This is a genomic window from Waterburya agarophytonicola KI4, assembly GCF_020640915.1.
Taxonomy (GTDB): Bacteria; Cyanobacteriota; Cyanobacteriia; order Cyanobacteriales; family Xenococcaceae; genus Waterburya; species Waterburya agarophytonicola.
The window spans coordinates 1-43,638 of sequence record NZ_JADWDC010000041.1 but is presented as its reverse complement, the minus strand read 5'-3'; the positions used below and the strand labels follow the sequence as shown (position 1 = coordinate 43,638).

Sequence of the window (43,638 nt, the reverse complement as noted above, 5' to 3'; positions counted from 1 at the left end):
CTTCTTGACAACCACACCATATCTAGTGTCTACCACGGGAATTACGGTAGAGCCACTATGTTTGAATGTAGGGGTAAATAAATGTCAAATATCCCTATAGTGTTAGTTAGACTAAATATTTATAAAATCATCTACCGTAATATCCACGGAATCAACATTATTCACAATTGCCAAAATAAGCCCGCTGTTGGTAGTGTCAACAATTAAGGTTGCCGTTCCTTCAGAGTTATTAATAATACTTAGATCGCTAAATCCGAGAGAGGAAGTCAAACCAAATAAATCTTCGCCATTCTTGAAGTCATTGATAATATCTGTACCAGTAGCAGATTCTAAGACAAAAGTATCCCAACCCGAATTGCCGTAGAGTTTATCGTCACCCTGTCCGCTATAGATAAGATCGTCCCCCGCACCACCATTGAGTGTATCGATTCCACTTTCTCCATAGAGAGTGTCGTTATCATCATGACCGCTAAAGAAGTCATTGCCCGACCCACCTAAGAGAAGATCTTGACCGACTTTGCCGTAGAGTTTATCGTCACCGCTACCCCCATCGAGGGTGTCATTACCAGTTTCTCCATTAAGAGTATCGCGATCGCTACCCCCATCTAAGGAATCATCACCATCGCCACCGACTAAGGTATCTAATCCCTGTCCTCCATAGAGAATATCGCGATCGCTTTCTCCATCAAGCAGATCATTATCATTGCCCCCATTGAGGGTATCAATATCATCTCCTCCATAGAGAGTATCATTATCATCATGACCGCTAAAGAAGTCATTGCCCGACCCACCTAAGAGAAGATCTTGACCGACTTTGCCGTAGAGTTTATCGTCACCGCTACCCCCATCGAGGGTGTCATTACCAGTTTCTCCATTAAGAGTATCGCGATCGCTACCCCCATCTAAGGAATCATCACCATCGCCACCGACTAAGGTATCTAATCCCTGTCCTCCATAGAGAATATCGCGATCGCTTTCTCCATCAAGCAGATCATTATCATTGCCCCCATTGAGGGTATCAATATCATCTCCTCCATAGAGAGTATCATTATCATCATGACCGCTAAAGAAGTCATTGCCCGACCCACCTAAGAGAAGATCTTGACCGACTTTGCCGTAGAGTTTATCGTCACCGCTACCCCCATCGAGGGTGTCATTACCAGTTTCTCCATTAAGAGTATCGCGATCGCTACCCCCATCTAAGGAATCATCACCATCGCCACCGACTAAGGTATCTAATCCCTGTCCTCCATAGAGAATATCGCGATCGCTTTCTCCATCAAGCAGATCGTTATCATTTCCACCCACAAGAGTATCGTCACCTAAATCACCATAAAGACGATCTCTGCCAACAAAACCAGCAATAACGTCATTGCCATCGCCTCCTCGAATAGTATTATTTGTATCGTTGCCAATAATGACATCATCATCATCACCTGCTATATACTCTGTAGTATTAATAACTACAACATTCGCAACAAATAAATTGAAACTATCCCTAACAGATCCGATACCATCAGTGGCAGTAATCTCAATTTCTAAAAGACTAACATCGTTGTTGCTAGGGTTGACAATACTACTCAAAATGCCGAGAGTAGAATCAAATTCTAACCAATCGGGTAATGTCGAACCATTCGACAAACTTGCGGTGTAACTTAAAATATCGCCATCAAAATCTTCAAAAGTACCCGAATCAATTTGGAAGCTAAATGGTTCGTCTACAACGGCAATTTGGTCTGATATTTGATTGCTACCGAGGGTAGGGACAGTATAGAGGGCTAGTTCAGAACCATAATAATTATTATTAGCATCATCAGGAGCTAAATTGCTGTTGTAGGTAATATTGGCAATTGTTACGGTAGGTAATGTATCGGGCATACCTCCTTGATTGAGATTGCTAAGTGCCGCTTCTTCATCTATAGCAAAAATTGCTCCTCCTAAACCTTTTCCATTATCTAAATTAGAATTGGTATTGCCACCAATACCTCCAATTGTTTGGTTATCCGTAAAAGTGGAATTGTATGCGACTAAATTGCCAGAACGAATAAATATTGCGCCACCGAAGCCAGCTCCACCACCACCATAACCGCCGTAACCACCATTTCCACCATAACCACCATAACTCAAATAACCGATAGAACCATCGTCTCCCGTACTTCGTATTCCTCCATAGCCACCACCAAATCCACCAGCACCCCCATCTCCACCAGCACCTCCATCTCCACCAACACCGCCTAAATTACTTTCGCTGTTATCTCCACCCCAACCGCCGTAGCCACCTAAGCCACCAGTACCGCCACCGCCACCAAATCCACCATCTCCACCATCTCCACCATCTCCACCAATACCCCCATCTCCAGCAGCACTGCCATCGCTGCCATGACCGCCAAACCCACCGAAGCCGCCATTTCCGCCACCGCCACCAAATCCACCATCTCCACCATCTCCACCAATACCCCCATTTTCACCAGCATCGCCTAAATTACCGTCGCGACCATTACCACCGTGACCCCCTTCTCCACCTCCAGAACCGTAATTTGACCATCCATCTGTTTGATATCCGCCATCATAGGTATACTCGCCATTACTGCCATAATTGCCATAGCTACCAAAATTAACATCCAAGCTGTTGAGATTATTAAAACTACTTTGACCTTCAAAACCCTGTTGGCTATTACCACCAATCGCTCTATTATTGATAAAATTGACGTTGTTTACTCTGACATCTCCGTCATAAATAAACAATGCCCCTCCCATACCAGCACCACCACCAGAACCATTACCACCTTTAGCTACGCCATTAGTTAGGGTTAAATCTTGCAATAGCACATTGCCTTGACTAATAAAGAGGATAGGTCGATCTGTACCATCAAGATCGATAGTGCCGTTGTTATTGTTATCTCCACTGACAGTGCGATCGTTACCATTAAGGATAATATTGCTTTCAATGACAGTTTCCATGCGTTTTAGATCGCTAGACAACATTAGACGTACATCATTCTGTAGCTCGATGGTGTCTGTATCAGGATTTATATTTGCTTGGGCTATTGCCCAGCTTAAGCTCCCCGATACATCTCCTCGACCATTATCTGTTGCTTGATTTACGTTGAAAGTTGCCATAATTATTTCTGTGGTTAATTATTAAATTGATGAGCTATTAATAATTACAAAATACTAACGAGTAAGGCAGTTAAGTCTGCATCGATAAGCCCGACCGACTCTACTATCGCCAAAGCTATTTTCGCTTTTATTAAGTATTTAGATTTACTCCATTAGAATTCCCAACTTAGCCCATAAATATAACAAGTTTGCTCTCTCAATCTAAATTTAAAATTAAGCAAAAATTACGTATATTTCAATGTATCGATACGTTAAAAGCTAATTATTTTAAAGACTTCAGGTTTTGGCAGAAAAATTTTATCTCGGGTTTCTGTAGCGATCGCTGATTGTGCTAAAATTATTTTTATAATGGGAGTGGGGACTCTTTGCGCCAAACCTCACTATTACCATTATGAGAATTTATTTTTTGATTAAACCATATCTAGCGATCGCCTGTCAATAATTTATTTTTGAAATCACTAAAATACACAAAGATTACCGATACTATATGTTTAGCGATTGAGTTGATTGCTTTTGTATTTAATAACCAATGACCAATAACCAATTACAAAATCATCTCAAAAAAAGCATTATCTAGTTCGTAACCAAATAGCTTTGCCATCGACTTTAAACGCGATCGCTCTGGAATGTTTTGCTGTTGTAACCAGTCCGATAACACAAAAATTTTATTCATCACGAAAAGCTCTAAAGCTTCGGGATTAAAAATAATACCTTCGGTGCGATTAAATTGATGGGGTACTAACATCGCCACATAACGAGCTAATTCCCCTGTTTTCCAATCTAGTAAAAATGGTATCCAAGGATATACCGAATCTAATCTGACATACCATAGCCTGATCTCTGGTATTTCGGAAAGTTCGCGGGGATCGTCGGCTTCTCTAGGATAAGCGATCGCAAACTGTAATTGCTGTTCGTAGTCAAGCAGTTTTTTATCTTCAATCCAAGACTCAATTTTATTCTCAATAATAGATAAATCCAAATTATTGATGGCTTGAGTATCTAGAGTTAATTTTATAGTCACAATAAATATTACAAAAGTAGAGAATATGAGGATAATTGTATTAAGTTAAAATTAACTTTACTAGTTCTATGAAAATATCAGTATATATTTTAAGTTAAAGTGGTAATGACTATGTATAAGTTATATCGACTCACATTTAATGAGTTTCGCCGATGAAGACGACCCAGGCAAGCCAAATACCAATCAACTCTTTCGATGATGCTGTAACTCGCTGTCAAGAATTAGGAATGCGAGTTAGTCGCCAGCGTCGCTATATTCTAGAATTGTTATGGAAAAACGAGAACCACCTTTCTGCAAGAGAGATCTACGATTTGCTCAATCAAGAAGGCAAAGAAATTGGTCATACATCAGTGTATCAAAATCTCGATGCCTTATCTGCTGGAGGCATAATCGAATGTGTGGAACGTTCCGATGGAAGACTGTATGGTAATATCAGCCATTCTCACAGTCATGTAAACTGTCTCGATACCAAGCAAATAATTGACGTACAGGTTGAACTGCCAAAATCTGCGATCGAGAAAATTGAAGCAGAAACGGGAGTAAAAATTACCGACTATCGTATCGACTTTTTTGGTTATAAACAAGAGTTAGAATAATCACGCTCCAAGATGGTTAAACCAACAATCCAAAACAAAAAAACAATTTAGCTAACTTTTGTAAGCATTTTAGAGACAAAAACTTGTGTTCTTTGTTACTAAAATGAGAAAATATTAAGTCCTTAGCTAAGGTTTTAGTTAGATAGCTATAAAAAGGAATCTTTATAATTCATTGGAGTAGAAAAAGCGCAATAAATAATTGTATTTTTGTATTTTTATATTTTCCTATCCCTTGATTTTAAAGTCTATAGACATTTCAGACGCTAAGATAAAACTGAAGCCCTAGACCACAAAGCAGTACAAGACAAGCCAGCCCTCCTGGTATTTATTTAAGAAGAATATGGTTCAGACTCCTATCAAAACATCCAAAGTAGAAAAACTAAAAGAACGTAGTAACTTTTTAAGAGAACCTCTTTTAACCGAGCTTAAGCAGGATACTACGCATTTTAGTGAAGATGCAATTCAAATCTTGAAGTTTCACGGTTCGTATCAACAAGATAACCGCGACAATCGGGTAAAAGGTCAAGAAAAAGACTATCAAATGATGTTGCGTACTCGCAGCCCAGGGGGATTTATTCCGCCAGAATTATTTTTAGCTTTAGATAAGCTGTCGATAGAATATGGCAATCAAACTCTTCGAGTCACAACTCGTCAAGGATTTCAAATTCATGGAATTTTAAAGAAAAATCTCAAAGAAGTAATTAAAAATATCCTTAGTAGCATGGGTTCTACTTTGAGTGCTTGTGGAGATGTCAATCGCAACATCATGTCTCCTCCTCCACCCTTCAAGAATAAACCTGAATATCAATATGCTTTTGAATATGCAAATAATATTGCCGATCTTTTAAATCCTCAAAGTGGTGCTTATTATGAAATTTGGCTGGATGGAGAAAAAGCTATTAGCGCTCAAGAAGCTCCTGAAGTAGTAGCAGCCAGAAAAAGTAAAGGTAAGGGAATGATTGTAGAAAATAGCCCCGAACCTATTTATGGCGAACAATTTTTACCTCGTAAATTCAAAATCTGCGTGACCGTACCTGGAGATAACTCCATTGATGTCTATACCCATGATATTAGTTTGGTGGTGATGACTAACAAAAAAGGAGAACTACAGGGCTTCAATGTTCTTGCTGGTGGTGGCTTGGGGCGTACCCACAATAAAGAAGAAACTTTTGCTCGAATTTGTGATGAAATTGGCTATATAGATAAAGCAGATGTCTACGATCTAGTTAAAGCAATTGTAGCAACTCAACGAGACTACGGCGATCGCTTTAATCGTCGTCATTCTCGCATGAAGTATTTGATTCACGACTGGGGCGTAGAGAAATTCAAATCGACAGTTCAAGGTTATTTGGGCAAAGAACTAAAACCCTACAAAAAATTACCTAAATGGGAATATCAAGACTTTTTAGGTTGGTACGAACAGGGAGATGGCAAATGGTTCTTTGGTATTGGGGTCGAGAATGGGCGTGTCAAAGATGAAGGTGCTTTTCAACTCAAAACAGCCCTCAGAGAGATTGTAGAGCAGCTAAATCTGCCCATGCGTTTATCTGGCAATCACAATATCATTTTGTGTGAAATTGCTCCAGAACACAAAGAAACTGTAGAAAATATCCTCAAAAACCGAGGTATAGAAACCGATCCCGAAGCGATCGAACCATTAACTCGCTATTCTATGGCTTGCCCCGCATTACCTACTTGTGGACTAGCAGTTACCGAATCAGAAAGAGCTTTACCAGGAATTACCGATCGTATTCGGTCATTATTGAATAAACTAGGAATGGTAAACGAACACTTCACGATCAGGATGACGGGATGCCCTAACGGTTGCGCTCGTCCCTACATGGCAGAGCTTGGATTCGTTGGCAGCGCGCCTGGCAAATATCAGATTTGGCTAGGAGGTACGCCAAACCAAACTCAATTAGCCCAACCATACGAGCAAAAGATGCCCGTAGAAGATCTTGAAACCTTCTTTGAGCCTATTTTCGTTTTCTTTATGCAAAATCGCAAAGCAAAAGAAAGTTTTGGTTCGTTCTGTAGTCGTGTTGGGTTCGCTGCTATTCGCAATTTTTCTGCAAACTACACCATAGGAAGCTATATGGATACAGATACTACTAAACGCAAATTCCGTAAAAACCAACGTCGCGTCAGCGTACCCGATGAGGTTTTCCCCCAACTAAAAGAAATTGCTCAGAAAGAAGGCAGACCGATGAATCAGATTATTGCTGATGCCTTAAGCGATTATTTCACGAAAAGCAAAGAAGCCTGATTTTTGCTGATTAAAACAAACAAAATAAATATTTAAGAGACTGCCAAATGGACAGTCTCTTTCTTTTCATATGTCAAAATGTAATATATAAAGTCATCAACTTCAATTCACTTTCGTTCAGCCTCACTATAGTAGTGACTATAGTAATGATAAGAATTACTACTACGATTTACTTGATTGGCGATAACTCCCAACACAGGTACATTAGACATCCTAATATTGTCAATGTTTTGTTTGAGTAAAGAGCGATCTGTTTTACCGATTCGGACTACTAATACTACTCCATTAGTACGAGTTGACAATATTCTACCGTCAGCAAAGCCCAGAATAGGAGGAGTATCGTAAATAATCAGATCATACTTTCTACTACTCTTGAGTCGCTCCATCAAGGTGTGCATTTTCTGCGAAGCTAGCAAACGAGTGGGATCGGGAGGAATATCTCCTGCGGTAACTACTGATAAATTCTCCCACTGAGGAACTTTGACAATTGCTTCTTCTATATCTAATCCCGTTGCCAAAACATTACTCAACCCCTCTTCATTCTCCACACCAATCCAGCGATGAACTTGAGGACGACGTAAATCTGCATCAATTAAAAGAACTTTTTGTCCCATCGCCGCCGCAGCTTGAGCTAAGTGACAAGAAATAGTTGACTTTCCTTCACTAGGGATAGAAGAACTAATTACAAAAGAGCGAATCGAAGTATCAGAACCCAACAGCTTAATATTGGTATTGAGAGAACGGAATGCTTCGAGGAAAGGAGATGCACCATACCACTTTTGTTTGCTATTGATAGTAGTGGATGTTGACTCGGGTTTAGGAGAGTTATTGAGATTGAGAGTAGTATTCCCAATTTGTAATTGCGGCAGATTCAATTTCTCTTTTTTGGGAGAAGTTTCTAATTCGTCTAGAGGTTTGAGATCTTTTTGAACTGGAATCAAACCGAGTATGGGTAAATTGATACTTTCTTTTAATTCTTCTGAAGAATGGAAGACAGGATCGAGACGTTCTGCTAACAAAGCTGCACCAAGACCTAATAAAACCCCAGAAACTAAACCCAAAGCAAGATTACGGGGAGGGTTAGGAGAAATTGGTCTTTCAGTAACAATTGGTTGAGCAATGGTTTGCCAGGGCAGCGCTTGTTGCGCTCCTTTAAGCTGTAATTCTTCTTGAGCAGTTAAAAAACGAGTCAAGCTTTCTGTAGCTACAGTCAACTCTCTTTTCAAATCTGTATATTGACGAGCAATAATAGGCATTTGCTTGGTCAAATCTTCTAATTGAGACATAGCTTCTCCTAGAGCCTGCTGCCTAATCTCCAAGATTTCAATTTTGTTTGCTGCTTGGATATATTGCTGATTCAATTCCAAACGCAAGGAACTAGGAGAAGTAAGATTGGGAGTATTCTCTACTGAATTAGCTAGATTGTCTCCCAAGATGCCCCCAGCCTCTTGTTGTAACAAGATCAGTAATTTATTTTTCTTTTCTTCTAAATTTTGAACTATAGGATTAGATGGCAAAAAGCGAGCCGATTCTTGCGCCAGCTCTACTTCCACTTTTTGTAATTCGTTTAAAAGATTTTGATAGCGCGGTGATTCGCTCAAATAACTAGCAGCCAATGCTTGCTGAGGTTGTAAGCCTAGTTGCTTTTGTAAAAGAGCGTATAAAGATCTTGTTTCTTTTAATTCTGATTGAGTTGCAAAGTAATTTTGCTCGAAATCGACCTGTTTGTTGGCTAAAATTTCTGCTTGTTTTTCTGGATTGAGCAGATTGTATTGTTGGCGAAATTTTTGTACTCTTCCTTGTAAGTCGTCAACTCTATTTCTAACTTCAGGCAACTGGCTTTCAACAAAATCAAGTCCTTGTTTGACTTCAACTCTTCGTTCTTCGAGAGAATAGCGTAAATATGCTTCGGATAAATTATCTAAGACATATTGAATTTTTTGAGGATCTTCATCAACATAAGACACTTCTAGAATTTTGGTTTGATCTACCTGCTTGATTCTAAGAGGTTGTTTTTTGGGTTTGATTAGTTCTTTATATTCAAGTTCGGGATATTTGCTTTGAAGATTTTCAACTATCGGATCTAAAACATGAGGACTTTGCAATACTTCTATCTGAGAATCATAATCTAAGCCGCCAAAATCTTGTTGCAACAAGGATAGAGGATCTTCTTGCTCTTCTGCTAAAGGCTCAACTAAAAGTTGAAATTTGCCTTGGTATAAGGGTTCTTGATTATATGTAATTAATGCTACTGCTGTAGTTACACCAAAAGCAACAGCACCAATTAAACGCAGACGATGTTTAACTATGCTCGCCAATTGACGCAGATCGAGACCATCCCCATCTACTTCGCTGCTTACGACTTGATTGACAACAGGTGGAGAATAGAGATAACCATCATTTCCATTTTTATCGCCAATTCTATTACCGTTTCCATTTATTACAGGAGGATAAGCAGAACGATCTGAACTTCTATCGGGCATTATGTCATCAATCCTCACAACACGGATTATTTTAAAAATATTATTCGCATAGTAACCCATTGCTGCAATTCTGAAGTAGAAGCAATGGGTATTTTTGTCTCTAAATTTTAGAAAATGGCGTTAAACAAGCCAAATAATCCACCAAGGGGGCTAGTAACTTTACCTACACCATCAAAAGTTTTAGTCGATCCAGAGCGACCAACTACAACTACGTCGTTACGATTGAGTACGGGGTTAGTTTCATCATTCACTTCTGCTCCTAAATCCACTTTGATTTTACGCTTTTCTACCGTACCATTGGGCTTTAAACTGACCAGTTCGACTTCTTTACTATTAGCACGCTGACTATCAAAGCCCCCTGCAGCTAAGATTGCTTGGTTTAAAGGAGTGTTGGGTTGAACATTTACTGGTCCAGGGTTAACTACCTCACCTACCACGTTAACTGAAATTTCTCCTGGGGAGATAGTACCAGCAGCAATAGTTTGACTGTCTGCTGAGGTTATTTTATCCGCTTTGGCAATTACAATTTTGTCGCCATCTTGCAGAATAATATCTTGGTCGGTATCTCCAGCAGTAATTAATTCCCAAAGATCGACTTTGATTAGCTTTTCCGAACCGTCCCAAGATGTACGTTTTACTTGTACATCTCTAACATCGGCTAGGGGTTTGATCCCATTTGCTCCGACCAAAGCCTGAGATAATCTGGGAGGAATAGATTCTTGTCTGCCTTGGTTTGCACCGTTTTCATTACCTCTACTCAACAATTCGGGCTGAATAAAGTGAGAACCTGGGCGATAGACTTCACCAACTACCGCTACTTGGATCGGTTTATCAGACTGCAACCCGAAACTAGCTTGAGCTAATCTATTCAATTCACTCGTGTTGATCTCATCTGTGGTGGGAATAAATATGTCGTCACCGTCTCTCAGGGATATATCTTCTCTAACTTTACCTTTGGTGAGCAAATTCCATAGATTAGAGTTATATACTACTTCTTTGCCTTTAACTTGTCGGCGGACTCTTACATTACGTACGTCAGCAATCGTAGTGATCCCACCAGCTTGTTGAATAATATCGGTAACGCTAGGAAATTGAGGATTATCGGCTTCTAAAGCAACTTCATAAGAGCCTGGGTTGTCAACTTCTCCAGAAACACCAATTTTGAGAGGACGAGGTGCAATTAAACCAACTGTAATGATTGGCCGTTTGAGGTAAGTGGAGTACTCTTTAGAAACTTTATCCGATGTTTCTTTGAGGCTCAATCCTCTCACATCTACTCTACCAACTAAAGGTAAACTAATTGTGCCATCTACTAGTACGGGATAATCCCCACTATATTCTTCTACTTGGAAGATGTTGAGATTTATTTTGTCTCCAGCTCCGAGAGTATAATCACTTTCTCCCGTAGCGAACTCAATACTTTCTGCTGGTAAAGCAGGGGGTAAGTCTGGTTGGGAAGAATTATTGTTTTCGAGGGGGGGTAAATCTCGATAGTTGATACCTTGTTTTTCTGTTGTAGCCTCATTGGAGCCTGCATCTTGCAGTTCTATAGTATTGTTTTGAGCCATTGCTGGAGTAGCAGCAAGAGTCAAACAGAGGGATAATGCGATCGCACTGTAGCTATTAACTCGATCTAAAAATAATTGATACAAAACGGATGTATTTTTCATAAAAATATCACAATGAAAAGAAGTTGATTATTGCGACTAGACTAACATTATTGTCTCTTGAAGTTAAAATGTCGAAAAAACGAAAACAAAAGTTTCCTTTTTTAGTTGGTTCAAAGTGGACTGCTATCCAAAAAACCTGGGGTTGGAGGCATTTCCAAGTTATTGCTCGCAAGAACCAAGGAAAATGGATATTTGCAGAAATGGTATCATCATGCGATCCCCAGACTAAGTTTTGGCTGAATGCTATTCAACTTAAAGATGATTCCCTTTGGCTACCTGGATGGAAAACCATCCAAGAGATAGAAGAGTTAGAGGACAGTAATGATGTTAATAATTCTAGCTATTAAGTTTGTTTATATGTTTAAAGATTAAATCAAGTTTTTGCGAACAACGTTTAATAAATAAGGTTTGAAAAGATAATAACATTATCTTTGGTAATTGTTATTTTAGTTTGTGTATAAAAATCTGAGATCGACATAAAGTATCGATGAACAATTTGACTGTAGCATTAGCAAATGTCCGCAAAATATGCGATGAAGTTTCGCCAGTTGATAAATTTTTCTTGGACTAACGCAAAATTGAGCTAGCCCTCCAAAAAATAAGTGTAGACCGAGAATTGTCAGTTTGGTAGAATTTAAAGTTTATAGGCAGAATACACCACATTCCCAAGTTCAAAAGCTCGAAGGGTATTTTAAAACGTTTGAAATATATTGATTAGAGCGATCGCCTTAGCTTGGAAAAGCGATCGCTCTATAGTTAGCTTGATGGCGAAAGGGAAATTTTAAATTTCTGCTGGTTCGACATAGAAAGCAATACCATTTTCTCCTTCTGGTTGGTAATCAGGAGATTCGAGATAAATATCTTTGGTTTCGGATGAAGGAGTATAGAAGTGAGCATCTAAACTTTCGTTATAGAAACGATAGAGAGGAACTGTACCTTCTTGCTCGCTTTCATAACCATAGTAAGCAATACCTTCAAAAGAATAGTTAGAATTTTCTATGGCAGCATCTTTTTCGATATCGGAAGTAGTATAAAGATGAACTCCCGTGCTAGTGTTGAAAAATCGGTAGACGGGATCGACTCCACTTATATCTTCTCCTTCTACAGGTTCGTCAGCAGCAATAAAAGAAACTCCCTGTAGTTGGTATTGAGGAAAGTTCTCTACAAGATAATCTCGCTCGAATTCGTTAGCAGTGTAAAACTCTAGTTGTAAGTCGTTGTTGAAAAAACGATATACTTCAACATCGTCATCTTCTGGTGCTTCTGGCTCGAAGCCATCCGCCGTGACGGTAATCCTGGCTATCTGATAGTCTTCAGCCGTAAAATCTGCATTAGTAAAATCAGACGAACTTAAAATTCTTCCGTCTGGATCGAAGCCTGGATGAGTTGTTACTAAACCATTTTCGATTTCTCCCGTATTCGGTTCTGCTTGACTAAAAAAAGCAGTACTATTTTCTGCTTCGTCATTTACTTCTGTTCCTGCATCCAATACTTCATTTCCCGCAACGGTGAAGTCTGCACCCAAGAAATTACCATCTTGATCAAAGATTTCATGAGCAATAGGATCGCCATTAGCAATAAATCCATCATTGGATGGCAATACCATCGCTGCATAATTTAAGTAACGACTGCTAGCCAAAGAGCGATCGACAGTAAAAGTAAAAGAAGTAGTCTCTCCTACGTCAATTACTCCTGGATTTGCTCCTCCATCTCCAACAATAACGTCTTCAACAAATCCCGCGCCACTATTGAGGAATTCTTCAGAAAATAATGTAGTATCGCCATCTTCTGCTAGACTCTCCAATCCAGCAGAAGCAGGTCTATTGCGATCGTAGGTATCAAAATCCCCATCGTGAAAACCAACCCACAAAGGAGTTAAAGCCGTTCCTTGTTCTGGACTGAGGTTTTCGACGGTGACAGTAACCTCTACTAGGTCTGGAGAAGGAGGAAGGGGTTCGTCGTCATTGCGGATGCTAATTCTGGCTATTTCGTATCCAGGTTCGGTAAAATCAGTACCAGTAAAATCCCCTCCAGCATTGGGATCGCTGCCGTCTTCACTTAAAATTCTCCCACCTTCAATAAACCCACGATGAGATTCAATTACTCCTCCTTCAATGTCTCCCGTATTGGGTTCTGCTTGACCAAAAAAAGCAGTACTATTTTCTGCTTCGTCATTTATTTCTGTTCCTGCATCTAAGACTTCATCGCCATAGATAATAAAATCTGCGCCCAGGAAATTACCCTCTTGATCAAAGACGGGAATAGCTAATGGATTGCCATTGGCAATAAAAGCATCGTTGGATGGCAAAACCATCGAAGCGTAGTTAAAATAGCGACTGTTGGGATCTTCGCTATCTAGAGTAAAGGTCTGAGTGACAATTTCCCCTGGATCTATCGGTCCTTCAATACCATCCAGACCGAGAAGAGTTCCATCAACTGTCCCATTGCCACTATTCAAAAATTCTTGGGAAATAACTTCTGTATCTCCATCTTCAGCCAATCGTTCGACACCGAAAGATGCGGGTCTGCCTCTGTCGTAAGTATCAAATTCTCCATTGTGAAACCCTACCCATATAGGAGTAATAAAAGTTCCATTTTCTGGAGCAAGATTTTCAATAGTTACGGTAACATTCGTTTCTGGCATTTTGAGTTCCTTTTAACTAATTTTTGAGATAGATTGTTGCTGTTTTCTTATTAGTTACAAAGTGATGCTTTTTGCTATTTGAGCGATCGCCTTTTGCTTAATCAGAAAATATATTTTGCTTTGTTTGCTGAGATTAAAGTATCAAAAAATGTTCTTTCCACATGGCAATTAATCTTTTTAGAGGAATTGAACGCAATTCTAGCTCTTGATTTATAGTATGAATTAGCCATGAGTTATCGATTGTCTACTTTAATATTTTCAATCTACCTTTACTCAAGAAAATGAGAATTGAATGAGATAATAATTAATTATTGCTGTTAACAAAAGACAATCTGTACTACTTTTTGTATTTAGATTGGTGTAAAAATTTAGATACTTAACATAACAGATATTTTAAGAAACGTCCCTATGGTGTGTGCAACAAAATGCGACAATGATTGAGCATCAAATAAATCATTTTCGTCAACATGACAATTGCGATCGCAACTGCTATAAAATCTATTATTGATAGCAAAACAGAATTAGTCGAACTAGCTCAGGCTGATGTTCCTTGGCAAACCAAAATAAGCCAGGCGGTAATTAAAAGTAGCCAGCCCATATATCTAGTATTTCCTCAGTCTGTAGATATTTTGGCAGCTATAGTCAAACAAGCATCTCAAGAGCAATGGCGGATCTTAATTTGTGGTAATGGTACTAAATTAAATTGGGGTAATTCTGCTAGGGATATTCAATTAGTCATTAGTACCCAAAAATGCGATCGTCTTATCGAACATGCCGTAGGAGACTTGACAGTAACCGCAGAAGCGGGGATGAAATTAAAAGATCTCCAGGTAATATTGCGATGGCACAATCAGTTTTTACCCATCGATCCTAGTTATCCCGACACGGCTACCCTAGGGGGAATAGTTGCTACCGCCGATACGGGTAGTTGGAGAGAACGTTATGGCGGTATTCGGGATTTGTTACTGGGAATATCTTTGGTTCGTGCTGATGGTGCAATTGCCAAGGCAGGAGGAAGGGTAGTCAAAAATGTGGCTGGCTATGACTTAATGAAATTATTTACGGGAGCGTATGGTACTTTAGGCATAATTAGTCAACTGACTTTTCGTACTTTTCCCATAATTGCTACTTCCCAAACTGTATTATTAACAGGAACGGTAGATAGTATTGCCACTGCAACCAAAACCATTCGTAATTCTGGTTTGACTCCTACTGCAATGGATTTGTTATCCAACAATGTAATCGATCGATTAGAGTTAGAGGGAAATGTTGGTTTAATAGCGCGCTGGCAGACAATTCCAGAAAGTATTCAACAACAGATAGAACAAGTAAAAGCGACCGCAATTGAGTTGAATTTAGCTACAAATACTTATCAAGAGCAAGGGGAAATAGACTTGTGGCAAAAATGCACCACCATTACTAGCGTTTCTAATTCAGAACAAGCCGTCATTTGTAAAATAGGGATTTCCCCTACTGCTGCGGTAAATTTCCTACAATTAAAAGAGATTATTGATAATAAGATCGCTATCAGAATTCATGCTAGTAGCGGTATCGGACAATTGCAGTTAAATAATCCAGATCGCCAAATAATTAACCAAATGCGATCGCATTGCCAAGCAAATCACGGCTTTCTCACTATCCTCAATGCGTCAGAAACAACTAAGCAAGAATTAGATATATGGGGATACCAAGGTAATGCCATTAAAACCATGCAAGCCATCAAAAACCAATTCGATCCACAGCATATTCTCAACCCCAACCGCTTTATAGTTTAATCAATTAAAAAAAAATCTTATACATTAAAATCTAGAGCGATCGCAAATGACTAATTTTGATAGCAAAAATCCCCCCCAGCCCGAACTAATAGACAGTTGCGTTCATTGTGGTTTCTGTCTTGCTACTTGTCCTAGTTATCGAGTAATTGGTAAAGAAATGGATTCCCCTAGGGGCAGAATCTATCTTATGGATGCCATTAATAAAGGAGAAGCTACTATAGACGTCGCAACTTCCCAACATTTTGATTCCTGCTTGGGTTGTTTGGCTTGTGTAACAACTTGTCCTTCTGGAGTCCAATACGACAAACTTCTGGCTGCTACTCGCCCTCAGATCGAAAGAAACCAACCTCGAAATCTCAGCGATCGATTAATTAGGACTTTAATTTTTAATTTATTTCCCTATCCCAAGCGCTTGCGCAATTTACTCCCACCTCTATGGCTGTATCAAAATTCAGGTTTGCAAAAACTACTACGCAATACGGGAATATTAAACAAGTTGACTCCCCGTTTAGCAGCAATGGAGTCAATTCTACCTCAAATTACTGCTGATTCTTGGCAAGACAATCTACCCGAAATCATACCTGCTAAAGGAGAAAGACGCTATCGTGTTGGCATGATATTAGGCTGCGTCCAACGATTATTTTTCTCTCCCGTCAACGAAGCTACCGCTAGGGTATTAACTGCAAATGGTTGTGACGTGATCATTCCCTCCAGTCAAGGATGCTGTGCTGCTTTACCCACCCACCAAGGGCAAGAAGTACAAGCACAGACTTTAGCCAAACAGATGATTGATAGTTTTATCGAAGAAGATTTAGACGCAATTATCATCAATGCTGCTGGTTGCGGACATACTCTTAAAGAATACGGTCATATTTTGGCAGAAGATCCTGAATATGCCGAAAAAGCACAATTATTTGCCAGTAAAGTTCGAGATGTTCAAGAATTTTTGTCAGAAATAGAATTTACTGCCGAATTACATCCTTTAACATCTGACGAATTAACCGTAGTTTATCAAGATGCTTGTCATCTATTACACGGTCAAAAAATTAGCTTGCAACCTCGCCAATTATTAAGAAAAATTCCTGGAGTCAAATTACGCGAACCCATCGATGCGCGATTATGTTGTGGTAGTGCGGGAATATATAATATGTTGCAGCCAGAAACCGCAGACGAACTAGGAAAACAAAAAGCAACCAATCTAATTAATACGGGTGCGAGTTTGATTGCTTCCCCTAATCCTGGGTGTTCTCTCCAAATTCAGAAACATTTAGACGATCGAGATTCCAACCTCAAGCTATTACATCCTATCGAATTATTAGATTATTCAATCCAAGGTAAAAAAATAGAAATTTAATTATTGGAAACCAACCATACAAAATAACCATACAAAAAAAGTACTGTCTTAAGTTCAAGATAGTACTTTTTCGATTGTGTAAATAAGGAAAAGAGTTAAATTGAAGCACAATTAATTATCTCTCTTGACTCTTTTCCTCGGACTAAGTTTTTAAAGCTTCAAAATACAAGTAGATTCGTAATCTATGTCTAGCACTCTTATGTCTAACACTCTGTGTTAACAGCTAGATCGTAAATTGTCACCAATACAAGTATGAGAGAAAGAGACAATATTTCCATATATTAGTAACTTTCTGCTGCGTACAACCGTGTAATAAATCACAGTTTATTTATAAATATCATATTAAACTTTCTTATTTAACCTTGTCAATATATCAGCATCAATTTATCTTAAGGGAACAAATAATGAATATCGGCTAGTCTCCTGCTACGGGGATATGTTCTTCATCCAAAGATTCGGGAACATCAAACAGGACAGTAGTCATATAATTTTCTGCCCATTCTTCGCCAAAAGCCTTCTCTAAAACCCGACGAGTTTTATCATTTTGCTGTTGTTTATTGCAATAATATTGTTGCCCTGCTAAATATAACTTTTGTTCTCGATCAGATATGGGAGTAGATTGCACTGCTTGTTGACAATGAATGCGAAGATAATTGGCAGCAACATCTAAAAAATCTTGTTCCTCTTCGATGTTATTGGGACGAACAAATAAACAGTATTCCGAGAAAATATCAGCCCAGGGAGGTAATTCTCTAATTTCGGTAAAATTAGTTTTGGTTAAAGCAGAAAGACGCTGAAGATAACCAGCAGAAAGAGTCTTTTCAGGGCTTGTCGGGGAAAGATCGGCGATCGCAGCACTAATTCCCCCTCTACCTGCTACGATATCGCAACCAAACATAGGTAAAGCATATTCTGGGCGAGGAAACATCACGCAGTGCAGAATATCCAAATTTTTCCCTACCTTGGCTAATTCTAGGTGCATCTTGCGAAATTGGGGAGCTTGGTAACAGCGGTTTTCAATTCTCAGTTTTTCCCCTTCTAGCTTACCCTCAACATAACCCAATCCTTCTGGTAGAGAATAGGGAGATAGTTCCAAATATTTATGCCAATAATTAATAATTCTTTCGGCAAGTCGGTGTATTAAAGGATGTTGCTCTTGACGTAGAGAGGGTTGAGAAGTTTCTAACATTGCAGATTATAAAAAAGCTTTATCTAGGCATATAAATATTAGTAGCCACAGATGTCTATAAATTTAACGATATACTGATGACTGACTTTATAGATATGTTTAGCTATTAATCGTAATAGATTTTAGTGCAGGAGATGTAGTTATGTTTGGTTTAGGCATACCCGAAATGGCAGTAATTGGTTTGGTAGCGGTACTGGTTTTTGGTCCCAAGAAAATACCAGAAATCGGTAGTGCATTAGGTAAGACTATACGAGGTTTTAAAGAAGAAATGGACAATCCATCACTAGATGAGGGAAAAGAAACAGAACAAGACTAAATCGTTGATTAATTGGTAACTGATTTAATATCAAAACCTCAAAAAAATCGTTCGTCATTGTCATTGTTCAATATGCCGAAAATTCAATAATTAATCATTTAGCATTCTGTGGTTGCTGTGGTTAGGTGGATAATTTTTTCAAAACAAAAGTCATCAACTAAAGAAGAGATCGCCAGTACTAAATCGGCATTTTGTTGGGGAACTTGTTCCAATAGACTGTAAATCTCTTTTGTATTAGCCGCTGTTGCATAGTAATTTAACTGTTCAATCCATTCAGATGACATAATCGTCAACATTTTGGGGTCGATCGTTTTGCGTTGAGACTGAGATCCAGTAGAGATAGTGCGAACGGGAGTTTCATAGATATATGCGACTTTTAAATGATGGGCAATTTTGAGCCACAATTCTTCTTCTTGGAAAGGAAGATTTAGTAAATCATCACATCCAGAAGACAAAATAAACTGCTTTTGCTCTTTAAATTGAGAAGCAGTGATAGCAATAATGACTACAGACTTGTCCGTTCTTTTAATATGTTGAATAGCTTCATACCCATCCATAACAGGCATTTGTAAATCCATCAAAATTAGATCTGGCAACCAATCAGACCATATAGCGATCGCTTCGATTCCATCAATTGCTTCTTTGACTTCAAAACCGACTATCTCTAATAACCTGACTAAAAATTGACGATTTTCCCAACGATCTTCCGCTATCAAAATTTTGGGTATAATTTGATTTGGCTGCAAGCCGATTACGCGGAGGAATTCTGAAGACTGAGCAATAGGTTCGCCTATTTCGATTTGAATACTAAAACTAAAGCTCGAACCTCGATCTACCTGACTGGTAACTTTAATTTCTCCCCCCATCAACTTCACGTACTGCTGAGAAATTGATAAGCCCAATCCAGTACCAGAGTGAGATTGACTACCAGTTTTGGTCTGCACGAAAGGAACGAATAAATCGCTTAATTCTTCTGGTGCTATGCCATACCCCGTATCTTCGACTCCAAAGTCTAGTTGATTAGGTTTTTGGGGATTGTAGCCAATTTTAAGACTTACTTGCCCTTTGGGGGTAAATTTGACTGCATTAGCCAACAAGTTGATCAAAACTTGCTGCAATTTTTGGTCGTCGGTTTGAATGTATTGAGGAACGAGATCGTTACGTTGAATCACAAAATTTATATTGTTAGCTTGGGCTTTAATGTTCAACATCTCTTCGATTCCTTTGAGCATTCGATACAAATCAAAGTTGTTTTTTGTTAACACCAATCGTCCTGCTTCTATTTTAGAAACCTCCAATACATCATTGATCAATGCCATCAAATGCTCTCCACTATGGCTAATAATACGGAGTTGTTCTTGGTGTTCCGAATTCAAACTTGAATCTCGCTGCATCAACTGTATAAAGCCCAAAATAGCGTTCATAGGAGTCCGCAATTCATGGGTCATTTGAGAAAAGAAAATATTTTTGACATTATTGGCAGCTTTGGCTTCTTGTAGTGCCGTCGCCAATTCAATTGTCCGAGATACTACTTGGGTTTCTAAGTTTTTTTGTAAATTGCGTAGCTGGAGATGAGTTTTTACCCTAGCTATCACCTCTTTAACTTGAAAAGGTTTGGTGATATAGTCCACACCTCCAACCCGAAAGGCATTAACTTTGTCCCTTGTTTGATCCAAAGCACTCATGAAAATAACTGGAATAGAACTAGTCGTATCTTCTTCTTTCAAAAAACGACAAACTTGATAACCGTCCATCTCTGGCATATTGATATCGAGTAAAATCAGATCTGCCCAACCAGTTTGTGCGATCTCGATCGCTTCTGTTCCATTATCTACCGAGCGTACTGTATATCCCCTTCTGGTGAGTATGCGAGAGAGCAAATCTAAATTGTCTAATACATCATCGACAATCAAGATCTTATCTTGGTTTAGAGGAAGGGGATCGGACATAGATGTCACTCGCCAAAAAAGTTCTGAGGGAACACTATCTTAACTTTGGATTGTGAGATTTTGTATTTTATGGTCATTAATAACTAATTTTTGAAACCAAGCTTCAAAGCGATCGCCTAATGCTTCTAAAGAATATTCTGATTCTGCTTGACGACGACATGCAGCGCGATCGAGCTTATTTATTTGCTTGATCGCTTCTACTAAGCCTGTAATACTATCTGGTTCGACCAAAAACCCCGTGCGATCGTGTTGGACAATCTCAGCCGGTCCTCCGCGACGGTAAGCAATAATGGGAACGCCGCAGGCTAAAGCTTCGATTGCCACATTGCCAAAAGCTTCGATCCAGCGAGGAGTCATTAATAACCCACGACATTGACCCAACTCTTTTTGTAGTTTTTTTGTATCCAAAAATCCTTGATATTCGATAGGTGCATCAGGAAAATCACGACATATTTTTTGCCAATATTCTTCATCTTGTATTTTGCCAAAGATCTTTAAGGGAGTATCGGTAATATTTATAGCAGCTACCGCGTCTTCTAGGGCTTTTTCAGGGGCAATTCGACCGAGCCAAGCCAAACAGTCTTGAGGCGCATTGTTAAACTCATAGAGGGCAATATCAATGGCACTGCTGAGAATTTCGCACTCATCTCCAAACGAAAAAGTATCGGCTTGAGACTTGGTATAAACGCCAAATGTCCCTGGATATTGGTCGATTACTTGTTCCATAATGCGATCGCTAGCAGTTGTCATCGACCCCATACTGATAAAATGAGCGATGGTAGTCTCAAAAAAAGGCGTTAAATAAAACGGCAACCAATCAAAGGCAAAATTAACCACCAGATCGTACTCCAGCTGCACTTGGCGGGCATACTCCCACATATTAGCCAGCACCCCATTATCGGGCATATAAATCGGCATATCACGACTTTGAGTCTGCACGGGTACTTGTAAATTACCACCAATGGTAATCACTTCAACACCGTTCAACCAAGAACCTGCTGGGGCAACTACTTTAATGTGATGTCCTCGACGACACAACTCTTGCGCCAGATTCTGTACTGTTAATTCTACTCCTCCACCCTGTCCCGAACCTAACGAACCGACAGAAGTAGATAAAAGAAGAATTTTGAACATAGTTATAATTTCTTTGCAGCATTAGCATTATAGAGATCTAAGGCAACTTTCATTAACGAGAGGAATAAACTCCCCTGTCTCATTGGGAATAAAGTAGGTAGCGGTAAACTTATCTGGACTGTCTTTGACAATTTCTGTTCGTAATGGCGTAGTTTGTGCTTTTCTGACGATCGTTCCCGACCAAATTAATTTATCGTCTTGCCAGTCTTCGGCGACTAAACTATAAGAAACTATAAGAATTTCCATTACTCACTATTGCAGAGCGAATTAGTTGTTGAGATGCTGCATCATATCCCATAAAATCATGGGAAGTAATCGCTAATTCTAATTGTGCTGGGATTAAAGAAGTTTGCGGAGATTGAGCCTGGGCTATATTGTCAATTAAAGCTAAGTTGATCGGGGGCAATAATAAGAACCAATAAAAAGTCTTGTTGAGCGATCGCCTTAAAGTTTTGAGCATCTATATAGAAGTTGAATCATAGATCTAGTTTACAGGCTTCATATTCTACTAAATTTACCGTTGCTAGAAGCCAAATTGCGATCGCTTGACGAACTAGGAAGAGAGACGCGCTCGAATTGCTGTAATGCCCATCTAGCAGTGTTTCTTACTTCTATATCGTGAGTTTCCGTCATTTCTGACAAACGATCTATCAGAGATATAATAGACTGATATGAAAGATTCAATTGTTGAACCGCATTCTGTCTAGCTTCGGCACTTTCGTTCTCTAGAGACATAGACGAAATGTGATCGATAGTTGCCAAATTACCCTCGGTGATTTGAGTAATGGCATCCAAAATTAAGCTCTTTTCTAAAGAGTCAACTTGAGCAATAATCTGCACCAAAGGCTCTATCGACCTCAAGTCATTGGTCTGACCTAATTGCCAAATTGCCTTCCGTCTCAAGTCTGTTTGTCCGCTTATTCTCTTAGATGTAGAGCTTCGTTGTAAATCTTGGATTAGTTCAAAAACTACATCAATTTCAGTAGTATTGGAAGTAACAATAGTTAGCTTCCCCGTAATATCCGAGTCTATTATAGGGTTTTGTGTCTCAGCCAATTCTTGCGATACTTCCGCTATGGTCATTTCTGGCTCGATCGCTTTCAATAGTTTGATATCAGTTGATTCTGTACTGACTATTGGCTGATAGTCAAATTCTTCATGAAGGCTCATCCCAATCATGGGTAATGTTGACTCGGTAACTAATTCTTCTGTTACAGCCAATTGATTATCTTTTTCTTGAGATTCTATGCTGTTTGCATTTTCCAGGGAAACTAGTTCCTTTGATTGTTCTGGTGGTTCTTCTTCTTTTTTGAAGAGCATTAAAAGAACAAATAAAAACAAGATAGAAGTTACCGCTATACCTATCAAAGACAAACGCTGATTAGTTTTTTCTGCTGGTTGTTCCTGAATACTTTGAACTAACTGTTCTGGTTTTTCAATCGATATCTTAGGGATATTCTCTTTGGTGATTTCGGTGGTTATGTTCAGAGCGACATTATTTGAATTTTCATTCATCCCTATAGCAAAGCTATTCAAGTCTAGGCATAAACCGAATAAAGTGACATAAAGAACAAGAAAACGGAAATTAATCATAATAATAAATTGGCAATTTTTAAAATCGATGTTTCAGATCGCAATTAAAATTGCGATCGTCAAAACTATGAATCAAAATCTAACTATCAGGTACTTACCTGCAAAGACCTAAGATTAAACTTTCTATACTAGAAAATCAAATAAATCTAAAGTATTAAGCAAAAAACAGACTGTTACCAAATCTTGTTAATTTAAAATTTCGAAAGGCTTAAAATAGAGTACAGATTAAATTATTGCCCGATCAAAAGCATTAGGAGTATAAGTAAATTGACAGATAAATCAAAGCCATCTCCTCAGTTACCCAAACTACCAACCTCCGCCATTGAAGCCGATCATAGCTTGCAAGCTCAAAGCCAGAGTTGGTTTGAATATCCAGTCAAAGCCCAACCCCATCATACAGATTATGCAGGAATTGTGTGGCATGGTACTTACTTAGCTTGGATGGAAGAAGCAAGAGTAGAATACTTACGTTCAATTGGCATTGAGTTTGCCGATCTTGTTGCTTTAGGTTGCGATTTACCAGTAGTCGAACTTTCTATACGTTATCATTTGCCAGTTCGTTTGGGAGTTTCGGCAATAGTCAAAACCCGTCTGGTGGAAACAAAAGGAGTTCGGATTAATTGGGATTACGAAATTCGCTCCTACGATGGTCAAGAATTGTTTATGACGGGCAAAGTAGTCTTGGTGGGAGTAGATCGGGAAAAAGGCAAAATTATGCGTAAATTACCTCCTGTAGTTCAAAATGCTTTAGTTAAGCATATTACAATCTAATTAACGTCACGGCTATATCACCGCCAAAACAAACATCGACATCAGTACCTGGAGTGCGATCGCGATCGCTATATTTGCCTTGATAGTAGTAATTATCTCCTTCCATCAGAAAATCTACAGGTAAAGGATCGATACTAGGTTGGCACAAAACAATTTTGGGTTCGGGTTGTTCAGGTTCGAGATGGGGTAAATTAACATTCCAAAAACTACCAGGGGGTAAAGGACGAGACAGTAGATCGGTTAATACTCGGCTCGTCCAATTAGTTGCTACTTGCCAATCAATGACTAAAGGTTTTTTAATCCAGTGAGAAATAGCAATCCCAGGAATGCCATGAATAGCTGCTTCTCGCACTGCTGCTACAGTGCCAGAAATATAGACATCTGTTCCTAGATTTCCTCCTGCATTGATTCCCGATAACACTAGTTTGGTATTGGTAGCTATTTGAGTAATTGCCATGCGAGTACAGTCCGCAGGAGTCCCATCTAGAGCATATTCGGTAGTCGATCTTTTCTCTAGTTTAATACCTTTGTGGGTAGTTACTTGATGTCCGCAACCAGAATATTGTTGATTGGGGGCGACAATGATACTTTCTCCTGAAACCGCTTGTTGCAAGGCGCGAATCCCATCCGCATCAATACCATCGTCGTTAGTTAAGATAATTGTCATTTCATTTATGAATGAGAAATTTTACTAAAGAGAAACACATCATCTTGTCGAAAATCTAGCTGAAAATATGGAGATTGCTCTAATCGCAGCAATAAATTATCGATCAGTTCGGGAGATACATTAATACCCAAATGGCGACTATTTATGATGACATATTGAAAGCGATCGAGATCGGGTTCAGGAATACTATTATCGATCGCTTCGATTTCAGGACGGTGGCTTAAATGAGGTACAACGGTTGCGGGAGCTAAAACTGAAGCTTTGGTCGCAATTTTAGAAATAGCGGTTTTAGTAGCCATCCTAGTATCCATAGATTGGAGATATTTACTACCAAAATAGCCGAATTTTGCTAAAGCTAACCAGGTAATTAAAGACCACAGTGCGATCGCTTTTCTACTTTGCAACCAACCATTCTTAGATTGTAAAGTGGCGATCGCAGCCAGTACCAAAAAAGGTAAAATGGGCAAAGAATATTGATGAATCAGGTCTTTTTGTAGTTGGTAATTTGTTAATAAATTTAAGAGCAACAACGGTGTAGCTCCAAATAGGGGATGAAGATTTTTCCAAGATAATCCCCAGCACCAAGGAATTAGCAACAAAAGCAAGTATTCCAGATTGGCAAGAGTGAAGATTTTACTCAATACCAATCCAGGTTTAAAAATCAAATTTCGGGCAATTTCCTGCACCGAATCGCCTAAAAAATCGTATCTGCCTACAGCAGCAGCTTCTTCTCCGCTAAAAGTAGGAATAATTAATTGAGTGGCAATTATAAACCAAACTATGCCAGCAAAAATCGCGATGGCACCATAGATAATTCTTTTTTCTCTAACGATTAACCACATTCCTATTGCCATAACCATTAAAGCTAATACCGCCTTACAACCCAGAATAAAAATAATTGCCGTAACAAACCACCAAAGTTTCTTGGCTCTAGCAGCCCATACCGAGCCTAAAATTAAAGGGATGGCAATTACTTCGGGATGAAAATCAAATAGATTGGCATTAAAAACTACAGGATAAAATAAATAAGCGATCGCCAAGCTATAACCTTGCGCCTGACTCAAATCTGCTTGTCTTGCTAGATACCAGACTGGCAAAACTCCTATTGCTAGAGACAGGGCTTGAATGAAAAATAACCAGTAAACGCTAGGGTAGATTTTATAAGGTATTGCCAAAAAATAAAGAATCCAAGCTGCATGATCTCCCAAAATGTGCAAACCACGAAAGCTAATAATTGGTTCTTTTCCCTGGCTAATCAAATAAATAGCATTATCAAAAATACCCAAATCGAAAGCAGTAGATTGAAATAAAGCGTGTCGTCCACTGCTAGAGATAAATAGAATTAAAGCAGCAATGATAATAATCCAAATTAGGGAAGACTCAATGTCAGTTTCATTTGGATTTTTGCTTTTGGTCATTGCAATCTCTGCTGGAATAAGAAAACATCTTGTTGATGATATACCAGATTGAATTCAGGTGAATTTCCTAATTGGACTTTCAGAGCGATCGCTTTTTCTTCAGGAGTTGCTGCACTTAAATGCTGCATAGCAATCAAAACAGTATCTAAATCTTCTTGTTTTATTCTGGCTAAATCCCAATCCCCTTCTAAGAGTTTAATTATGGGGCGATGGGAAAGATGGGGGGCGACAAAGCCTGTAGTCAATACTTTATCTTCTGGTTTAATTAAAGAGATCGCGCGATCGACTATTCTGGCATTAGGCATCAAGGGTAAATAACGAGTCCAAAAATAACTAAACTTAGCCAAAGTTAAAAAGCCAATAATTGCCCAAATTATTAACAAACGTCGCGATAACCATTGTCTGTAGTCATACCGCTTGAGATAGCCCAAAGAATCAATTAACCAGACAAAAAGAAAAGGAATAATTGGTAAAGAATAATGATGAATTAAATCTCTTTGTCCTGAATAATCAGCCAAGATATTCAATCCCAACATGGGTAAAGCAGGAATCAACGCGCCAATTTTGCGCCAGTGCAAACCGATCGCGATCGGCAACAACAATAACAAATAATAAAATAAGCGATCGGGGGCGATCGATCTAACCAATAACAATTGGGGTTGAACTAAAACTTTCAAAGCAATCTCTGGTAAAGAATCCCCTATCGATTCGTAGTGCCATGTACCTGCCATTTGATGCCCGCCACGAAAATTAGGAATAATGTAAATAGCCGAAAGCAAAAACCAGCCTATACTGCTCAGGATACAAATTAAGCCTGGAATAAATCGTTTGCGCTCCCACCAGAGCCACACTCCCAAACCAACTACAGTAATACTCATAGCTTCTTTTGAAAGCAAAGTCACTATTACAGCGATCGCAGCCCATCCATCGCGATCTGTTTTAAAAGCCCATGTCGCCCACAATAAAGCAGTAACAGCAATAGTTTCCGTACGTAGTTCGGTATAAAAATTGATGTTAAATAACCCAGGATACAAAACATAGCAAACCGCCACAGTTCTAGCTGTAGCAACTGCCAAGCCCGCATTCAAACTAAGAGCATAGATTGGAATTGCTCCGCTAACCAAAGAGATCGCTTGTACCAACAACAACCAATGAACGTCGGGAAAAATAACATAGAGCAAACCAATGGGATAAAGTACAAACGCAGCATGATCGCCGATCAAATGTACCCCTGGCAAAATCGAAGAAACAGGCAGCAACCCTTGACTGAGTAAAAAGACCAGTTGATCGAAAAAAGCCAAATCCGTTCCCGATCTAAATACCCCGTGTCGAAAACTGCTAGCAGCAACAAAAATACCTGTTGCGATTGCTAATAAAATTAGTAAAAAAAACTTTGATTCTCCCTCTGTGATCGATTTTTTGACTGCATTCAACATCATTGCCCCAAATAAGCCTCAAGCACCTCATTATTATTCTGAATTTCGGCTGGCGTACCTTCTGCTAGATTTGTCCCCTCTGCCAAAACCCAAACGCGATCGCAAAGGCTCATAATTACATCCATGTTGTGTTCGATTACCAAAAAAGAAATTCCCTGTTGATTCCAGTCCAGAATATGTTCGCAAATTTGATTGATTAAAGTAGGATTAACCCCTGCTGCGGGTTCGTCTAATAAAATCAATTTCGGATTGGTCATCAAAGTACGAGCCATTTCCAAGAGCTTTCTTTGTCCCCCAGACAATGCTCCTGCATAATCATAAGCCTTAGCCGATAGTCCAACAGACTCCAAAATACTCATTGCTCGTTCTTTATTCGCTCTTTCCTCACTCCGCAATTTACCTTGTTGAAACCAAACCTTAAAAAAGTTTTCTCCCGTTTGATTTGGTGTTGCCAACAACATATTTTCCAAGACAGATAAACGAGACAGAACTCTAGCTACTTGAAAAGTCCGAATAAAACCGCGTTCGGCAATTTTATGAGGGGGTAAACTATGAATTGGCTGATTATCAAAGAGAATACTGCCACTATCGGGTCTAATAAAATTAGAGAGTAAATTAAATAAAGTTGTTTTTCCCGCTCCGTTAGGACCAATTAATCCCGTGATACTACCGCGATCGACCCGAATATGAGCATTATTGACTGCCTTGATACCGCCAAAGCTTTTAGATAATTGGGTGGCATTGAGTAAAGAGTCTGCTTGTTGCACTACTTTAATAAATTTATTTCCTTGAGTGATTTATCTAAAAGTACCAAAAAAATCTCAATCCAGTTTTTAAATCAATCAAAGACTGAATCTAACAGAATGACAACTAACTAAGTGTCCCGTATCAATAACAAATTTTATTCAAGAAAAATTAAGGTGGTAAATAGAATGGATCGAATCTTAGTCCCTTAATGACTCAGCTAAAACCACAGCCCAATTCCCCTAATCTAAATTCCGAACTACCAGATGAGTTAAATTCTCGTATATCCCCTTGGGTGGCAAAAATACTTTATCCCATAGGATGCCATCTAGTTTTACCTCTTTTCTTTGGCAAAATACAAATTAACGGACAGGATAATATTCCTAGTGACGCTCCCGTGATTGTTGCCCCAACTCATCGCTCTCGTTGGGATGCTTTGATAGTTCCTTATGCAGTAGGTAGGCTAGCTAGTGGTAGAGATCTGCGCTTTATGGTTTCTGCCAATGAAGTTAGAGGGTTTCAAGGCTGGGTAATTCGCCGTATGGGAGGATTTCCCGTAAATACAGATCGCCCAAACCTCAATAGTGTCCGCCACAGTATTAAACTATTGAAACAAGATCGAGAAATGTTAGTAATTTTTCCTGAAGGGGGTATCTATTACGATCGCCAAATTCATCCTCTAAAAAGAGGCGTTGCTCTAATTGCTTTACAAGCAGAAACAGACAAATTTAAGAGAAAGGTTAAAATATTACCTGTAGGGATTCGCTACAGCGAACCCGTTCCTAAATGGGGAACAGAAGTTACAGTGGATATTGGTTCGCCTTTAACTGTTGCTGACTATTTTAACGATTCATTGCGCCAAAGCTCTCAAAAGTTAACCGTAGCTTTAGAAGAGAGTTTGCGAAAACTATATGACAGTTGAAAACTATAAATATTCAATAATGATTGAGATAAAAACGAACATATAATAAAATTTCTAATTTACGATAGAGAAATCTTAAACGCTATGAGATTTGACATAATGGACGGATTAAATGAGTTTATAATATCGGCTTAAGACTCGATTAATGTCACTCGTTTCCTGGCCTAAAAAGCTAAGACTTGCGAGTGTCCGCTGTCCCCAGTCAAAATTATGAGGTTGCTCTGGGTTGAAATACCTAATCAAGCAATTCTTGTAGCAAAATGTAACCGAAACTCCCTTTTATAAGGAGTATGCTCAATAGCTTAAAACATCCATGCCACATCCTGAGCCTAGAATTCACTGCTCGAATCCTCACTGCACAGCGTCTAACTCCCTAGAAGCTCATTTTTGTAATCGATGTAATACGCCAACCATCAAACGCTATTTGTGGAGCAACAAAGCGATAGTACCCAACGAGCCAGGAAGTACTATTAGCAGTAGATATCTAGCTTTATCCCCTCAAATATTTCTAGATACTCAACCCAGCAAAGCTCCTGTCACGCCGGAAGAAGTTCCCCCAGAGATTGTGGCTTATCTACAACTTTTTCCTTGTTATCCTCATGTTCCTCAAGTTTATGGTTTGTTGGATAATACAGATGCCTGGTTGCTCGATTATGGTACTGTTCCCAGCAGCCCATCGGGTCAACTAAAATATCCACAGCAACTTATTCCTAAATTTCAAACTCTATGGTCTGATGCTGCTGCGTTTCAACAGCTTAATTGGCTCTGGCAAATGGCTAAGTTGTGGAAACCTTTATCAAGCAAAAAGGTGGCATCTACTTTGCTCAATCCTGACTTGATTAGAATCAACGGTCAGGTATTGCAACTTTTAGAATTAGAGTTCGATCGAGAATATCAGCCCAGCTTGCGAAATTTAGGCAGTACCTGGAAGGAATGGTCGCAAAACGCCCATTTCACTATTAAAGATGTGGTCGAGCAGCTAGGCAGCTTTTTAGAAACGGGCAAAATTGAAGATATTCGTCAGGCGATCGCCGTATTGGATAAAGCGATCGCGAACTGTCGATTAGTCAGCAAATATTCCTATCAAATTTATGCTCTTACTGATTCGGGGCCCAATCGCAGTAATAATGAAGATGCAGTCTATCCTACTGTCGATCCCCAAAATATTCCCCAACTAGAAAAATCCCTAGCTATTGTCTGTGATGGAGTAGGGGGTCATGATGGCGGAGAAATTGCCTCGGGAGAAACCATCAACTATCTAGAGAGCAAAATATCTCAACTAGCTTTAGAGGAACTTTCCCCAGGTAAGATACTAGGTAAATTGACTAAGTATATCAACGGGGCAAACGATATCATCAGCCAACGTAATGATAGCGAACAACGTCAAGAAAGGGAACGAATGGGTACTACCCTAGTTATGGCTCTTTCCTGCGCTCACGAGATGTATTTAGCTCATGTTGGAGACTCTCGCATTTATTGGATTACTCCCGATAGTTGTCATCAAGTGACGACAGATGACGATCTTGCTTCTAGAGAAGTGCGATTGGGCTATGCTATCTATCGCGATTCTCTACAATATCCTTCGGCGGGGGCTTTGATCCAAGCTGTAGGTATGAGAGATTCTACTGCACTCCACCCCAATTTACAACGCTACATGATTGAGAGTGATTGTATATTTTTGCTCTGTACCGATGGTTTGAGTGATTTTGATCGCGTCGAACAACATTGGCAACATCAAATTTTACCAGTACTAGATGGTAAAAAAGATTTACCCAGTGCTGTCAATAGTTTAATTGAAATTGCAAATCAAGAAAATGGACACGATAACGTTACCGTTGCTTTAGTTCACTGCAAGGTAAGTTCCCAGTCTAATATTCCTGAAGAGATCGTTTCTTGGTCGGATGTTGAGTCTGCTCTTAATGAATCTAATTTGTGGGCTGACAATAACTTGGCAGGCTCTTTTGCTGATTCTCTTAATATTGACGATAGTCCTTTAGAAGAGACTAAAATACCAATCTCTACAATGCCTGACATAATTGGAGGAGACGAAAACCTCCCCGCAAGAAAGCAACCAAAGTGGTTGAAGCCTCTAATCTTAGCCTTGATTATTTCAACCATTGCGGGAGTTGTTGCAATCTTTTGCTTAGAAAATATCGATCCAGACCCCGATCAAAATAAATTACCCTCTGTCAGGGAGTCCGATACAGAAATCTCGGAGTAAAATTTATGTTTGAATATTAAGCCGAATTTTAGACAAATAGACAAATAGACAAATATTTATGTATTGGTATGATGGCAAACTCATCGATTCAAAGCAGATACTGCTAGATGCCGATGCTCCAGAATTATGTTACGGTGCTAGTATATTTACCACTATGCGAGTTTATCAGAAATCGTTAGATTGCCACCTAACCTACTGGCAAGCTCATTGCGATCGCCTAAACAATAGTTTAAAAGCTTTTAACTGGCTACAACCCGACTGGGAAAAACTCAAACAAGGTGCGCTGCATTTATCCAGTCATTTTACGATCCTCCGAATGGCGATCTTTCCAGACGGCAAAGAATGGATTACAGGACGCAATTTACCTGAAGATTTAAAACAACGTCAATCTGTAGGAATAACTGCCTGGGTAGCTACAGATAGTTTATATAAACGAGAACTAGCACAACACAAAACTGGCAATTATTTAGGTTCATATTTGGCTCGTCAGGCAGCGTTGAAACTCAACGCCCAAGAAGCAATTTTAATCGATCGCCACGGTAACTGGCTAGAAACTAGCACGGGAAATCTTTGGGGATGGCAGGATGGTTGTTGGTATACTCCCAATCTAGATTCGGGAATTTTATCAGGAATACAGCGTACTCATTTACTAAATTTTCTACGAAATAATAATATTCCAGTTAAAGAAAATATTTGGACGCAAGATTTTGTTTCTACATTGGAAGCCATATCTTATAGCAACTGTGTAGTAGAAACAATTCCGATTAGAAAGGTTTTGTATCTAGATAATTGGATTGACTACCCGATTAATTGTTTAGAGACTAATATCAAGGGTTTAAGATGAAAAACTAAGTTTACTCACGATTTTACCTGCTAATAAGATTGATATAACACTTTATTTAAGCGATCAATTCATCAATAATTCGTTCGATTTCTCCAACAGCCCCAGTAGGATTTTTATCAACATAATCTGCCATCAATTGCTCGATTTCTCCAACTCGATCCTTCAGCGTATCAAGAGTATCTTGTAAAGGCTGTAATTGTTGTTCGTAAAAATCAATTTGAGATTGAACTTTGACAACGCTTACATTAATTTCATTCCATTCTTCCTGTTGCCGAACAATATTTGACTCCAACTCGTTTTTTTGAGTTTTTTGTTGTTCTAGTTCGATTTGTAGATTTTGAATATCTTCTTGTATCTGGGATATTTCCCCAGCCAAATCTTGCTGCTGTTGTTGGAGTTTGTGATGTTGTTCTTCTAATCCTTTTTTAATCGAACTTAAATCAATATCTTGGATTTCCGAATCAAAATCAAAATCAATTACTCCTTGACGGCGTTTTAATACTCTATTGTGTTGTAATAAAACTTGATGTCTTTCCTTTAAAGAACGACGCTGACCGACTAATGTTTGGTCAAGCATTTTTTTCGCTTCTAATTCATCAGCTAATTCTTGCTCTAAAGTAAAACGTTCAAATTCTCCTACCGTGGCAATTTTAGCTTCAATTTCTTCTACTGCTTTACATTGCCAACCCAATTCTTCTTCTTGATCGTTAACAAATCTAGCTACTTTTTCTAAATCTTTTTTGAGACCTTCAACAACAGTTTCTAAATTTGGTAAGGGCATATTCTCTAATTCTTGGAGATTTACTTTCGGTACTCCCGCAAAATCAGATTGAGAACCTGCCAGCATTTCCAACATACTTTCCTGTTCTGTTGACCGAAGCTTAAGAAAACTACTCAACTCTTGCTTGACTTCTAAAGACTTTTGCGCAACCTTAAGCTGCTGCTCTTTTTGGGCAATAGTATCAATTAAAGACTGTATTTGCTGCTTACTGCTAGAGAGTTCTATTGTTTTACTCTCTAATTCTTCACGTTTGGCTTGTATTTTTTCCGAGCAATCAGTTAAATTTTGCCAGTGAGGTTGAAGTAGTTGTTGTTGACTTTCAATTGTGGTTGTGGTTGACTCTAATTTGTCTTTTAAAGAGTCTCCCAAATTGGCAGTATTAGCTAAAACTGTTAATTGCTGTTTAATATTATTAGCTTGAGATTCATCTAGAATTTTTGATTCTCTTAGCTGTTGTTCTAGATTTTGTTGCTGACCTCTTAATTGTTCCCAAGCACCTTGTAATTCGGCACTTTTAGCTTCAAATTCTGCTTGAATTTTACTGGCTTCGGATGCAGCGATCGCAATTTCTTCTTTCTGTTGCTCAAATTGTTTAAACTCTTCTTCCATCTGTTCGACTTGTTCGAGGCGAGTTTCCATCTCAATTTTTTGACGGCTCAACTCTTCACTTTGAATGGTTAAAGACTCTTTCCACTGACCAATTTCTTGCTCTTGATTTTTAGTTTTTTCTAAAAGGCGAGAAAAATTTTTTAAAACACCAACAATTTTTTGAGATGCCGATTCTACATCGCCTTGAACTTGACGATTAACACCTAAGTTTAAAATAACTAAAGCCCCTTCCCCAAAATCGCCAGCGCGATCGGTAGTAGCAAACTCGTTACTAACAAGACTCCAACTTTGATCGTTTCTTTGACAGGCAATGAGTTTTAACTTTGTTTCAACTCCGCCCATAAAACCTTTAGTTTGTTTTTGTATTTCTGCCAGATATAGCACTATGCGTCGTCCTCTTGATTTTTTCTGTGCCCAAACTCAGAAAAATTAAGTTTTTCTAGTCTACTGTCGATTTATTAAAATATCCAGATTAAATGAAATTTCAATTTAAGACATCGCCGATTATATTTAATATATTTAATATACCTAGCATAACCAGCATCAGAATTGGTTGCCAAGGTCTTGTATCGATTAAATATTTCAGTGTCGCTTAAATTAGATTAATATCATAACCTCGTTCATCAATAATTTCTAGAAATAAATTCTAAATCTAGTGGTAAAAATATTTCTCTTTTACCCTGCTATATTTCAATCCTACAAGTAGCGACTATTAAATAATTTAGATAAATAATTTAGATTACTCAGTGGCTAGTTTAATTGAAAACAAAATCTTACATGGTTTATGTTGATTATGACGTGGCGATTGGTTGAAAAGTAGAGTATATTCTGAAGCAGAGAAGTTACTAATTGACTGTGTTTAGAGGTTATCTTCCAATAAAGAATGAAAATATTATGAATTGCACTCTCATTCAACCATTGATTTTGCTTAGTGATGTTCTCATCGATTTATGTAGATTCCAAAATATCATCAAAAGTTAGTCAACTTTTCAATTGTTCATGATTTACAATCGTTTGATAATTGATTGCAAAACACCTGTAAATCCTTTAGTTGAAAACTAACTGCCAACAAACAAATTATGCAGGAGGTTGAATTCTTCCAACAATATTTAAAAAATTAATGAATCGCCAAGTAGACTTAAATTTAAAGTGTGACTTTTCATAGATAGCATGTTATGAGTAAAGTTCTAATCGTAGAAGATAGTTTGGCACAAAGACAAATGATTTCCGACCTTCTCAAAGGTAGTGGTCTTAAAGTGACTGTTGCTTGTGATGGAGTAGAAGCTCTAGAGCATCTAGAATCATTTAATCCTGACATAGTGGTAATGGATATCGTTATGCCTAGAATGAACGGATATGAATTGTGTCGCCGTTTAAAATCAGATCCCAAAACTCAAAATGTTCCAGTAGTAATGTGTTCTTCTAAAGGAGAAGAATTCGACCGTTACTGGGGGATGAAACAGGGTGCAGATGCTTACATTGCCAAGCCATTTCAACCAGTAGAGTTGATTGGCACGGTTAAACAATTGCTTCGAGCCTAAATCAAATTGATATTAAATTGATATTTTGATTTAGTCTTCCAACAATCAGGGAAAAATATACAAAAAGAAAATTCTATGGTTAGTGATGCGGAACTATATACCGAGAGTAGTCTAGATTTAGCTCTAGATATACAGCCATTAGAAAACCCAGAAGGCGAATTGCATCTTCGTTTTTATCTACCTTCAGGAGAAGCCTGTGCTTTTCCCGCTACAGGTATTGCCGAGGTAATGCAACAAACTCCCGATCAAATTGCTCCAATTCCCAATGCTTCCCCTTTATTATTGGGAACAATAAATTTACGAGGAAAAGTAATATGGGTGGCAGATTTAGGTCAATTTCTAGGAGATAAGGCTGTGTTAAAAACAGATCGTCCCACTATTCCTGTAATTGCGATCGAGGAAGAAGAGCAAATCTTGGGTCTAGCAATTAGCAGTATTGGAGATATGGATTGGTTGGACGTAGAACAATTAAGCATTTCTCATCCGCCATCAGGTAGTATGGCTCCTTTTGTTCAGGCACAATGGCAACCTGAGGAAGAAGGTAGTTTACTTGTAAATTTGTTAGATCCTGCGAAAATTTTACGGTCTGCGCGATGGGCAACCTAGAAACATTTAAGGTTTGAGATAGTTACTTACATAATAAGTTCAAACCTATACTTATTTTAAGCAGTATCGCGAAAACATCGTTTTCTTATTTCTTATATAAATTTGCAGCAATTTTCTCAGTCAAAACTTAAGGTAACTATTAATTACTCGTGACTCGCAAGCAACAAAAACTTAGATTAATTTGGCAAAAAGCACATGGCATCAGGAACTAATTATTCACAAGAATACGGACAAGCAGAAAAGGCTTATTTAGAAAGTGACTTTGCTCAAGCAGCAGAAATAATCAATCATTTAGCTACGGAATTTCCCGATAATTCAAATGTCTTGTTGCTGCGGGGTCATATTTATTGTTACGGATTTCAAAACTATGAACTAGCAAGACAAGAATATGAAAGAGTTCTGGAACTTAATGAAGAGAAAGATTTAGTTGATTTTGCCCGCAGTGGTATCGAACAATTAGAACAACTAGAGCAGCAGGCAAAAAACTCAAACTTAAGTTTTGATGAAGGGAATTTTGAACTAACTCAAGTATTCAGTGATGGCGAAGATATTGAAGAAGCAGAAGATTCAATTGGAATAGATTTTCCTGACAAAGAATTAGCAGCAGAATTTGACGATGAAGATTTCGATTTCGGTCAAGATTATACTTCTCAATCTCATCATAAGATGGACGACTCAGAAATTGAAGAAGATTTAGATAATCCTTTTGCTAATGGAATTGAAGCCAATGCAGAAGATTTAGATGAAATCGATCCTTTTGCTGATTTTGACGAAGACTCATTTCCAATATCAAAAGATTTAGTTTCTGTAGCCGAAAAGTCTCAGTCTCAGGTTCATACCAGTTCAACTTTTATGGTAGATTCTGAGGATGATGATGATGATTTACCTCAATACACTGAAGAAGATTTTGCAGTTAGTCAGAACGACTATACCCATGACTATGATGATAGTTCGGAACTAGAAATTGATACAGTTTTGACCGAAGGCTTCTCTCTGTCAGGAGGTGGAAATGAAGATTATAGAACAGAAATCGATGATATTCCAGAAAGCGAAGGTTTAGACTATCAAGATGAGCTAGAATTTGATGAAATTGATAGCAGTTTCTTCGATCTTGAAGAACTAGAACAGGGATTACCCGATACTGGTTTATTTAATGTTGTAGAAGAGCCAAGCAATTCTAGTGTAAGCATTTCAAACGATCTGGGCGAGGATTCAGGTATCGTTAATCCAGACGAAATGGCTCTAAGCGAGGCGAGTTCTACAGCTACTACATCTTTCCCTAGTACAAAAGAAGAGCTTCAAGTAGAAGTTAGTCATGGTGCTTTGGCTGGCTTTATTAATGCTCCCATGCCGAAAAAGCAATTGATTACTGCGGGAGTTACCGGACTGGTTTCAGCGATCGCTGTTTTGGGTATTGGTGTTGTCGGATCGACGGTAATTCTAGAAAAAACTGATAAAGAATTACAGGAGAATATCCTGGGGACTCTGGCAGTTTCATTAGTAGCAGGAGTTACTAGTTTTGGAACAGCAGCAGCAATGGGTAATATTACTGCCAAGCATATAACAAAAGCCAGTCAAGATTTACAAAATCAGTTTGATGATGTCTATCAAGGGAACTTAAACGCCAAAGCTACCGTTTATGCTCAAGACGAGTTTGGACAGTTATCTACTGGCTTCAATCGCATGACTAGAGTTATTTTAACTACTACTCAAGAAGCCCAAAGAAGAGCCGAAGAAACCGAACAGGCAAAGGAAGATTTGCAGCGTCAAGTAATTCGTCTTCTAGATGATGTGGAAGGTGCAGCTAGAGGAGATTTAACAGTACAAGCTACTGTAACGGCTGACGTATTAGGCGCAGTTGCTGATGCCTTTAACTTAACTATCCAGAGTTTGCGCGAAATTGTGCGTCAGGTAAAAGAGGCTGCCGAGCAGGTAAATAAAGGTTCGACCGATAGTGAATTGTTTGCGCGAAACCAGTCTAGCGAAGCATTGCGGATGGCAGAAGAACTAGCCGTCACGTTGAATTCAGTACAGATGATGACGGAATCGATTGAAAGGGTGGCAGACAACGCTCGTGAAGCGGAAGAAGTTGCACGCTCGTCTTCTGTGACAGCTCTTAAAGGAGGTAAAGCAGTAGAACGTACTGTATCGGGAATCTTCCAAATTAGAGAAACAGTATCAGAAACAGCTCGTAAGGTAAAACGTTTAGCCGAAGCATCTCAAGAAATCTCCAAAATTGTCCTATTGATCTCCCAAATTGCTGAAAGAACCAACCAACTAGCCCTTAATGCTTCTATTCAAGCAGCAAAAGCGGGTGAAGCTGGTCGTGGTTTTGCTGTAGTTGCTGATGAGGTCAGACAGTTAGCAGATAGATCGGGTAAATCTTTGAAAGAAATCGAGCAAATCGTACTGCAAATTCAAAGTGAAACTGGGTCTGTAATGACCGCAATGGAAGAAGGTATCCAGGAGGTAATTGACGTGACGGAAAGAGCAGAACAAGCCAAAACTGCCCTAGAGGATATCATTCAGGTATCTAACAGAATTGATACTTTGGTACGTTCGATCACAGCGGATACTGTCGAACAAAGAGAGAACTCTCGTGCTGTGGCTCAGGTAATGCAATCGGTAGAATTGACTGCCCAGGCTACATCCCAAGAATCTCAACGGGTAGGTGGTGCGCTCCAGAATCTTGTGGGTATTGCTCGTGGACTTTTATCTTCTGTGGAAAGATTCCGTATTGACAAAGGGGCAGAATAAATCAACATTTTGGCTCTTTTTATTTTATTCTTCAATCTTCCATTCTTTATTCTGTTACCAATATCTCTTTCGTCTGCTTAATTTTTATGATTCAATAGAAAACTGCGCCTTTATTTAAGAACTACTTTATGTGTGCTGAAAGAACTTTACCCAAATTTGATACTGCTTCGGCAAAGATTACTAAAGAAGAAGGATTGATTCTTTACGAAGATATGGTTTTAGGACGCTTATTTGAAGATAAGTGTGCTGAAATGTATTACCGAGGCAAAATGTTTGGTTTTGTCCACCTTTATAACGGTCAAGAAGCGGTTTCTTCTGGTATAGTCAAGGCTCTACGTCCAAAAGGTGACTATGTTTGTAGTACTTACCGCGATCACGTTCATGCTCTAAGCGCAGGCGTTCCAGCCAAAGAAGTAATGGCAGAGCTATTTGGTAAAGAAACTGGATGTAGTAAAGGTCGCGGAGGTTCAATGCATATGTTTTCTGCCGAACATGGTCTGCTTGGTGGTTACGCTTTTGTTGCTGAGGGAATTCCTGTAGCTACTGGTGCAGCTTTTCAAAGTAAATATCGCCGAGAAGCAATGGGCGATCCTAGCTCTGATAGTGTGGCAGTGTGCTTTTTTGGCGACGGAGCAAGTAATAACGGGCAGTTTTTTGAATGTCTCAATATGGCTGCTCTTTGGAAACTACCAATCATCTACGTAGTGGAAAACAATAAATGGGCAATTGGAATGGCTCATGACAGAGCTACTTCTCAACCCGAAATTTATAAAAAAGCTAGTGTCTTTAATATGGCAGGATACGAAGTCGATGGTATGGATGTGTTAGCTGTTAATACCCTCGCTAAAGAGGCTGTAGCTCGCGCTCGTGCAGGAGAAGGACCAACTTTAATTGAAGCCTTAACCTACCGTTTTCGCGGTCATTCTCTCGCCGATCCTGATGAATTGCGCGATCCTGGGGAAAAAGAATTCTGGGGTAAAAGAGATCCCATTAAAAAATTTGCTGCATATATGACCGAAAAGGGTTTGGCTACAGCAACAGAATTAAAAGAAATCGATCAAAAAATCACCGACTTAGTAGAAGATGCGGTTAAGTTTGCAGAAAGTAGTCCAGAACCTAATCCTAGCGATCTACACCGCTATATTTTTGCCGAAGATTAATTGAATCAATTTATCTGACTTAAATAACTTAAGTTTGACAAGGTAAAAACTAGGAGATATTAAACTAAAAATCACAGTAAGTCGATCTTGCTTACTGTGGATTAATAATTGTCTCTTAGTTTTTTTGACTAAATAACTGAAGAAATAGATAAATGTTTAGTCTAAATATCCCATTAAAACAGCAGTATCATCTGATTCGTTAGATGCTACAGGACGGTTGCCCATGTACGACTCTGTGATTTTGAGAGTGCTAGCTGCAATGGGACGATTGCCAGAAATAACAATCGAACTACTAAAATCAATAGTTCCTTTGGTAACTGGACGATTTGAACCAACAGAAGAATAAGTGTTGACTATTTCTAAATGACTAGGTTCAATTGGTCTGTTTTGAGGCAGCATAGTTTTTGGCTGTACCGACAAAGCTACAGACTGGTTTTCTTTGGCTACAGTAGCCGTAACTTTGGCTTTTGTATCTGCCTGGCTTTTTGTGGTGGTTGTTTTGGCTTTTATATCTTTTGCTGCTTGATTGCTATTAGTAGTATTTCCTTCAGCCATTAGGATTTTCTCCTGAACTTATATTTGATAATTTTGTAGGTTAAGTTGCTAGTTATTTATTAGTCTTATTGTTTTTTAATAACTCTCTTTATTTTTACATTCTATGGATTTGGCGACAAGAGTGGGTCAATCAGAATAAGTTTTAACTATCTTTACAACTCGTTATGATTATGTGATATCTTCTAAACTCAAAGCTTCTGAGCCACCTTCTTTGAGCTGTGTAAACACATCGTTGATCTGATCCCAAACTAATCCTGCCGTAAAAATAGAAATCAAAAGAGCAACACCATAGGAAGGAATGACTCCAAAACTGAATGTTTGTAAGCCTCCTCCCAAAAATATCCATACTCCAAAGCAAGTACTCCAATAGCTAAAAGCTAAAGCAGGGTCCATGATTCTGTCAATTTTGAAAGATGTTTTGTTTTGAGGATCTTTGTATGAGTCTCGCAGTTTTTGTTCCATCATGTTCCAAAATGCAGTACCGCAGGTAACGGCAATAAATAAACCCGCAATAGCTGCGAGAAAAGGCGGTTGAGGTAAGTAATACATGGATTTTATGAATTTTTATTACAAGGAAATATCTTATTACTTTATCTTGAAGTGGTTGCGGAGGGAATAATTGCTGCTACGCTATCGGCAGAGATTTGTCGAAAGGTACTAAAAGCAAAGTCAAATATCTTTTGGGGTTTGATATCGTCTCTAATCAAACTCCAAAGTCTTTGGACTTCATCGGTATGCAAGCGATCGCCTTCTGTCAAAGCAATTAGTAACTGTTGGCGTAAATATTGCCCTTCTTCAGAAAGAATGTATTGTATTCCTAGTTGTGCAGTAGGCAACAGATCGAAGTTGTCATCGGAACTAGCAATTTGAATCATATTTTCTAACCTTTCCCATTGAAATTTGCCGTCTTGAATCAAGACATCTAGCAAACGTCTTCTCAGTTGGGGAGATTCTCCTCTCAACAGCCTCTGAGATACATAAGGATAGGATACCTCTACAATCTTGAAGTTGGGATTTAAACTAAGAGCAAGTCCTTCCTGAGTGATTAGAGAACGAATAATTAAAGCAAATTTTGCAGGTAAACGGAAAGGATATTCATACATCAGCCCCGAAAATTCATCGGTGATGGTTTTGAAATTAAAGTCACTAACGCTTTCTCCCACAGCTTTGCCGAGAACAATTTCTAAAGCTGGAATAATCGGCTTAATATCAGTTTCGGGAGTTAGGAAGCCAAGATTAACAAAATCTTGGGCTAAACCTTGATAGTCTTTATTGATTAGTTCTACTACCGCACTAGCGAGAGTTTCTTTCATCGACTCGCTTAATTGATCCATCATGCCAAAGTCAATATATGCCATGCGACCATCTAAGGTAGCAAATAAATTTCCAGGGTGAGGATCGGCATGGAAAAAGCCGTATTCTAGAAGTTGACGCAATCCTGAAGTGACACCAATTCTGATTAAATTGTCTGCATCCAAACCTGCTGCTGCCAATTTATCTAGATCGGTTAACTTAATTCCGTTAATCCATTCTAGAGTGAGGATTCGGCTACTACTATATTGATTGTAGATGACAGGAACTTTTACTTCAGGATCTCCTGCAAAATTTTCGGCAAACTTGGCTGCGTTTTTGGCTTCATTAAAATAGTCTATTTCTTCAAATAGTTTGATCCCAAACTCATCCACAATTAAGGTCAAGTCATGACCCAGATTTAGGGGTAGCCAGGGTTCTACCCAACCAGCGATACTTCTCATTAAATAAAGATCTAGACTCAATTTAGGACGTAAATTGGGACGTTGAACCTTTACTGCTACTTCTTCGCCATTATGTAGTTTGGCTTTGTATACTTGTCCCAAACTTGCTGCTGCGATGGGATTGGCAGAAAATTCCCGATATACTTCGTCTATAGAACGTCCTAAATCTGATTCAATAATTTCAAAAGCGATTCGATTATCAAAAGGGGGCAATTGATCCTGTAACCTGATTAACTCATCCAGAAAATCTTTGCGAATCAGATCGGGTCTAGTAGAAAGAGCCTGTCCGACCTTGATATAGGTGGGACCTAAGGTGGTTAAAATTTTTCGTAGTTCTTTTGCTCTTTTGGGCTGATTGGTTTGTGATCCATTTGTCCATCTATCTAGTAAAAGATGTATCACAAAATTACCAAATAACCAAATGACGGCGATCGCTCGCCAGATGACCTGCCAGGGTCGCCAACGATATTGGGATGCGATCGCATTTGCATCGTAGCGTAGGGAGTAACCAGGTTCTAGCTGAGAATAATTCATTGTTCCTTGTTGAACGCATTATTAAGGCGTACAGATTAAGTTCTTTTCGTTCTGCTAATTTTTTACTTAATCCAAAAATTAATTGACTTTTTTGGTTGATTTGGACGAAGAAAAACTGTCACTAATTATAATAGTATACAAAAATACATTTTACTTAATCTCTCATTATCTTTTAAATATAAGGTGCGATGCAAGATTACTAAACTTAAGTTTTGAGTTTTGCTTTGCAGTCAACTTAAGAGGCAACCGCCACAGTCAACATTTCTTCAGGGGTGAGATGGGAATGAACTATCTGACCATCTTTAAACCAGACAATTCTCTGGGTCAGTTTGGCTACTTCTGGTTCGTGAGTTACCATTACGACGGTAATTCCACTACTATGCAATTCCCCAAATATGTTTAGTACTTCTTTGGTGGTGTGAGAATCTAGCGCCCCTGTAGGCTCATCTGCCAATAGTAATAATGGTTGGTTCACAATGGCTCGGGCGATCGCCACCCGTTGTTGTTGTCCTCCAGAAAGTTGATTGGGACGGTTATTAATCCTGTTGCTCAAGCCTACTTTATTTAGAGCCTCGATCGCGCGATCGCGCCTTTCATTTTTTGGTACGCCTCCATACACCATTGGTAACATGACATTTTCTAATGCGCTAACTTGGGGCAATAAATGAAATTGCTGAAACACAAACCCAATTTTACGATTGCGAATTTCGGCTAGCTGCTCGTCTGCTAATTCTGCTACTGCCACATTGTCTAGATAGTATTGCCCTGCGGTTGGTCGATCCAAACAGCCGACTATATTCATGGCGGTAGATTTGCCCGAACCCGATGCACCCATAATAGAGCAGTATTCCCCTTGGTTGACTATTAGGTTGATTTTGTCTACAGCTCGAACTTCTGTGTTCCCACTACCATATATTTTGTCTACAGCTTCTAAACGAATGATTGTCGATCTTGTCTCTGAAGACTTATGAGATAAATTCATATCTAAACGCGATCGCCTTAACTAGTAAATTTTTCAGTTTTATTTACCATTGTGGCAATTATCAATTCTTTCTGTAGCCAAGAATTATCGAACAAAACTTCAAATCCTTATAACTTTCGATAGAGATTCTCAAAATTTTTGTTACATTTCTTGACAAAGTACAAATACTTGGCTATATTAATTACATAGAGAGCAGAGACACATTATTTTTATCTCGTTTCTGCAA

General features: G+C 38.8%; 34 protein-coding genes. 14 read left to right on the top strand and 20 right to left on the bottom strand.

The window, feature by feature from the left end:
• Positions 1 to 111: 111 nt before the first annotated feature.
• Together I4641_RS15450 and I4641_RS15445 are read right to left on the bottom strand one after the other, a co-directional pair.
• Entirely contained in the window at positions 112 to 3,120 is a 3,009-nt protein-coding gene (locus I4641_RS15450; RefSeq protein WP_229641446.1) for a putative Ig domain-containing protein, read from the bottom strand.
• A gap of 544 nt (positions 3,121 to 3,664) precedes the next feature.
• Entirely contained in the window at positions 3,665 to 4,141 is a 477-nt protein-coding gene (locus I4641_RS15445; RefSeq protein WP_229641445.1) for a CRR6 family NdhI maturation factor, read from the bottom strand.
• 152 nt (positions 4,142 to 4,293) lie between these two features.
• On the opposite strand from I4641_RS15445, the gene I4641_RS15440 reads away from it, so the two are divergent.
• Positions 4,294 to 4,737, top strand: coding sequence for a Fur family transcriptional regulator (locus I4641_RS15440; protein ID WP_229641444.1), 444 nt, complete (start codon positions 4,294 to 4,296; stop codon positions 4,735 to 4,737).
• Positions 4,738 to 5,077: 340 nt separating this feature from the next.
• Complete coding sequence (gene sir / locus I4641_RS15435) at positions 5,078 to 7,003, top strand: sulfite reductase, ferredoxin dependent (protein WP_229641443.1); 1,926 nt, start codon at positions 5,078 to 5,080, stop codon at positions 7,001 to 7,003.
• A 107-nt stretch (positions 7,004 to 7,110) separates the two neighbouring features.
• On the opposite strand, the gene I4641_RS15430 is transcribed toward sir, so the two are convergent.
• Positions 7,111 to 9,486 (bottom strand): GumC family protein, encoded by a 2,376-nt coding sequence (locus I4641_RS15430; RefSeq protein ID WP_229641442.1) that lies wholly within the window; start codon positions 9,484 to 9,486, stop codon positions 7,111 to 7,113.
• A 107-nt stretch (positions 9,487 to 9,593) separates the two neighbouring features.
• Complete coding sequence (locus I4641_RS15425; protein ID WP_229641441.1) at positions 9,594 to 11,156, bottom strand: polysaccharide biosynthesis/export family protein; 1,563 nt, start codon at positions 11,154 to 11,156, stop codon at positions 9,594 to 9,596.
• A 68-nt stretch (positions 11,157 to 11,224) separates the two neighbouring features.
• On the opposite strand from I4641_RS15425, the gene I4641_RS15420 reads away from it, so the two are divergent.
• A complete protein-coding gene (locus I4641_RS15420; RefSeq protein ID WP_229641440.1) occupies positions 11,225 to 11,503 on the top strand; it encodes a TIGR02450 family Trp-rich protein in 279 nt (92 codons plus the stop codon).
• 434 nt (positions 11,504 to 11,937) lie between these two features.
• Here the strand turns inward: I4641_RS15420 and I4641_RS15415 are convergent, their stop codons facing one another.
• A complete protein-coding gene (locus I4641_RS15415; RefSeq protein WP_229641439.1) occupies positions 11,938 to 13,800 on the bottom strand; it encodes a spondin domain-containing protein in 1,863 nt (620 codons plus the stop codon).
• Positions 13,801 to 14,267: 467 nt separating this feature from the next.
• Here I4641_RS15415 and I4641_RS15410 point away from each other — a divergent pair, with 467 nt between their 5' ends.
• Together I4641_RS15410 and I4641_RS15405 are read left to right on the top strand one after the other, a co-directional pair.
• The gene (locus I4641_RS15410; protein WP_229641438.1) at positions 14,268 to 15,575 is read left to right on the top strand and encodes an FAD-binding oxidoreductase; all 1,308 of its coding nucleotides are present in this window, start codon (positions 14,268 to 14,270) and stop codon (positions 15,573 to 15,575) included.
• Positions 15,576 to 15,621: 46 nt separating this feature from the next.
• Complete coding sequence (locus I4641_RS15405) at positions 15,622 to 16,929, top strand: (Fe-S)-binding protein (protein ID WP_229641437.1); 1,308 nt, start codon at positions 15,622 to 15,624, stop codon at positions 16,927 to 16,929.
• A 415-nt stretch (positions 16,930 to 17,344) separates the two neighbouring features.
• Here the strand turns inward: I4641_RS15405 and I4641_RS15400 are convergent, their stop codons facing one another.
• Positions 17,345 to 18,118, bottom strand: a complete 774-nt coding sequence (locus tag I4641_RS15400) for a phycocyanobilin:ferredoxin oxidoreductase (protein ID WP_229641436.1) — start codon at positions 18,116 to 18,118, stop codon at positions 17,345 to 17,347.
• Positions 18,119 to 18,260: 142 nt separating this feature from the next.
• On the opposite strand from I4641_RS15400, the gene tatA reads away from it, so the two are divergent.
• Positions 18,261 to 18,434 carry a twin-arginine translocase TatA/TatE family subunit gene (tatA, locus tag I4641_RS15395; RefSeq protein WP_229641435.1) on the top strand — a complete coding sequence of 58 codons (174 nt, stop codon included), beginning with the start codon at positions 18,261 to 18,263 and terminating at the stop codon, positions 18,432 to 18,434.
• A gap of 98 nt (positions 18,435 to 18,532) precedes the next feature.
• Here tatA and I4641_RS15390 read toward each other — a convergent pair whose 3' ends face one another.
• From I4641_RS15390 to I4641_RS15370, 5 genes are read right to left on the bottom strand one after another with little or no spacing between them, the layout of a single operon-like run.
• Positions 18,533 to 20,383, bottom strand: coding sequence for an ATP-binding response regulator (locus I4641_RS15390; protein ID WP_229641434.1), 1,851 nt, complete (start codon positions 20,381 to 20,383; stop codon positions 18,533 to 18,535).
• 39 nt (positions 20,384 to 20,422) lie between these two features.
• Positions 20,423 to 21,517, bottom strand: coding sequence for a glycosyltransferase family 4 protein (locus I4641_RS15385; RefSeq protein WP_229641433.1), 1,095 nt, complete (start codon positions 21,515 to 21,517; stop codon positions 20,423 to 20,425).
• Between the two features lie 27 nt (positions 21,518 to 21,544).
• Complete coding sequence (locus tag I4641_RS15380; RefSeq protein ID WP_229641432.1) at positions 21,545 to 21,763, bottom strand: hypothetical protein; 219 nt, start codon at positions 21,761 to 21,763, stop codon at positions 21,545 to 21,547.
• Complete coding sequence (locus I4641_RS15375; RefSeq protein WP_229641431.1) at positions 21,738 to 21,977, bottom strand: hypothetical protein; 240 nt, start codon at positions 21,975 to 21,977, stop codon at positions 21,738 to 21,740. Before I4641_RS15375 ends, I4641_RS15380 begins: the two co-directional genes overlap by 26 nt.
• Positions 21,978 to 22,015: 38 nt before the next feature.
• A complete protein-coding gene (locus tag I4641_RS15370; protein WP_229641430.1) occupies positions 22,016 to 23,110 on the bottom strand; it encodes a HEAT repeat domain-containing protein in 1,095 nt (364 codons plus the stop codon).
• Between the two features lie 267 nt (positions 23,111 to 23,377).
• Here I4641_RS15370 and I4641_RS15365 point away from each other — a divergent pair, with 267 nt between their 5' ends.
• Positions 23,378 to 23,881 carry an acyl-CoA thioesterase gene (locus I4641_RS15365; protein WP_229641429.1) on the top strand — a complete coding sequence of 168 codons (504 nt, stop codon included), beginning with the start codon at positions 23,378 to 23,380 and terminating at the stop codon, positions 23,879 to 23,881.
• Here the strand turns inward: I4641_RS15365 and surE are convergent.
• The 4 genes from surE to I4641_RS24200 are packed head-to-tail and all read right to left on the bottom strand — an operon-like array spanning position 23,871 to position 28,169.
• Positions 23,871 to 24,548, bottom strand: coding sequence for a 5'/3'-nucleotidase SurE (surE, locus tag I4641_RS15360; protein WP_229641428.1), 678 nt, complete (start codon positions 24,546 to 24,548; stop codon positions 23,871 to 23,873). The genes I4641_RS15365 and surE overlap by 11 nt on opposite strands.
• A 5-nt stretch (positions 24,549 to 24,553) precedes the next feature.
• Positions 24,554 to 25,966: a DUF2079 domain-containing protein gene (locus tag I4641_RS15355; RefSeq protein ID WP_229641427.1), complete on the bottom strand. Its 1,413-nt coding sequence runs from the start codon at positions 25,964 to 25,966 to the stop codon at positions 24,554 to 24,556.
• Positions 25,963 to 27,405, bottom strand: coding sequence for a DUF2079 domain-containing protein (locus I4641_RS15350; protein ID WP_229641426.1), 1,443 nt, complete (start codon positions 27,403 to 27,405; stop codon positions 25,963 to 25,965). The genes I4641_RS15355 and I4641_RS15350 overlap by 4 nt, the downstream gene beginning before the upstream one ends.
• Positions 27,402 to 28,169: an ABC transporter ATP-binding protein gene (locus tag I4641_RS24200; RefSeq protein WP_229641425.1), complete on the bottom strand. Its 768-nt coding sequence runs from the start codon at positions 28,167 to 28,169 to the stop codon at positions 27,402 to 27,404. The genes I4641_RS15350 and I4641_RS24200 overlap by 4 nt, the downstream gene beginning before the upstream one ends.
• Before the next feature lie 188 nt (positions 28,170 to 28,357).
• On the opposite strand from I4641_RS24200, the gene I4641_RS15340 reads away from it, so the two are divergent.
• From I4641_RS15340 to I4641_RS15330, 3 genes are all read left to right on the top strand, one after another.
• Entirely contained in the window at positions 28,358 to 29,068 is a 711-nt protein-coding gene (locus tag I4641_RS15340; RefSeq protein ID WP_229641424.1) for a lysophospholipid acyltransferase family protein, read from the top strand.
• A gap of 313 nt (positions 29,069 to 29,381) precedes the next feature.
• Positions 29,382 to 31,289, top strand: a complete 1,908-nt coding sequence (locus tag I4641_RS15335; RefSeq protein WP_229641422.1) for a PP2C family protein-serine/threonine phosphatase — start codon at positions 29,382 to 29,384, stop codon at positions 31,287 to 31,289.
• 58 nt (positions 31,290 to 31,347) lie between these two features.
• Complete coding sequence (locus I4641_RS15330; RefSeq protein WP_229641421.1) at positions 31,348 to 32,133, top strand: aminotransferase class IV; 786 nt, start codon at positions 31,348 to 31,350, stop codon at positions 32,131 to 32,133.
• Positions 32,134 to 32,188: 55 nt separating this feature from the next.
• On the opposite strand, the gene hmpF is transcribed toward I4641_RS15330, so the two are convergent.
• The gene (hmpF, locus tag I4641_RS15325) at positions 32,189 to 33,907 is read right to left on the bottom strand and encodes a pilus motility taxis protein HmpF (protein WP_229641420.1); all 1,719 of its coding nucleotides are present in this window, start codon (positions 33,905 to 33,907) and stop codon (positions 32,189 to 32,191) included.
• Between the two features lie 791 nt (positions 33,908 to 34,698).
• Between hmpF and I4641_RS15320 the strand changes: the two genes are divergently transcribed.
• From I4641_RS15320 to pdhA, 4 genes are all read left to right on the top strand, one after another.
• Positions 34,699 to 35,064: a response regulator transcription factor gene (locus tag I4641_RS15320; RefSeq protein WP_229641419.1), complete on the top strand. Its 366-nt coding sequence runs from the start codon at positions 34,699 to 34,701 to the stop codon at positions 35,062 to 35,064.
• Between the two features lie 75 nt (positions 35,065 to 35,139).
• The gene (locus I4641_RS15315; RefSeq protein ID WP_229641418.1) at positions 35,140 to 35,670 is read left to right on the top strand and encodes a chemotaxis protein CheW; all 531 of its coding nucleotides are present in this window, start codon (positions 35,140 to 35,142) and stop codon (positions 35,668 to 35,670) included.
• Between the two features lie 195 nt (positions 35,671 to 35,865).
• Entirely contained in the window at positions 35,866 to 38,427 is a 2,562-nt protein-coding gene (locus I4641_RS15310; protein WP_229641417.1) for a methyl-accepting chemotaxis protein, read from the top strand.
• A 128-nt stretch (positions 38,428 to 38,555) separates the two neighbouring features.
• Entirely contained in the window at positions 38,556 to 39,587 is a 1,032-nt protein-coding gene (gene pdhA, locus I4641_RS15305; RefSeq protein WP_229641416.1) for a pyruvate dehydrogenase (acetyl-transferring) E1 component subunit alpha, read from the top strand.
• Between the two features lie 156 nt (positions 39,588 to 39,743).
• Here pdhA and I4641_RS15300 read toward each other — a convergent pair whose 3' ends face one another.
• The 4 genes from I4641_RS15300 to I4641_RS15285 form a co-directional block, all read right to left on the bottom strand.
• Positions 39,744 to 40,142 (bottom strand): hypothetical protein, encoded by a 399-nt coding sequence (locus tag I4641_RS15300; protein ID WP_229641415.1) that lies wholly within the window; start codon positions 40,140 to 40,142, stop codon positions 39,744 to 39,746.
• Positions 40,143 to 40,310: 168 nt separating this feature from the next.
• Complete coding sequence (locus I4641_RS15295; protein ID WP_229641414.1) at positions 40,311 to 40,691, bottom strand: hypothetical protein; 381 nt, start codon at positions 40,689 to 40,691, stop codon at positions 40,311 to 40,313.
• Between the two features lie 41 nt (positions 40,692 to 40,732).
• Entirely contained in the window at positions 40,733 to 42,430 is a 1,698-nt protein-coding gene (locus tag I4641_RS15290) for an ABC1 kinase family protein (protein ID WP_229641413.1), read from the bottom strand.
• A 235-nt stretch (positions 42,431 to 42,665) separates the two neighbouring features.
• Positions 42,666 to 43,412, bottom strand: coding sequence for an ABC transporter ATP-binding protein (locus tag I4641_RS15285; protein WP_229641411.1), 747 nt, complete (start codon positions 43,410 to 43,412; stop codon positions 42,666 to 42,668).
• Positions 43,413 to 43,638 lie beyond the last annotated feature (226 nt).

Excerpts from the sequence above, each read along its gene's own strand:
- I4641_RS15420 (WP_229641440.1), top strand. The coding sequence starts at position 11,225 with ATGTCGAAAAAACGAAAACAAAAGTTTCCTTTTTTAGTTGGTTCAAAG.
- I4641_RS15385 (WP_229641433.1), bottom strand. The coding sequence starts at position 21,517 with ATGTTCAAAATTCTTCTTTTATCTACTTCTGTCGGTTCGTTAGGTTCG.
- I4641_RS15380 (WP_229641432.1), bottom strand. The coding sequence starts at position 21,763 with ATGGAAATTCTTATAGTTTCTTATAGTTTAGTCGCCGAAGACTGGCAA.
- I4641_RS15315 (WP_229641418.1), top strand. The coding sequence starts at position 35,140 with ATGGTTAGTGATGCGGAACTATATACCGAGAGTAGTCTAGATTTAGCT.
- I4641_RS15450 (WP_229641446.1), bottom strand. The coding sequence starts at position 3,120 with ATGGCAACTTTCAACGTAAATCAAGCAACAGATAATGGTCGAGGAGAT.
- I4641_RS15340 (WP_229641424.1), top strand. The coding sequence starts at position 28,358 with ATGACTCAGCTAAAACCACAGCCCAATTCCCCTAATCTAAATTCCGAA.
- I4641_RS15300 (WP_229641415.1), bottom strand. The coding sequence starts at position 40,142 with ATGGCTGAAGGAAATACTACTAATAGCAATCAAGCAGCAAAAGATATA.
- I4641_RS15310 (WP_229641417.1), top strand. The coding sequence starts at position 35,866 with ATGGCATCAGGAACTAATTATTCACAAGAATACGGACAAGCAGAAAAG.
- pdhA (WP_229641416.1), top strand. The coding sequence starts at position 38,556 with ATGTGTGCTGAAAGAACTTTACCCAAATTTGATACTGCTTCGGCAAAG.
- tatA (WP_229641435.1), top strand. The coding sequence starts at position 18,261 with ATGTTTGGTTTAGGCATACCCGAAATGGCAGTAATTGGTTTGGTAGCG.
- I4641_RS15375 (WP_229641431.1), bottom strand. The coding sequence starts at position 21,977 with ATGCTCAAAACTTTAAGGCGATCGCTCAACAAGACTTTTTATTGGTTC.
- I4641_RS15370 (WP_229641430.1), bottom strand. The coding sequence starts at position 23,110 with ATGATTAATTTCCGTTTTCTTGTTCTTTATGTCACTTTATTCGGTTTA.
- I4641_RS15295 (WP_229641414.1), bottom strand. The coding sequence starts at position 40,691 with ATGTATTACTTACCTCAACCGCCTTTTCTCGCAGCTATTGCGGGTTTA.
- surE (WP_229641428.1), bottom strand. The coding sequence starts at position 24,548 with ATGACAATTATCTTAACTAACGACGATGGTATTGATGCGGATGGGATT.
- I4641_RS15355 (WP_229641427.1), bottom strand. The coding sequence starts at position 25,966 with ATGACCAAAAGCAAAAATCCAAATGAAACTGACATTGAGTCTTCCCTA.
- I4641_RS15330 (WP_229641421.1), top strand. The coding sequence starts at position 31,348 with ATGTATTGGTATGATGGCAAACTCATCGATTCAAAGCAGATACTGCTA.
- I4641_RS15415 (WP_229641439.1), bottom strand. The coding sequence starts at position 13,800 with ATGCCAGAAACGAATGTTACCGTAACTATTGAAAATCTTGCTCCAGAA.
- I4641_RS15405 (WP_229641437.1), top strand. The coding sequence starts at position 15,622 with ATGACTAATTTTGATAGCAAAAATCCCCCCCAGCCCGAACTAATAGAC.
- I4641_RS15320 (WP_229641419.1), top strand. The coding sequence starts at position 34,699 with ATGAGTAAAGTTCTAATCGTAGAAGATAGTTTGGCACAAAGACAAATG.
- I4641_RS15400 (WP_229641436.1), bottom strand. The coding sequence starts at position 18,118 with ATGTTAGAAACTTCTCAACCCTCTCTACGTCAAGAGCAACATCCTTTA.
- I4641_RS15290 (WP_229641413.1), bottom strand. The coding sequence starts at position 42,430 with ATGAATTATTCTCAGCTAGAACCTGGTTACTCCCTACGCTACGATGCA.
- I4641_RS15425 (WP_229641441.1), bottom strand. The coding sequence starts at position 11,156 with ATGAAAAATACATCCGTTTTGTATCAATTATTTTTAGATCGAGTTAAT.
- I4641_RS15410 (WP_229641438.1), top strand. The coding sequence starts at position 14,268 with ATGACAATTGCGATCGCAACTGCTATAAAATCTATTATTGATAGCAAA.
- sir (WP_229641443.1), top strand. The coding sequence starts at position 5,078 with ATGGTTCAGACTCCTATCAAAACATCCAAAGTAGAAAAACTAAAAGAA.
- I4641_RS15335 (WP_229641422.1), top strand. The coding sequence starts at position 29,382 with ATGCCACATCCTGAGCCTAGAATTCACTGCTCGAATCCTCACTGCACA.
- I4641_RS15350 (WP_229641426.1), bottom strand. The coding sequence starts at position 27,405 with ATGATGTTGAATGCAGTCAAAAAATCGATCACAGAGGGAGAATCAAAG.
- I4641_RS15390 (WP_229641434.1), bottom strand. The coding sequence starts at position 20,383 with ATGTCCGATCCCCTTCCTCTAAACCAAGATAAGATCTTGATTGTCGAT.
- I4641_RS15285 (WP_229641411.1), bottom strand. The coding sequence starts at position 43,412 with ATGAATTTATCTCATAAGTCTTCAGAGACAAGATCGACAATCATTCGT.
- I4641_RS15440 (WP_229641444.1), top strand. The coding sequence starts at position 4,294 with ATGAAGACGACCCAGGCAAGCCAAATACCAATCAACTCTTTCGATGAT.
- I4641_RS15430 (WP_229641442.1), bottom strand. The coding sequence starts at position 9,486 with ATGCCCGATAGAAGTTCAGATCGTTCTGCTTATCCTCCTGTAATAAAT.